Raw genomic sequence first — 57,671 nt, 5'->3', positions numbered from 1 at the left:
GTACAACTGATGATCGGGACCTCATACCTTTTCTGAATTAGGATTGGTTTCGTTAATATAGGAACTCAACATACGAAGTGCTGATGTTCCTACTCGCCAAGAAACCCTCAACAGTCCAGAAGATTGTCGATATCAACATCCATTGGTCCGGAGACGATCCGTTTACTTTCGTTTCCCACCACCATGACAACTACCCCAAAGGCAATTCGCAACTTGCTCCTCCGCTGAATACCATCAGCGGAAGAAATCTTGGAAGGGACTATCAGGAGAGGATGGGCTTCAGGATGTATCACGGGCGTGTCGTTCCCGGATTCCCGATGCATGCTCATTGGGGGTACGAGACCCTCACCATCGCTGAGAAGGGCTTCGTTGATCATTTTGATACGGAGGGCAACCACGGCAGATTCGGTAATGGGGATATGCAATGGACGTTGGCCTCCAGCAGATACGAACACTGCGAGATGTATCCGCTCCTGGACCAAGAGAACGAGAACCCCGTCCATATCACGCAGATCGTCATCAATCTTCCCCTCGAAAGGAAGAATAAGGACATCCATGTCAATAACACCTGGTCAGAGGACATCCCGATAATCAAAACCGAAGGGTCTGAAGTAACACTCTACTGCGGCGAATTTCAGGGAAGATCGTTGTACTCGCCCAACCCGACATCCTGGGCATCAGCAGAAAATTCCGTCAGGATAATGAAGATAGTTCTACAGCCCGGAGCATCGTTCAGTTTGAATTCCCTGGCCGATGGCATTGATAGGAACGTTTACTTCGTGTCGGGCGATACCGCAACGCTGGAAGGTACGAAGATCAAACCATGGCTCAGATACAAGATGAAAAGAAGTTCACCTCTCAATCTCATAAACGGGATCGAAGAATCCGAATTCTGGATACTAGAAGGAAAACCCATCGGTGAGAAACAGGCCAACTTCGGACCTGTCATACTCAAGGACCTTGACGAGGTAAGGAAATCCATGGATGAGATAAGGATCAAGGAATTCCAAGAATGGCCCTGGGGCGTCATGGATGTCACCAACCCTATCGATATGGGAAGAGAGCTCCATCGCAAGGACGGAACCGTCGAGAGACCTATCTAAAAAATACTCCTATATTGATAGGGGGGCCATGTATGGGATGAACAAGACGATCTTAGCGGTCGTCTCTGCAATTGCACTCGTGTATTCCGGATTGTGCTTCTTTCTGACGCTCCAGGGATATATAACTTCGAATGAACACCCTGTCCATTTTTGGGTGTTCCTTCCACTCAGCATGGATTCACTAGGATTCGACATCTCCCAGTGGATAATAGACAATGTGGTTTCATTGAACTTCGATGGCAAAGCGCCCTTCGAGTATCTGATAGATACCTTGTTCAAGAGTCTGCCTGACTCCATTACAGGTCTGAAGTTCGAGATAGTATTGGTGCTGCTGCTGGTCGGTTTCATATTATCTATCGCCGGTTTCATGACCAAACCCGCTATGGACTGTGCCGGGGTAGAGAACCCTGTTCAGTACCTCTGGACTCACAGACCGCACGCATTCCGCAGATGCCTGGCCCTGCCTTGGAACCTTTTGGTTGCCGCATGGGCAAAATCAAAAGCATTGGTCATCATACCAATCCTGCTGTTGCCGCTTTACTTCTGCTGGTCGATAATGATCTCTATCGCACTGATCATACCCTTCATCCTTGTCAGGCTCGTAATAGGAATGAAGATCAACGGTGCGGCAAAGAAAGAATCATCCGAATATCAGAAAAATACTGATTACGGGGTCTGCCCTCACTGCAAGAGGAACTTCGAGAGGCCCATGGTCAAATGCAGATGCGGCCTCATTATCAACTACCCGGTGCCGAATGAATACGGATACAAGGTCCATTACTGCAACAAAGGGCATGAGATCTCCTGCGAGAGCGGAAAGAGAGCTAATCTTACAACGATCTGTCCTCACTGCCAGAAACAGATACAGACCAGGGAGGCCCTGCCGATTACCATCTCAATGGTGGGAGGAACAGGTACCGGAAAAACTTCCCTCATGCTCGCATCTGTCGAGACCTTGACACACAATGCAAGGATTGTCGATGTAACAGTGGACAGCCCATCGCCGGGACTGTCCAAAGAGGCCATCTCGGCCAAGGATTATGCTCCAAGGACGGTTCCCGGAGAGACCGAATCACAGATCCTGTTCCTTCGTTCGTTGAAACTTCAGGACAGGGAGATCGTCTTCAACGATATCTCCGGAGTTGAATTCCAGCCTTCAGTGGACAAGATGCTCTTTGAAGAGTACTACAATTACACCAACGGTATCATCTTCACCTTCGATCCCTTGGCATTCAACAGGGAATATCTGAGAGAAGCGCCTCATGAGGTCTTCGATTGCTTCCATTACATGTATACCACGATCAGAGGCATTGGACCTGGATCGGTATCCGATGTTCCCTTCGCAGTGGTTGCCACCAAGAACGATCTCATGAACCCCAGGCTCAGCGATGACGATGTCAGACAGTATCTGATAGACAACGGCGAAGAGAACTTCGTCATGGTCGTGGAGTCCGTATTCTCTGAAGTGAAGTACTTCGCAGTGAGTGCCCACGGTACGAACTGTGCTTCATCCCTCAAACCCGTTTGGTGGATCGTTGGGCATGTGGACAAGAAACTGACTGAGCTCATACCAGTAGCATAAATACAGGAAGAGGATGGGGAAACTCATGGTAAAATCAGTTAATGCTTCACACATCCTTGTATCCAACGCAAGGGACGCAGAGGGAATAATGATTCGCCTTTCCAAAGGAGAGGACTTCGCTAACCTGGCCAAGAGGTTCTCCAAGTGCCCCAGCAAATCTAAGGGCGGAAACCTAGGATGGTTCAGCAAGGGCGAGATGGTCCCTGAATTCGAGAAGGCATGCTTCGAGGGACAGAAAGGACAGATAGTCGGACCTGTCAAGACAGAGTTCGGATACCATATCATAATGATAAACGATCAGAAATGAACTCTTACGCCTGGACATGTCCAGGCGGTCAAACCCATTTCTTTTTGATCATTTCTGTATGCAAACACGTTAAGAACCACGTTCTTATCGCTTGTACTATAAAAAGAATTGAAGATACATTAATCCCGCAGTCCCACCTCTGCGGATTGTAATTTGTTTTAGTCACAGACCGTCCTGAGTCATGTCATCGGCCAGGGCCATCTTCCTCGGATCGACGTAAGGGTAGTGGTTGCGGGTTATCTCGATGCTGCTGTGGCGCATCTTCCTCTGAATAACGAACTCATCCATCTTGCTGTCGTATATAGTCATGCAGAAGAACCTGCGCAGGCTATGGGTAGACAGGTCGACACCGGCCCTCTCCCCTAGCCTCCTCACCATCTGCCCGATGGCATCGGGGGTCATCGCCCTGCCCCTATAGTTGGAACCGTTGATGAGCAGCCTGCCCTCCGACGAATCCCGTATCTGGAGACGGTCCTCGACCTTATCTCCAGATAGGCGCTCAGGGCATCCATTACCTTGGGCCTCAAGGTGAAGACGGCCCTCTTCCCCTTGCCGAGTACAGGGACACTATGGCCATATACTTGGCATGTATGGCCATAACCGGGCCGTTCTTTACTATCCGTGTTGTCTGTAACGATGCTCTGCAGACCATGAGGAAGAACAATCTATGCGTGAACCTGGTGTTCTTGCATACTGGATTGAAGCTGTTCATGATGTACGTCGGAGGTGTGATTTTCGGGATGTGGGGAATGATGGCGTTCAACATCATCGCCAACTGTATCGGGTGTTCCATCTCCATATTCGCTACTCGTTACCATTGGAAACGTTTCGATGTCAACAGTGTGGACGCTAGTAAGGCAGTGCCGCACTGATTTGGATGATGGATTAGAACATCCAACCATTTCTCCGCATTTGCTTTATACATTCAAAATGATTCGAAACCGAGGGAAACTATGGCATTTACCCTTAGCAAGATGATTTTCGCTATAACCACCGTAGTCATGATAACCGGTGCCATAATCATAGGTGTGACCGCCAATCCAGCGAGCGAGGATGTATCGTACGATAGCTCGAACGGAACGATAACTGTGCATCCGCAGGAAGCGATCGCTGATTCGCAATGGTCGGCATACATCTACGTGGAGCACGAAAAGGATTCGTCGAAGCAGTGGGATGAGATCACGCATGATACGAAGGCCTCCATATCTTCGGACCGCAAGAGCGTCACAATCACCAATGATTCGAAAGTACTGGTCAATCTAGCTGACGGACATTATCAGGTGCGTCTCGTTCCATCGGATAGCTCGCTGAAGACCCTGGAATTCAATTTTGATGTCAACAGTGATGTGTTCTCCTCCGACGTGTTCAAACTGATAGCAATATTCATTGGATTCTGCATACTCATGGCTGTAGCAGTAATAGCAGGACGTATTTACCGCGGAAAATGGTGATTCAATCAAGTGATAACTGGTCAGGCATGGCCATTGATGGATACTTCGATCGATGGCACTGGCCTGCTTGTCGACCTGACGTCATCTTGTGAACGATTGACCTTAAAAAAACCAACGTCTGTTTGCCCCATCATCTCATCTCGGGCAACAGCCGTACGGTTCATTTCAGACGGTGTTTGCACGGCATATCATAATAATAAATGATCAGAAATGATCCCCTTACCCCGGGAAACCGGAGCTTCGTTCTACAAATCTAAGTAAAAACTTAAGATAAAGTGCCGGCTGGAAATGAACTCCAGCCAGCTGTTTTCATGTTTACATCCTTGCAAATGTGACCGCGTTGACGATACCGGCAACGACGAGAATAACACCGAAGATGACGAATACGATGTCGTAGTTGAGGAATATGAGAATTCCGGCAATCAGAATTAATGCACCAACAACCACTCCCATGGTCTTGGTACTCTCATCGCCTTTGATGGCGCTGAAGATGATGATTACTCCGACCAGAATTGCAATAATTCCAAGGATTATGATTGTAACATCTGCAAAGAACCCAGGAATAATACAAAGAATTATTCCCAAAACGATCATGATCAATCCCATCAGATCAACATTCTTTGCCACGATCATTGGGAGAACTCCTGCAACGATCATGCATACACCTGCAATGATGAAACCCCACTCAAGGGCGACATTTTTGTCCCAAATAAACAGAATACCGACGAGGATCAACAAGACTGCGTTGATGAGCATTGTCGTCTTATTCTGGACGTAAATAACTTCCATATGAGTTACCTCTGTCATCCTGTATTTTAAAGGGAAATAGATAAGGATATCGCAATTTTAAGAATTTATATAGCGTTAACCGCATCTTCGAAGCTTGCGAAAGACTCGAATTCCAATCCCCTGGCACTCAGGCATTCTGAAGAATCACCGACTGCGACCAGCCTTATGCCTGACATCACCTTATCGGCCTTCTCCTTGCCGTAGTAGTTCTCAATGTTTGCAAAGAACAACTCTGCCTGCTCCTTAGATTGGAACAACATGTGGGTGACGTTCCCCCTCTTGAGCTGCATGAACAGATGCAACTGAGCATTGCTGACTGTAATCATCTCATGCTTTCCTTCCGCATCATCGATGACTATGACTCCGAAAGACTCGATACCCTTTCCTTTAACTAGATCGGTCTGTTCCTTCAGAAGACTTGCAACCGTGGTGAATCCCAATACAGCCATGCTATCAATACCTCAATCCACTGTCATACTTTTTGAAATCTTCGTATTTGTACGGTGGGTTGACCCCCAGACTCCACATGTAATATTCCGGATGGAAGTATCTCCCACGGTTCTGTGTAAGATCAGCGAACTGCAATGCCTGCTTAGGACACAGGTTCAGACAGCTCATGCACATCGAGCATTCCATTTCATCCCACACAGGTTTCCTGTGGTAGACTTTGATTATCTGTTCCGGACAGACATGCTCACAAACCCTGCACTCGATGCACCTTTCATCCACAGAGAAAGGCTCCGTATTCCTGAACGCTGAATAACGCTGCCTCATCTCATCGAAGCAATCACTGCCTGCCATTGTACGGAAATCGCCTTTCTCCTGTTTTTTGATGGAACTGATGATCCCATCTACCGCAGAATCCGCACTTCCGTTGATCTTCTCGGCCTCTTCTTTGTCAGGAACGTCCTCGTAGAACACAGCGTTCTCGGGCATGAGCACATCGTAGAAAGCGTCCACATTCAGTTTCTTTCCTAGTATATCCTGAAGCTGTTCGCATGCCTTACCGGACTCACCCGCGCAAGTTGAGATGGCAAAAACATGACCAGGCTTGACTATCTCCACTGTTTCGAGGAATTCTTCCACTACCGACGGTAGACCGTGGAAATAGACTGGAAACACGAATCCAACAATGCTCTCGTCCGCGTTGTAGAATGAACGCTTGTATCTGACGGCAGAAGCCATTTCCACCATATCCGACTCGAATTCTGTCGCTATGCGTTTCGCAACGTGGTAGGAGTTGCCTGTTCCTGAGAACACAAAGATCATGTGTACTCGCATCCTGTCATCGGATTTAATCTCTAAGCCTCAAAATTGATTTTTATTACCAACACCATTGTCGACTCATGGCAATAGCGGATGGGACCGGTATCAGAATCAAAGACGACATCTACTGGATAGGCGGGGATGACAGAACAGCAGCGCTGTTTGAGGGGTCCTTCCCGATACCGGAGGGAGTGTCTTACAACTCCTACGTCCTAATGGATGAAAAAACGTGTCTGATGGATACTTGCGACTCATCCATCGTATCGAAATTCTGGAAGAACCTCCAAGGGGTGCTTGGAGGAAGACCGCTTGATTACCTTGTGATCGACCATATGGAACCCGATCACGGTGCTGCCATCGTTCAAGTGCTGGAAACTTATCCGGAAGTGACCGTTGTTGGAAACAGCAAGACCTTCGACATGCTCGACAACTTCTATCAGCTGAAGCCCAAGAACAAATTGGAAGTCAAGGACGGCGATGAGCTCTGTCTCGGGAAACACACTCTGAAGTTCTACTTTGCCGTTATGGTCCACTGGCCGGAGGTCATGTTCGCCTATGATCTGAAGGATGAGATACTGTTCTCAGCCGATGCCTTCGGAACGTTCAAGACCCTTTCAGGAGCACTATATGCGGATGAAGTCGATTTCGACAGAGATTACCTCGATGAGGCGAGAAGATACTACGCAAATATCGTGGGAAAATACGGAAGCAAAGTCCAGAATATATTCAGCAAGCTGGAAGGTGTGCAGATTGATATGGTCTGTCCGCTCCACGGCCCGATCTGGAGGGGAGAGCACATCGGCTACATCATGGAAAAATACATCATATGGAGCCTTTACGAACCCGAGGAAAAGGGGGTTGTGATCGCATACACTTCCATGTATGGGAATACCGCCGCTGTGGTTGAGAAGCTTGCACTCCTGCTCAAGGAAAAGGGAGTGAATAAGATCAATATGTACGATGTCACCAGAACCCATCCGTCGTACGTGGTCGCTGACGCGTTCAGATTCAGCAATATAGTCCTGGCGGCACCGACCTATAACAACAATCTTCACCCTACAATGAGCGCAGTGATAGAGGATATGGAGATTATGACTGTCCAGAACAGGAATTACTCCCTAATCGGAAACGGTTCATGGGCACCTCAATCACCCAAAATCATGGAAGAAAGGATGTCTTCCCTGAAAGGAATGACCAAGGTCGGAGAGACCTTCGTTATCAAATCATCCATGCGGCCCGAGCAGATGCCGGATCTTGAGAAACTAGCAGATGACATAGTCGCTACGCTGAAATAATCAGAGTTTAGCTTTCAGCTTTAATAATCATCTGGATGGTTAAATATCACCAGCAACTAATTATAACTCAGACTAGATTAGACTCATATGGCCTTTACCATAAGACTCTGCCCCTATTGCGGTGGAGCCATTACTTCAGATGAATTCGGGTATTACATCTGCGGTGAATGCGAGAAACGCACTTTCAGGTCCAGATCTAACAGCAAGGCGTATCTTTTAAACAAGCCTTACGAGGATGAGTTCTCCAGCATCGTGAGTCTCATCGAGAGGGATCCGTCCGAAGCTATCTCGAAGGTAGAGGAGATGATGAACGAGTCCGAAGAACCAACAGCGGACATGTATTTCACTCGCGGTTTTGCATTCGCAGCCGACGGAGAGGAGGGAAAGGCCCACAATGATTGGAAGAAGGGTCTCGACCTCATCACAGACTTCCGCTTCATCGATGCTTACATAGTCGGGGTATGCAAACGTATCGTCGACCTGATCATCATGAAGGAACGCGAGTTCATCCAATTCAATCCGATAGAATACATCGACCTGATTTCGACTGAGTTCGGAGTCAAGGCATCAGTTCCCTGCAAGGGAATATTCTACATCACGGTCTACAGGAACTTCAGAATGAAATATCAGGCCGGAGAGCTCGATGGCGATGATGACATCTATCCGACTATCATCCCGAAACTTCTGAACAAGATCCTCTCATACGGACGCGATTTCCGCACCGTCAACACCATAATTGAGGAGGTTCTCGAGGACTTCCATTACAATCCCGACACATATGTAGAAGATGACAATCTGAAACTCCATATGTGCAGCCTACTAAAATCCACATATGAGAGGCTGAGTGTGAACTTCAGTGACGAACATATTACTCGCATCTTCAGGCATTGGAACGATTCCAATATGTTTGACCTTGAATACTGGATGGATGAGCTGATGAAATCTGTCAGAGATGACACAATTCTTCAGAAACTCCGTTCGCTCGGGTCCCCCAACAGAGAGGAATTCGATCTTAGCACTGCTGTTGAGGACTACGCCAGGATGTTCCTTCTACTCTCTGAGGACGGCAAGGACCTTTCACAGGACGTTTAAACCTTCCAGCAGGATCTTCAGACCTATCAAGATCAGTATTATCCCTCCTGCCAGCTCCGCCTTTCTACTATATCTATCCCCTACGATACTGCCAAGCTTAACCCCGACCATCGATATCATAAGAGTTATACAACCGATTATCAGAGAGTCAGCCCATACATTTGCTCCTTCCATTGCCAAGGATATTCCCACTGCCAAAGCATCTATACTGGTAGCTATGGCCAGAAGAAACATAGTCGTAACTCCGACATTATCATCTACGGCATCCTCGTCACCGAATAGTGCTTCGCGAATCATATTCAAACCTATGATAAGAAGAAGTCCGAATGCCACCCAATGGTCTATATCAGCAATGTACTGGTAGAATGACTCTCCTACGAAATAACCTATGATAGGCATGAGCCCCTGGAATCCGCCGAACCACAATCCTATTATCAGCATCGACCTGAAACTTGGAGTCTTCATGGCCAATCCTTTACAGATCGATACCGCGAAAGCATCCATCGCCAAACCAACTGCAATGAGGATGATAGACAGCAGGTCCATGAACAGGGCAATAGATACCGTTCATAAAACAATTATTTACGCTTGTAGGAACGATTGTCCGTGAATTATATCCGATAATGCGGTTTTTAGATAGGAAAATAATACCGCCATTAAACCCGTTAACCATCCATCAATAGAACAATTGTATAGGATTGTGGCCCATTATCTGTGAATGTTTAGTGATATTGAGAGTTTTTATATATACTAAAAAGTATGTTGGATGTATAATCCAATAGGTGCTATCATGCAAGCAAAGACACTCAGTGAGAAACATTGCGGGAGGTGCGGACATGACTGGACAAGCGGAATAGACATGCCTGCGAGATGTCCCCACTGCGGAACATATCACTGGTACGGCGAATCCACTACATACACCTGTTTTGTATGCGGACACACCTGGTTCTCACGTACTGCTAAAACACCTATGAGATGCCCCAAATGCAAGACTAGATCCTGGCAGAACGGTCCGAGGCGCTTCAACCCCAAAAGCATCGACACAGAGGATAACAATGTACGCATCATCATAGACATGTACCTTCACGGAAAAGGATGCGTGTCCATCGCTATGACGACCGGGGTAGCACTATCGAGTGTGATTGATATCGTAAAAATCGCTGTCTGCGACGGCCGTCAGCCCAGAATGTAAATTTTTACAAAAAAAAACGAAAACTAAGAGAGACCGCGGCATAACCGCCGCGGTCTATTTTATTCACTCCAATCTCTGGAGCATTTTCACGACAGCATCGACGACATCTCTGCCTTTCTCGATCCTGTCCATTGCCTGAAGTTCTGTCATCCCGGGCCCGGTCACTCCGAATCCTACTGGCTTTCCATACTCCAGTCCAAGGTCCATTATCTTCCTTGAGGCCTGAGCGATGACGACCTCATCGTGTTTGGTCTCACCGGTGATTACTGCACCGAGTGTGATGACAGCATCGATATCCTTGTCCTCAAGAAGCTTCTTTGTAGCCATAGGAATCTCAAAACAACCAGGGACCTTAATCTCCTTGACGATCTTTACACCTAGGAACTCGGCCTCGGCCTTAGCCCTTTCCATCATGAGCATGGTTATCTCGTAGTTGAACTCGGCAACGACTGCTCCGATCTTGTATGCTTTCATTTTTCTCACCTATATCTAACGGGACCTTTATCGGCGAATCCCTGCCTAAGACCTGTACCTGCCCTCTTAGTCAGACTCTCTGGGCGGAACAGTAGATCGTAAACGTTGAGCGCATGCTCCCTGGCCCTGCTGTCTGCCAAGAAGGCGAGCTCGTCATCATCCTTAGCCTCATCCTCATGGACAAAGACCTCGATAATGTGCTTGTTCGTCATCAATTGTGCCCTGATCAGACCTGTAGATGCCTCATGGGCACACATCTTATCCTTCTGCATCGGGCCGGGCATCCCCAGAGCCATTACGATATCGCAGTTCTGCTCCTCAATCAGCTTCTTGCATGCAACCGGCAGATCCTTGACCCCCGGTACGGTGTAACGTACTATCCTGAAACCCGTTCCAGCGTGCTGTAGCTCATCTATCGCGGAATGGCCCATATCGAACCTGGCGAATGTCGTGTCAGCAATACCGATTATCTTCATTGGGAACCCATCTCCCTGATCTTTGCCATTATGCGCCTGGTAGCGTTGAGATCGTCCGCGCATTCGTTCGCCCGTACGACATCTATCCCGTCAAAGCCCCTCTCTTTGAGCTTTGCTTTCAGCTCCGATTCGTCAAAATTCTGATCATAGCCGAGAACGATGATATCGGGCTTCACTTTAGCTACTGTGTCCAGCATATCTCCTTCCCCTCCGACGATCGCTTCATCCACTGGTTTCAGAGATTCTACGATGAGGGCCCTCATAGCCTCCGGAGTGACCGGTTCATGCTTGTTTTTCCTGACGGTCTTATCACTGGCAATAACAACAGTCAGATAATCACCATAGGACTTGGCTTGTTTCAGATAATCTATGTGACCCGGATGGATCAAATCGAATACTCCTGAAGCCATTACTCTGACCATATCAAAGCTCCGGGTGGATTTTCTTGAATTCTTTCCATTGTGCGATCACATCATCTCCATCGATGATGATCATATCGTGCTCTTTGGCGTATTCGGCTACGCTGGATTTGGGTCTTGAACCGAAATCGTCCCCCATCATCTCACAGATGGTGGCCGAAGGCATGACCCCTGCCATGTACATCAATGCGGTACATAACTCGGTGTGTCCGAAGCGTGATTCCAAAATCTTCTCCGAAGTGTTGAGCAGATGAATATGGCCTGGTGCTCTGAAGTTGGTACCTAGCTCTTTCTTGACCTCTTCTATTGGCTTTCCAGAAAAGAGAACTTTAGCATACTCACTGGCAGTCAATGCACGGTCCTTGTCGGTGATACCGGTGTAGGTCTTCCTGTGATTGATAGTTACACCGAAAGATGATTTGGTTCTGTCATAAGGGATGTCGGTCGGAGCCATCGCCTTCAGAAGAGGATACTTCTCGCAATCATCCCAGTAGACATCAGACATGAAAGGCAGACCTACCTCCATCGCCCTTGAATACGGGGTGGTGACACAGATCAATCCTCCAGCATCCTTCCTCATCTTCTGAATGATTTCAGGGGTGACGAACTGAGAAGCAACGGTCATGTCGCATTCCCTCTCTCTATCGTCGAAATCGTATACGAGTATCGGTTTTCCTTTCCTTATATCCTCAAGGACACGATCAAATTCCATATGAACACTACCTTTCTGATTATTAGCGCACATAATATAAGGTCTCAATCTACCAAAAAATTGGTAGATAACTAACTTACTACTCTTTTTCTGTATAGATGCGAGAAGTAACACTGTGAACAGCCATCGTAAAAACGTCGAACCAGCAAATGGTATAAATTGAGGTCCCCCTACGGGAGACCGATAACAATGGCCATAGAGGACGCCAAATTCATCAGAGAGAACGTCAAGGCTCACAACAAATGGTTCGAGGAATGCATACCCATGATCGCATCGGAGAACCTCATGAGCCCACTTGCTAAAGAAATGCTCATCTCCGATTTCGCTGACAGATATGCAGAGGGATTGCCTGGAAAACGTTACTACCAAGGAAACATCTATGTTGACAAGGTAGAACTGAAGGCAATTGAACTCGCAAAGAAGGTCTTTGACTGCGGATTCGCTGACCTTAGACCTATCTCAGGAACTGTCGCTAACATGGCCGTCCTGATGGCTTTTGCTAAGCCGGGAGACATCATCACCACCTGCGCTCTGGATCAGGGCGCCCACATCTCTACATGTGAGTTCGGTGCTTTCGGACAGAGGGGAGTTAACTCTGTCAACTATCCCTGGAACGAATCTGACATGAATCTGGACATAGACGGAACCATCAAAGTACTGAAGGCTGCGAAGCCCAAGGTCGCTCAGTTCGGTCTCTCAGTATTCCTGTTCCCTCCGCCAATCAAGGAGCTTCAGGATACCTTCAACGAGATTGGATGTCTTGTCTGGGAAGACTGTGCGCACGTCCTCGGACTCATTGCAGGAAAGCAATTCCAAGACCCCTTCAAGGACGGTGTGAACATCGTTTCAGCTTCCACCCATAAGACCTTCCCCGGACCTAACCACGGTATCCTCTTAGGACAGAACCTTACCGAGGAACAGGAAAAGAAGCTTCAGCATGCCGCATTCCCCGGAGTCACCTCCAGCCATCACCTTCATGCCATGGCCGCATTGGGAATCACCCTCGCCGAGATGGACGTCTTCGGAAAGGAGTACGCCGCACAGGCGTGCAAGAACTCCCGTGCACTCGGAGAGGCACTCTACGAGCTGGGCGTACCTGTACTCTGCCCGGACCTAGGATTCACCAGATCCCATGCGATCGCAGTCGATGTTTCCGAGTTCGGAGGAGGAAAGCTCTGTGCTCAGTTACTGGAGGATGCGAACATCATCTGTAACAAGAACATGCTCCCCAGAGACACCAGCTCGGTCAACCCGTCGGGACTCAGGCTCGGATCCCAGGAAATGACCCGCATCGGAATGAAGGAGAGCGAGATGAAAGAGGTCGCAGAGCTCATCGCCAGGGTCGTCAAGAAGAAGGAAGACCCTGCAAAGGTCAAGGAGGATATCAAGGAACTCAAGAAGAACTTTGCCACCATCCAGTACTGCTTCAATGCAGGCGAGCCTGCATACGACTATCACGAACTGGTAAACTTCTGAAACCACACAAAAGAAGGGGGACATCCCCCTTCATTTTTGAAACAATAATAATCGTCTTTGAGACGTTACCACACTAACGCAACAGACAGACCAGTCTGTTCACCTATTCAAGATAGAATTAATGAAGGGGGTTATGCCCCCTTTTATGGTTTCAGCTACCTATAACACGGTAGAAGATGGGATCCTTATCATGATCAAATGAGAACTTGATGATCGCGGTATCCTCATTGATTGACACTCCGCTGACCTCTCCTCCATTCGAGAAATTGAACTGGATCTCATACTTCTTGCCGTCTAAGGTGAAGATAATAGAACCTGCATCAGCGTCGTAATCCACAGAGGTTCCGGTTTTCACGGCCTTGACGTGGATTTCGGGGCTATCTCCGAGCTGGACTGATCCTGTATGATTTATGTCGATAACGTCAGTGAGCCCCGTATATTTGATACTGAAATTCATAATGTCTGTGGGGACCTCTCTCGTTCCTTTGATATCCAGGACATTGGATACTGAGGTGTTCAAGCAACCGAGGGTGACACTCTGGTTAGAGATGGTCTGCCTTACTTCAAATACGGCCGATCCGTCATCCTTGATACTACCGTTCTCGAATACGATACCTGCCGTTCCGGTAATGTACTCGATGTAATTCTTCTTATCAGATTTCTCAGCGATGACACCCTTTCCATCGACATAAATCTTTAAGGTAACGCCAGACAGTGGCTTGATGATGAAGACTGCTTTGGAGGGCAGTTCCGCATAACCATGGTCAATGTTGACCTCTTTGCCGCCGTTGCTGTCTGCGACGAAGATCGAGACGTATCCTATACCGCCGTCACTACCGAAGATTGTGTTAGCATTCGACCACTGGGCATAGAGTGTGGTCTTTGCTGGTGCTACGGAGTTCTCGTTGTAGTCGGTTCCGCTGCCATCAGCCTTGGTGTTCCAGACTACCCAGTGATAACCGTCCTTCTGGAAGGAACAAGTGTCTACACTTGTGGAATGTTGCGTGTATGTTGTCTTGCCATCTGGCAGTTTTCCTCCGTTCCCGTCATACAGGATACCATCGGAGGGGGCATCGCCACCGTTATTACTGCTCATCGCGAAGAAAGCTATTCCTGCGACAGCAACAATTACCACTGCGACAATGGCTATTACGACCTTAGAATTCATGATAATGGTTCTCCCAGTCGTAATAAGGTACCAGTGTATATATGCACTATGACAACCAGACTGAATGATCCAACATTCAATTGGACCCAAGATGCGGGCCACGGCTCTGGGAATGAAAGCCTATTCGGAACCTAATGTCCAAGAAGCCCACTATTGAGAGGCAGTTCGTAAGATTACAACACTTACGACTTCTTATAGCAGAGATTTTGCCTTTTCTAAGACTTTTTCGATGTGTCCGTCGACCTTGACCTTCTTCCAGACGGCCTCCACCTTACCATCTGCACCGATGATGAAAGTCGTCCTGATGGTGCCGGTGGTCTCCTTGCCGTACATCATCTTGGTACCCCAGGCACCCGCCTCCTCGAGCAGCTTGTGCTCAGGATCGCTGAGGAGTTTGATCGTCAGCTCTTTTGAGTCGACAAATTTCCTGTGTGAAGCCACAGAATCCTTGCTGACTCCTATTACAGTCAATCCAAGGGCCTCGAATTTGGGGAGACTCTGACTGAAGGCAACTGCCTGCCTTGTGCAGCCCGATGTATTGTCCTTCGGATAGAAGTATAGTACGTACCTCTTGCCCTTCATCTGCTTGCTGTCGAATATCTCTCCATTCTCATCTTGGAGCTTGTAGCTGGGGAATTTGTCACCTACTTCCATCTCATCACCTCAGAACATCGTTCCCTTGCGGTCCTTGATTATGGACTCGAGATCGAGTTCCATGAAGGCCACAGGGTGCGTGATCTCATATCCGGTGACGACCTCGATGGCCATCTCTCCGAACATTCCGATCGGTTTTCCTTTGTAGCAGACTTCCGCTCCGCGTCCGTCTATGAATGTCTTGATGTCAGTGTTCTTCAACTCATACTCGCATCCCATCTCCCTGAGAACTGATTCCGTGATGGATTTGATCTCGGTGAAGGAGACCTTGGATGCTGTGTACATGGCACAAAGATGTGCCTGAATGAGATTGTCCCTCACGACATTACCCACTTCGAATATCTTCTGTGGAAGATCGCGGTGCTTGTTGTGCCTGAGGATGTTCATGAGACTAGGCATCAGATACGACCTGAGGCAGGTCACGTCCTCCGTGATAGGATTCAAAACCTTGACGTTCTCGATGTAAGGGAGCCTGGAGATTTCGAACTCTTCCTTGTCGTTGATCAGGGTGAGGGTCATGACCTCCATGAATCCGAGTCCGACCATGATGTCCCTGATATCCTCTGAGAATGCGTTGACCGGCTCCAAACCTCCAGATGTCTGAACGAGTGAGTAGCTGCCTCCGAAGTTCTCGAAACCGTATCCGATCCCTACATCCTCGAAGAGATCTACCTTGTGCATGATATCCAGCCTGTAAGGGGGGACCGTGATGCTGAGCCTGTCCCCGTCCGCAGATGCGTCCATACCCATCTTCCTCAGCGCCTTCACCATGTCTGCCGAAGTGAGTGCGGTACCGAGATACTTGTTGCACTCAGCTACCGATATCTCATAGGTCTTGGGTGACAGGTCTGGGGACTGGAATGAGTTGCCGTCCTCATGCATGGTGACCGATTCGATCTTTCCTCCACGCTCTGCCAAGGATGTACATACTATGTCCAACGCACCTTTGACCGCTTTGCGGTCGAAACCGGTGACGTCGATGAACAGATTGTGAGTGTCGGTTGTGACCGTTGTAAGGGATCCGTTAATGATGGGCGGGAATGACAGTACGTTGTTGTCCTTGTCAAGGATGATGGGGTACTCCTTGTATCCCTGAAGGAGATGGGCATAATCTCTGCCCTTCTCGTGTTTTGTGAGGATCTCCTCCATATCCATCTCCTCCGTCTTGGCAAGAGGGACGAACCTTATGGAATGGGGCTCCGCAAGCCTGTAAGTGAACGGAGCGCAGACCTTATCAAGGTCATGTATGCCTATCGCCAGCTTCTTCCTCTTCCTTCCGATGGTGGTATGGAGCTTCTCCTGCATCTCCATGATAGACTTCAGCATATTGTCGTCGATGTTCACGTCCCTGACGACTCCGCACAGGAAATAGGGCCTTACATCTTTGACCGACTTATCGATGTAGACATCCATTCCGGATTCTTTGACATCGTATGTCTTCATTCCCGGCTCGATGTCCAGGAACGCCCTCAGACCTCTTGCTGTTCCTTCGACACTGTAAAGGTCGGGACGGTCCGGGAAGAATTCGACCGACATATCGTCGCATCCGGCTTCGGCATGCTCTATGTCGGCTCCGATCATGGGTATCCTATCAGCGAGCTTCTCCATCGGGATGTCCTGTCCGATGATGGAGCAGAGGTCGCTGTACTTGAAGTTGATTACAGGCATGAGACCTCGATAATAAATCCCAAATTTATACTATCGCGCACGAAACGTACGGCAAGGCATCATACATCGATATCCAGGATCAATTCTAAACGGTAGTCAGGATACTTTTCCTGTATCTCCTTGCATATCTGTTGGAACATCGACGTACGATCTTTGATACTATAGTCGATGATTATGTCCAGATTGATGACTTTGTTCTTTTGATCCACTCTGAATCCATGGGCCTGTACTACTTCCTTATGGGACATGACGATCCCCATCACATCTTCGCGTATTGCCTTGGACTCCGGACTGTTATCGACTGAGTAGACACCTACGGCACACATCAGAACCCTATGCTTCTCTGCAACATTCTTCGCTATCCTGCGTTGGAGAGAATCCAATTCTATCGCGTTCATCTCACCTGGAACCGCCACATGGACCGACGCTACGATCCTGTTCGGACCATAACTATGAAGAATGAGATCGTACGCACCCTCGACCTTCTCCTCTTCGCAGATGGTCTTCTTTATCTCGTCCACCAACTCATTGTCGGCACGGCTACCCAGAATCTCATTCAACGCCTCGATTATCAGCTCGATACCGGCTTTCGCTATGAAGACTGAGATCAGTATTCCAACGTAAGCCTCCACACTTATTCCCGCAATCATGAAGATCAGTGCTGAGGCCAACACTGATGTGGTCAGCAACGAATCATAGAGCGCGTCCGTTCCTGAGGCGACCAATGACTTTGAATTGACCTTGTTTCCCACAGACTGGAAGTACTTTCCCAAAGCTATCTTCATGAGAATAGCTATGAACATGACGACCAACGATATGGTGTCGTATTCCGCTTCTACCGGATTGATTATCTTGTTTACGGACTCGAACAGTGCCGTCAGACCAGCATACAAGATGATTGCGGCGATGATCATCGTCGTCAGATACTCGATCCTGCCGTAACCGAATGGATGGTTCTTATCAGGTTCCTTGCCTGCCAGCTTAGTACCTATGATTGTAACCACCGATGAAAGTGCATCGGTTAAGTTGTTGACCGCATCCAATGTGATAGCGATCGAATTCGTAAAGACTCCCAATAAAGCTTTAGCAGAAGCCAAAAGGATATTGGCCAATATCCCGACTATGCTGGTCCTGACGATTATCTTCTCTCTGGTGGCCATATCCACCTTTTCTGGTATCGCATCTGCCGTTACACCGCCCGCCACCAACCTAATTGGGGCGATGGTGCCTTCCGCTATGTGACTCACAGGCTCCAACGTTTCGTCTGCCTTCTGCTTGAGGTCTTTAATGATGTCACCTGCCGAGAGTCTTATGTGCCTGACCAAGCTGTCCTGCGGCCTGTGCTGCCAACGTGGACAGCTCCCCGGCAAGTACCGTGGAAGCTACGATTTCAGAGAGTTTTCTTGCTTTGCCACTACCCTTGCAGCCTATCATTTCCAAGGCCTCACTCTGACAGGGTAACGATGTGCCTCCTCCGACGGTACCAACTTCCACTGCCGGCATACGGACGCTGATGTACAGATCACCATCGACATCCTCACAGGATGTGAGGGTCATGCTTCCCCCAACTACCTGGGCCGGATCCTGACCTGTTGCAAGATACAATGCAGCCACCATATTGGCAGCATGAGCATTTGCACCGAGAGTACCTGCCATACTGCTACCAACAAGATTCTTCCTGTAATTTGTCTCGACTATAGCCGAGGTAGATGTATGAAGCTTGGACTCGACTATTTCTGCAGGGATAGTGGACTCTGCGATTACCGTCTTTCCCCTGCCGGATATCATATTGATGGCTGCAGGCTTCTTATCAGAACACATATTGCCGGAGACCGAGACCATCACCGCTCCTGTCTCCTTCTCTATGAGCCTGCAAACGGCCTCTGAAGCTATGGTGGCCATGTTCATGCCCATCGCATCGGCGGTATCAAACGACAATCTCATGTAGAGACTCCTTCCGTCAGGGAAAAATTCAATGTCCACGAGCTTTCCGTGACTTGTGGTCCCGGCAACCGCCTGATCTATGGACACCATATTGGATTCTACCCAATCCATGACCATTTTCGAATGTTCGATACCTTTGACCTTGAACACGGGAGCACGTGTCATGGCATCCGAGAACACAGCAGTTCTGGCGCCACCACTGGCGTTTATTACGGACATACCTCTGGAGATCGATGCGATAAGTGCGCCCTCTGTCGTTGCAAGAGGTATCAAGAACTCTCCTTTCGCATACTCGCCTTCGATTTTCATAGGGCCCGCGTACCCCAATGGGATCTGAACGGTACCGATCATATTCTCGATGTTCTTTGAAGCCTTCTCAGGATCAAAACCGTAATTACCGATGCTGTTCAGTGTGACTCCGGTAAAGGACTCTGCTGCTTTGCGGCGGCTATCAGCATCTGCTTTTGTCTTTCCGCGGTTCTTTAATCCCTCAGTATCTGCCATGGTGTTCGGTCATCGACATCAGGATATAAAATAAAGAACGAAAAGAAGTGGTTTGAGCCTCGGTACATGGGTACCGAGGTGTTGAAGTTTGATCACTCGTTCCAGTTGAGACCGTTGGGGATCTCTGGGTGGTGAGTGTGGTTCCACTTCTGCAACACATACCAAATCGGGATGTATATGATGGGGATGGCGATAGCTGCGATGCTGTAACCGATTCCCATATCCGGGTTGACATAGAGGTACCATAGCAGTGCTGGCAGGAATATACAGAATTCCAAGATGACAACTCCGATGGATACTCCAAGGAATCCACGGGGGCACTTGTACACTCTTTCAACATCTTTGAAGCGGGGGTCCCTGCGCGATTTGATGAATGCGAGCTGACAGAGTCCGTGAGCTATTACGTATCCGGGGCAGGACACGGCCAGTGTCTGACTAGCGGTAATACCTGCGATGATAACAAGGAATCCGATCGCGGCCTGGAAGAGCAGAGCGTTGACAGGCACACCATACTTGTTGGTCTTCGAGAGGAACATGGGCATGTGTCCGTTAGTTGCCATGACCTGAAGTGTCCTGGAGCATCCCTGCATGGATGTCTGAACGACGACGATCATTCCGATCATGAGAAGGAATGTCGCGATGAGCCCGACAGTGTCTCCGAAGCACATGTTAGCTATGGGGACAAGGGCGGCGGCACCTGCTGCATCGATCGCATCGTGCCCAAGTGTTCCGTAAACTGCAAATGATACGAAGAAGTAGAGGGCGAGACAGGCCAGACCGCACATGATCAGCGCCTTGGGAACATCCTTTGAAGGATCCTTGTATTCAGCACCATATGTCGCTGCGGTCTCCCAACCGACTGCACTCCACTGAGCGATCGTGAGAAGAGCGAGGACAAGCAGGAATCCGTCAGCGTTCCATGCCCAGTCCTCTCCGGTCCACAACCACTTCTTGGGTTCGATATCGTTGATGATGGTGTCGAGATCGAAGTAGCCCATGAGCATAGGGGCAAGAACGATGACGACAAGAGGGATGATAGTAAGAAGAGTAAGGATGAGTTGGAATTTTGCACCGCCTTCCAATCCTTTGAGGCTGGTTCCGATAGAGTATGCATAAACAACAACTCCAATTCCAACATACAGGAGGGTCTCCATCATGGGGTCGAGTCCGCTGAGATCAAGGGCCTCCATGAGATAATATGCTACCATTATGGTGAAGATGGGGATCACGGTCACCCAAGCCACGAAATAACTCCAGGCACCGATCGCACCTATGAGTCTTCCTGTGTTGATTCTTTTGTTCTTATATTTCTCATCATCCTCGAACACGTATTGGATGGAACCTCCAATTCCGGCGACACCGAATGTTGCACACAACTCACCGATTGGCAGGTTGATGAAGAATCCGGATATGACCGAAAGAACCCAGATAATTATGCTGAAAGCCCACATCGGGCCGGAAACATCTGCTACCGAGGGGATGATAAGGATAGGGACGCCCATAGCAACTATGAGTCCCTGCTTCCAGGTAAGGGACCGGACGAGTCCGGCACCTTCCTGAGGTACACTCTCTGTTTCACTCATGATACCACTCCGTCAAGACATCCTCCCGGATGTCCCTCCGATAATTTTGTATTGACTTGTCCAATATAAATATTGATTACTCATGAAATATGATGACTGAGTCATGTTAGTTGGAATTGAGATTAAATCAGATGATCAGTGTTCTAAAACCAAAGAATACGATCAGTGAAGAATGTTCTCGGACGATCTCAGATCCTCAATCTTGTAGTACGGCGCCTCTAGTGCGTACGACAATCTTATAGCTTTCTCGTTGGGCTCGGTGGATACTTTGGTATCGACTAAGACCATTTCCATCCTGTCCAAACGGACGTGCGTTGCGATCTCCAGCGCTTCTTCGAACGGATCCTTGCCCTCAGTCATAGCGATGTTTGCCACAGCATCAGTCATGATTATAACAAAGGCCATGTTGGAAGGATTCTTCCTAAGATACTGTCCGACATATTGGTGCATAAAGCTCAGAGCTTCGCTCAAAGGCGTCTTTTTCCCCGTAGGTATGTCATCGATGATCTTCTTGACACCGCCCACTGAACGTGTCGGGGGCAGAAGCATTCCTATGAATTCCTCATTGAATGTCATCACGGCAACGCTATCGCTGCGGACATAGTGATCCGCCAGCATGGACATTATTGCAGCCTTTACGGCCCTCATGCGAGCGCGCAGGACCAGAGAACCGCTGTTGTCAACCATGAAGAAGAATAAACAAGACGTGTGCTTCTCCCTGACCTTCTTCCTCAGGTCAGACGGCATTATTATCACGCCCTCCCTTCCCGTACTCTTCCTGCGGTACTGTTGATAGGGGGCGGCATAGCGAACAGTAGCATCCACTGCTAGATCCGAGGTCGATCCATCTGCAGGACTGGATGATACATATCTGCCATCCTTACCTGCATCTTTGATGAAACGACGCATGAGATGGCTATCTGTAGGCCCTCTTTTCTTGCGACTGTCATCCAGGAGATCTATGGTATCGAATAGTTTATCCATATCCAATACGGCTGCTTCCTGTTCCGTTCCGCTGCCATCATCATTCTTGCTGCTCGGTTTATCCACAAAGGCTGTTTGAACTGAATCCTTAGATTCTACTTCACTCTCTTCCGCTTTTTTCAGTAACTCCTTACGTTCATCATGAATGAACCTCTTCATGTGGGAGTCGCCGAAGAACAAGACCTTGTCCTCGACTTCTTTGGTCTGCTTCCTGAGATGGGTGCGACGATGGATGATGCAGACCCTCAAGGCAAACGCCAGATCATCTTCGCTTATTTCTGTGCGCCCTTCTAAAGCGGCTGAAGCTCTGCAGACCATCGCGGCCGAGAGACTTCCACGCATTCCCTGAACGCCATATACGTCACATGCCTCTACTATGGCTTCCAGAATATGATCTGGAATCGAAATTTTGCTGATCTGTTCCCTCGCCCGACCTATACGGCTGCAGAGTTCTGTATCGACATCAAGCTCCTGATCTGTCTCGGAGATGACACCTTTCATTACTGATACCCTCTTCTCACAGCTAGGGTCTCTGCTTATTATCACGCACATGTCAAACAGATCATTCAATGCCGACGACAAAGGTTGCTCTCTGTCATTCGCCGTGGCGACTATACTGGCTGAACATGGATAGGTCTTTGATATCCCCTCTCTTTCAATATGTATCTGGCCTTTATGTACGGAATCCATCATAGCTAATGACAGATTCTTAGGCAGAAGGTTGATGTCGTCAACCAGAACTATGTCTTTCTCTTTCCCCAGTATACCAGGTTCAAATTGTACTTCTCCTGTAGACAGAACCAATTCCAAATCGATGCTTCCGAACAGTTGCTCATCAGTTATGTTCTGAGGCACTATCCTGGCCCTCCTGCCGGTGTATGCTGCGGAGAATGAATGTATGAGTGCCGATTTTCCTGATCCCGCGGGACCTTTTATCAGTAGGCCGTGAAGATCAGGATCGACCATCAAACAAGAAAGAGCCCGCAGGGCATCGTCCATCCCCACGAACTGGTCCAGCTTCAGGATCCCAGATACCCCCTTAGCACACTGTCTAACTCAGCTTGGCGGAATTCCGCTTCCTCAAACGGACCTGATTTCATACGGTGACGAAGGATCAGGGATGCTGTAGAGGAAATGTCCTTGAAATCAATCTTATCTCTTCCTTCCAATGCAGCATTGGCTTTCGCTGCACGTATCATTGCGAGGTCTGCGCGGTGCCCCTCCATTCCAAAATGAATCGAGACCATCGCTATCGCTGTAAGCATCCTGTCAGGAACTTCAATGTGATCGATACGTTGCTTGGCATCGATTATCTTCTCACGCAAAGCGTCGATATCAGCCTGACATTCGGCCGTGAAACCTTCAGGATCGGCATCAAAGGCCAATCTTCTCTTAATTACCTCGACCCTAATATCTGGATCGCGTTCCGTCTTTATGTCTACGCACATTCCGAAACGGTCCATGAGCTGAGGACGTAACGTTCCTTCCTCCGGATTCATCGAACCGATCAGTACGAACTTTGCAGGATGTGAGAATGAGATGCCTTCCCTTTCAACGAAGTTCCTTCCCATAGCCGCAGAGTCAAGTAGAAGATCGACTATGTGATCGTCCAAAAGATTGACCTCATCCACGTAGAGGAGGTTTCCGTTCGCCTGTGCAAGAACTCCTCCTTCGTATTTCCTCTCGCCGGTACGAAGGACATGCTCAACATCAAGACTTCCAGAAATACGATCCTCGGTCGCATTGAGTGGCAGTTCCACAACCTTCATATCACGCATCGTTTCCTCGAATTGACCCGATTCCATTTTCCTTTTACAATCCTCACACAGATATCTGGGCATATCAGGATTGCAATGGAATTGACATCCGGCGATACAACGTACTTGAGGCAGAATCTGTGCAAGTGAGCGCACAGTGGTGGATTTCGCCGTACCTTTCTCGCCTCTGAGAAGAACCCCTCCTATCCCAGGATCTATTATATTTAGTAATAAGGCACGTTTCATCTCTTCCTGCCCGACAATGCGGACGAACGGGAATTGAAGATTCTTCTCTTTTTCCGGCATCGGCTCACCTATCGTTATTATCCTTTTCGGACGATACATCCATAATTGCAAAAGTCATATTTTTATTGTTGCGGTCAATTTTATTCGTTGAATTAATCATTATAAATATTGCAATTATCAATTATAATGATGACAACTCAATGATTTTATATACTTTTGATGAGTTCTCAATATCATGACTCGGGAAACCATGTTCCCCGAGACCATAGGAAGCCGCTTCGGCGGAATTGGAGGAAATAAAAATGGTAAGCAGGAACTACCCCGGTAGGGTAAAGAACAGCGGTATCAAGCTCGAACTTTTCAGCGAGGACGATATCCGTGAGATCGACTACGCAACAAGAGATATCCTCGCCAACTATGGTGTTCAGGTTTCAGACGAAGAGGGACTCAAGATCTTTGCAGAAGCAGGATGTGAGGTCAACTTCGAGACCAAAATGGTTAAGATCCCCTCAAAACTGATCAACCAGGCACTTCAGACGGCCCCCAAGATGTTCTACCTCTACGGACGTGACGATGAGCACACAGTCCCCATGATGCACAACGGACCTGTGTACTACACCAACTTCGGTACCGGAATCCAGATGTGTGACTACCTTGGCGACAACAAGTACAAGACCAGGGACTCCACAGAAGAGGATCTCGCAAACACCGCAAAGATCGTCGACGCACTGGACAACATCGCAGTCTACGCACTGGCTGTTTCCGCAAGGGACTGGGCAGGAAAGGGAGCAGAGGACGTCCACGAGATGATCACCTCACTCAAGAACACATCCAAGCACTTCCACCACATTGACCCCGTCGCAGAGAACGTGGACTTCTACTGGGAGATGCTCAAGACTTACTACAACGGCGATGAGCAGATGGCACGCAACAGGCCTATCATGTCCATGCTGGTCTGCCCCACATCCCCTCTCGAGCTGAGTCACAACGCAGCTCAGGTCATCATCAAGGGAGCAAGGTACGGAATCCCCGTCAACGTCCTCTCGATGGCAATGGCAGGAGGATCCTCACCTATCCACATCACCGGAACACTTGTTACCCACAACGCCGAGATTCTCTCTGGACTCGTCCTGAGCCAGCTCGCGAACCCCGGAGCACGTGTGTTCTACGGAAGTTCCACTACCACCTTCGATCTCAGATACGGAACCGCACCTGTCGGATCCCCTGAACTCGGAGTTATCAGCGCAGCTGTCGCTAAGCTCGGACAGTACTACGGACTGCCCGTCTACACAGCCGGTATGTAGACCGACGCCAAGATTCCTGACTCCCAGGCAGCCCACGAGAAGACCATCACCTCTCTGCTTCCTGCGATGGCAGGTGTCAACCTGATCTACGGAGCAGGTATGCTTGAGCTTGGACAGACCTTCTCCATGGAGCAGGTCGTAATCGACAACGACATCATGGCCATGAACTACAAGGCCATGGAAGGATCACCTGTCAGTGACCTCACCCTGGCAGTTGACGCAATCAAGGAAGTCGGTGTAGGAAACGACTTCCTTGCACACGAATCCACTATGGAGTACTTCGAGACCGCCTCCAACCCCGCAACCTTCGACAGGACCATGCTGGGCGAGTGGCAGTCAAACGGATCGAAGTCCTGCGTTGAGAGGGCACATGAGATCGTCGTCGATATCATGACCAACCACGTGGTAAAACCGATTCCCGAAGACCGCCTTAAGGCAATGGAAGCCATTGTAGAGCAGGCGGACGCAGCATTCAGAAAGAGGAAAGGAATGGAGTGATTTGAATGGCAACAACAGAAGAATTATGCGCAAGAGCAAAAGCAGCAGTAATGGCTTACAAAGTACCTGACGCAAAGGCTGTAGCAAACGAGGCAGTCGCTGACCAGAACGTTGACCTCGTTAAGGTCATCCAGGAAGGATTCAGCGCAGGAATCACAGAGGTAGGAAAACTCTTCGATGCAAAGAAGATCTTCCTCCCCCACATGATGGCAGCAGCCAACGCAATGACCGCTGGAATGGACATCCTCGTCCCCGAGATCGAGAAACGCGGTGGATCCGTCGGAGAGGGACTCGGAAACGTCGTCATGTGCTCCATCGAGGGAGACATCCACTCGATCGGAAAGGATATCGTGGCAATCATGCTGAAGGTCGCTGGATTCAATGTTTACAACATTGGAAGGGATGTTCCCCTCGGAACCATCGTCCAGGCATGCAAGGACTACAACGCCGTTGCAGTCGGAACCTCTGCACTCATGACCTCCACCATGGTCGGACAGAAGACCTTGGAAGAGATGATGGTGAAAGAGGGCCTCAAAGGGAAGGTCAAGACCAACGTCGGTGGAGCACCTGTCACCCAGCAGTGGGCTGACGAGATTGGAGCCGACATCTACTCAGAGAGCGCGAACGACGCAGTGACCAAGTTCACAGCTGCGTTCAGCGATCAGTGAGAGTCTTAATAAATCAAGGGGATCACGCCCTGCATTGCCCGCAGGGCCTGACCCTATATCCTCCTTCTTTACACCGGTCGTGATTCCCTTGATACCCCCCTCAAATATCTTAGATTTTGAAGGTACCTATTTAAATAATGAAATTATCCCACCATTAATGTCGGATGGGGAAGACGTCTATTGGAACTCATTTTTGCCTGCATTCTTCGACAGAATGAGTCTCGTGATGCGCAAGAACATGACCGAGATCGTTTCCGACCACGGCCTGACCAGCGCTCATGCAATCTACCTAATAGCTCTCCAAATAAAGGATGGACAGACACTTGTAAGTCTGTCACGCTTCCTTGACCTGGATACCGCCAACACCAACCGTGTCATCAAGGTACTCAGAGAGAAGGAACTCGTCTATGACGACCGTAAGTCGGATAGCAGCAAGAAGTACAACATCTATCTGACCGAAGAGGGCCATGCATTGGCAAAGAAGGTCATGGATGGTATCACAGAACTAAACAACAGCTACTTCCGTGAAATCCCCCGCGAAGATATTCTTCACATGAGGAACACCCTCATCCGCGTATTGAACAACATGAATGTCGATATCGACAGTTACATGGGTTCGAAGTACGAGGATCCCTTCTACACCCACCTTCATATCATCCCGCCAGAGGATGGATATGAGGCAGAATCTCTTCGTCTGTCGAGTACGAAGAAGCACTGAATGTTCACCATTCTTGAAGGTGTTAATTCATCCATTCAACTGGTAAGAGATGACATCCTGTTTTTATGCTGGACAAAATGTAACCTTTTAGTGTTAGTTAAATATGCTGGATGTATTATACTACTGCCTTTTTATACCAATTTGATAATAACAAATTGATGAGCAATATCGTCGCGATTTCATGCAGTCCGAGGCCAAATGGTAGTTCTGCTCAGATTACGGATGCATTCCTGGATGGAGCTATGGGGCTGTCCACCAACCTGGTTACCCTCCATAGGCCTGTAAAATTCAAATCGATACAGGATTGCCACCGCTGTATGGGATGCAAGAGCACTGGCAAGTGTGTGATCGACGACGACATACGTGTAGTCCTTGACGACATAATTACCGCAGACTGTGTTGTATTCTCCACACCTGTGTACTTCGAAGGACCTACCGCCCTCTACAAAATGGTAGAGGACAGGATGTATTCGTTCCTCGACGTGAACAAAGTGTCGACATTAGGGCCCAATAAAAAAGCCGTTCTTATCCTGACAAGCTGCTATCCGGAATCGGATCTGAAAAAGGTCGCAGAAACACTCGAGAAAAACCTCAAAACTATAGGGTTTGAGATTCTTGATGTGATTACCTATTGCGATAACTACGGCAAGGATCCTGTCAGCAAGAATGAAGAGCTCGTCCACAGGGCAAAATCGCTCGGTCGCACGATGCGTAACACACCGACCGTTTGAAGACATCTTACAGCTCCAGAGACTATCTCTTTATAGACTTAGGTCAACCCTTGGTCCCTTTCTTCTTTTTGCTCTTCTTATCCCTGTAAGGGATGAAGATGATCCAAATCACTATCATCGACATTACAGGAATGATCGCACGAGTCACATCGCCCAGCAAATAGTAAGCTGCAATCATGCCCAATACTCCGAATACCCCAAACCATCTGAGGATTGCACCTCCTCCCAGCATTAGCGTGAATAAAATGAAGACCAGGTAGATCAATATCTGGATCAAAGTCTGGGATCCGATTGACATGAATGTGTTGTCACCCACCGCTTCCGTGATGAACGGTATGATGTACAGTTCGGTGATGTACGGCACAACGACGACGAATAGGATCGTCATCACAACGCCTGCACAAAACTTCAGAATGAATCCCATGCGATGCCGTAGAATCAACGAACATAAGACATTTTACCTAGTGAGGGATTTCACCATTCGATGAGTTCGGATCCAGCTTACGATGCCTGCAGCAAAGCGAAAAGACAGTATGACAGCGGTAACATCCAGGGCGCAGTAGATACTTTAGAAGAACATCTGAAGACCGATCCCCACAACTGCAAGGTCAGACTTCAGTTGGCGCAGCACATCATCTACGGCCTCAAAAACAAGGAGTACGGGATGATGCAGCTTGATGTCATCCTAGATCTGGATCCCGATTACATTGATGCTCTGAAAGCCCAGATATCAATACTTGCCGAGGATAAGAAGAACAACAAAGTCACCAATGAGAAATTCCAAAGACTTCTCGAACTCGACCCTTCGTCGGATATGTACAACACATATGCTAGATTCCTCAGGAATCAGATGGTGGACTTCCCCAAAGCCGCCGAATACTATGAGAAGGCCATCGCGATCAACCCGAACAGATACGAATACCATCAGAACTATTCGGCACTTCTTCTCAATGACATCAAGGACTACGAGAAGGCCAAACAGGAGTTGGAGATACTGATGGGATTGAAACCTGGCGACTACAAGGTCAAACAGAACTACGACCGTCTCATGAGGGAAAAGTTCGACAAGAACGGCAACGTTAAGAAGTCCAGATTCGGATTCCTGAGACGCTGATCATAGCTTCGAACCGCAATGGATGCATTTCTTTACCCTGCGGTTCATGTATCCGCAGTGACTGCACTGAGGGAATCCTTTGACCGACAGTGGATTGATCCCATCACCCCTCCACCCTGACCTGACAATGGCGGAATCTATCTTCTCCATATCAGTGCTCAGCTCGTTGTTGTACCTCAGCATATCCTCGTTGAACATCAAGATAGCGTCGTCCCTCTCCTTCTCGATGATGTCCTGCTTCCCATAGATATCTTGCAACTTGTCGAGCTTCTTCTGAGTCTTGACTCTCACCATCTCTATCGGCTGTGTCCTGAGGACACGGTTTAGCTTCTTCATCTCAGCATCCATGGCAGATTGTATCTGTTCAGGCGTGAAATCCTCGAACGGACTGAATCCTAGCAGCCAATATGTGTTGAACCTGCGATCGGTATACAGCTCGCTGCCGCCTTGGGGCAGTTCGACCTGTTCCTTCTCTTCCTTATTCCTTGAGAAAAAGCCCATGGACATGCAACACACATCGATGCGTAAATAACCTATTACCAAATCTGGATGTAAAACGTCAAATATGGCTTTACCCTCATTATTATTCAGCGGCATCCGCTGTGGCAGGGAGGAAATCGATATGGCTTATGAGAAGAAGGAACGCAGAGACGGTCCCAAGCACGATTCGCACAAGAATGGTGACAGGCCATATAAGAAAGACGGCCCGAAGGGCCGCAAGCCATACGGTGACAGAAAGGATTTCAAGGGAAAGCCCAGAAAGGACTTCGGAGACCGTAAGGATCATCACGGGTCCGGTGACAGGAAGAAAGAGGACGGATTCCGCAGAGGGAAGAAGGAATTGGGAGAACGCCCACGCAGGGACAAGGATTTCAAAAACAGGAGAACCGACGGAAGGAGAGATTTCCACAAAAGAGAGGAATCCCGCCGCGAAGAGAATCCTGAACCAAGGAAACTCCTGCTTCCACAAGATGCATCCAGACTTCTCTACAGGGGAATAGACTGCCAAGTTAACGGCAATGATGATCTTGCAATGATCATGTTCCTTCACGGATCCGTCATGATGAGTGAAGGCTGCGAGAACAATGCCGACCGCATCCTGAAAGGTATAGGAAAGGCTGAATCCCCATCTCTCAGGACAAGGATTGGTCCACAGTGTTCGGAGGATGCCCTGATCGAATTCGACTATCTTTGCATACGCAGGGACGGATCCTATGACCGCACATTCTTCGATAATGAGTTCTCCAAACAGAACACCCACGCAATCTACCGCAAGATCTGCCTGGAAGAGATCGAAGCCGAGGACCCGATAATAGATGTTTTCGCATCCAGATATTCTGATGACGAAAAGAAAATCATGAAAGGCTTGGACCTGCTCAAAAGAAAGAAGGATTCAGAATCAGCGGCAGCCCATCTCGACAGGATTGAGGAGAGCATCAGACTGAAACAGTCAATATACGTCATGTTCACACGCGCGATGAACGGCGATGCAAGGGCTGTTCAGGAACTGAAGCAGAATTCCAAGAAGGTACCCGAGGCGGCATTCTTCAGCGAATTCCTGGCCGCAAGGGCTGAAGGCAACCAGATCGAATGGCTGAGAGCGAAAAACCCCCAGTATAAGGATCTCATAATCTCCAGACAGGGCGAGTTCAAGATACAGGACGATCCGTTCGGGATGTATCTGAAGGCTAAGAATCTTGAGATAAAGAAAGAAGAATACATGTCCGTCATGATGAACGCTGCACGGGCCGGTTGCCCAGAGGCCATCGACGAACTTTCTGGAAAGATGTTCAGGAACGATGTGAGGAAATGCCTTGCTGGAATCCATCTCAAGAACAACGATCTGCCCAACCTCATCATAGTCTACCAGGCAGGACTGGATGACATGTATTATCTTGACCAATACTGCGGCGGGGATCCTGATAAGATTCTAGAAGTGGGAAAGGAGCTGGGCAAACAGAGCGTAGGAAAGGAGATCGACTGGCTGAAGGACCATTATGACAAGGGAATGGAGTTCTGCAGACAGGCCCTGGTGGATAAATCGACAGATGATTTCTACCGCTCAAAGAAGATGATCTATACGCTTCATGACATCGGTGCTGACAGAGAGGCCGCCGAACTGTACTTCGAGATGGAAGGCGACCCCGAGATCCCATCCGTCAAGTGGCTCAAAAAGGTTTGCGGAGATGATGATGTCAAAGAATTCGTCCGCAGACACTATGAGGAGAAAGGAGACATCGCCACTTTCGATTCTATATTCGAGGACGATGGATACGAAAGACGCCCCAAAAGGTCTTCTGGTAGGCCCCACAAAAATTTTAGCAGACAGAGACGCTGATTCCCTGATCAAAAATAACATATTGGATGCAATATAAAACCAAAAAAGCGATAGCATTTAAATACTGCTTATAAATCCCGTAGAATCATGTGGGACCTTCACGTACAGAACATAGTAGCATCAACACAACTTTCCGACGGATTCGATCTGAACAAGATTATGGAGGGTCTAACCGATTCGAAATACGACCCCCACACATTCCCCGGACTTGTCTACAGGGTAAAGGAACCCAAGACATCAGTACTTCTGTTCAGGTCTGGAAAGGCCGTCTTCACCGGTTCCACCGACCTTCAGATGCTCGAAGCATCCGTCAACAAGGTCCTTACCGACCTGAAGGCAATCGGACAGGATGTCTACGACAACCCTAAGACCGAGATTCAGAACATGGTCTCCTCTGCAGATCTGGGAAACGAGGTCAATCTGAACACCACCGCAATTACACTCGGACTCGAGAAGGTCGAATATGAGCCCGAGCAGTTCCCTGGTCTCGTGTACAGGATCAACGATCCCAAGGTCGTTATCCTTCTGTTCGGATCCGGAAAGATCGTCATTGCAGGTGCAAAGAAGATCGAGGAAGCCGGAAGGGCAGTGGACAACCTTGCCGAAGAGCTTAGAAGCGCCGGACTCCTTCCGTGAACTGTTCCTAAAACTATCAAAAAGCCGCCGAAAGGCGGCAATTCATCTATTCTATTCTACAATCAAACCATTATTCTTGATTCGAATTACAGAGCTATCCTGGATGCGACAATTCAACAATGATATTGATTTTTTAACTATCATTTGTCATCTTTAAGCTTAAACTATAATTAGTAAATGTTTTAGCTTAATTTTTGGCATAAGGGTTATATATTGTCAGCGATAATAGGAGTATTACAGGGATTCGGTCAGGCTGTAGAGTGCATCCCATCCCTTCTTATTGCTGACCGGTCCCCCAACCTTCATCTTCTAATTTCACTGAAAAACATACCATAGACTTTTTTACGCGTGCGCGTATAGACCGCTCGTTAACCATGGTCATGGAAGGATTAGGGAAATCCCTCAGGAACGTTCTGGGACGTATCGGAAAGGCATCCGTGATAGACGAGGAACTGGTGAAGGATCTGTGCAAAGACCTTCAGCGCGCACTTCTCGAAGCTGATGTCAATGTCAAATTGGTACTTGAGGTCACGAACAATGTAAAAGAACGTGCCGTCAATGAGCCTCCCGAAGCGGGAAGGAGCATGAAAGACCACGTCTCCAAGATCATCTACGAGGAACTGGTAAGACTCGTCAACAATGGAGAGGGATTGAAACTCACTCCTCAGACCATAATGATGGTAGGTCTGTATGGTCAAGGAAAGACCACGACCACAGGTAAACTCGCATTCTACTTCATGAAGAAAGGATTCTCCGTCGGATTGATCGGAGCAGATGTCTACAGACCCGCAGCACTTGACCAGCTGAAACAACTGGGAGAGAAAGTAGGCGTCGATGTCTATGGAGAGCCTGGAGAGACTGATGCGGCAGGCATAGTCCAGAGAGGTAAAGAGCACTTCAAGAACAAACAGATCGTGATCATCGATACATCAGGACGTCACGCGCTGGAAGACGACCTTATAGATGAGATCAGGCGTATCGCCAAGGTTGCTAATCCCGAAGAGAGGATCCTCGTACTCGATTCCCAGGTAGGGCAGCAGGCAGGACCTCAGGCAGAAGCGTTCCATAACGCTGTGGGGGTCACGGGCGTCATTCTGACAAAGATGGACGGTACCTCGAAGGGAGGAGGAGCAATCTCCGCCATCCAGAAGACAAATGCCAGGATCGTGTTCCTCGGAACCGGAGAGCACATCCGCGACCTTGAGGCGTTCGACGCAAAGAGATTCATCTCAAGACTGTTGGGAATGGGAGACCTCTCAGCACTCATGGAGCTCGCATCCCAGGAGATTGACGATGAGGAGGCCATGGAGCAGGTAGCCCGCAACATGATGTCGGGACGTTTCACACTCAACGACATGTACTACCAGATGACCGCCATGAGCAAGATGGGCACATTAGAGAAACTGATGAGCCTCCTGCCTGGAATGAGCGCAGTCAGCGATCAGCTTGACTATGAGGCCACCCAGAAGAAACTGTCCGTATTCAAAGTCATCATGGATTCCATGACTCCCGAGGAAAAGGAGGAGCCCTCCATCATCAAGTCCAAGCGTATCGACAGGATAGCCGCTGGTGCAGGAGTATCGTCACATGATGTGAAGGAACTGCTGAAGCAGTACACCAACAGCAAGAAGATGATGTCGTCCGTCGGAAAGGACCGTAAGATGCGCAAACAGCTGATGAAACAGATGGGCGGCATCGACATGGACGCCCTTAAGGACCTCCAGGGATCCGAATGAGATATTTCGTCATCACCGGTCATAAAGCAGTAACTACCGGGGATTTCAAACTCGACGATATTGCCGGAGGCGCCGGAAGGCTGGACATACTGGTAAGATGTGTGAACTCGGCATTCTTCCTCAGCCATGACCTCCGCAAAGATGTGGAGATATACCTCGTTATGGAGGGGGGAGACGACGCTCCGAAGACGGTCATCTTCAGGGGATCCGAGCTCAGATACCTCAACCCCGATGAGAGGAGCACAGCATCCCTGATAAGGAACGCACTCCTGAAGAAGGTCCAGCCCGGAGAAGAGATAAGATCGTCGCCCGGAGTTTACAACACCAGGATGTCTTTCGCGGATGTGTTAGAAAGACTCTCCAAAGTAGGTTCCTTTGTCTATCTGAAAGAAGATGGTGTAGACTGCAGGGATTACGAGTTCCCCGAGAACCCCATATTCGTTCTGGGAGACAACCAAGATCCGACCGAAGAGGAAGAATCCATCCTGCAATCATATTCACCGGACAAGATCTGTATAGGGCCTTACAGTCTGCATGCAGATCATTGCATGATAATAGTACAGAATGAGGTCGACCGCAGGTCGGCATGAGGGATACAATGGCAGAATACACAGAGAAGATTCCACAGCACAGACATTGCGAGGCATGCGGCAGGGCGTTCGTAGGCGAAGGGAAGTTCTGCAGCGAACAATGCATGAGCACCTCCAGGGACGAGGTCAAAGGAAAACTGCGCAAGTATCTTATCCTCGAGGTCATCCTGGTCGCCATCGTTGTTGTAGCACTTTGGTTCGGATGGAAATGATCTCAGCCGTAGCAGGAACGTTCAACATACTCCATGACGGACACAAAGCACTGCTGCTGAGGGCCTTCGAGGTCGGAGACAGCGTTTTGATCGGACTCACATCCGATCGCATGGCCTCTCAGAACAGGAGCATCGCCGTCAGCTATGACATCAGGAAAAAGGAATTGGAGCAGTTCCTCTACCCCAGAAACAACTATTCGATATTCGAGATAGACGATATCTATGGCCCTAGGGAGATTATGGACAAGGCGGATATCCTGGTCGTCTCAGAAGAATCGGTTTCAAACGGGGAGAAGGTCAATGAAGAGAGGATATCCCGCGGCATTGAACCGTTGATTCTATCCGTAGTGCCTCTGATTATTTCTGAAGAAGGCGACAAGATCAGCGCCTCATCAATTCTGGAAGGCCGCTACAGCCGCTCAGGCAAAAAGGATGTCATTGATATTGCTGTAGGCTCTGCCAATCCAGTCAAAATCGCCGCAGTAAGATCCGTCATGGAAAGAATATACGGAGAGGTGAGGATCACGGGCATAGATGTACCCAGCGGAGTTCCTCCCCAGCCGTTCGGAGACCAGACTCATCAAGGTTCAGTCAACAGAGCAAAGGCCGCACTCGGTAACCACGACATGGGCGTAGGCATCGAAGCGGGAGTCTTCGAGATGCTTGACGGGCTCTACGACATCCAGCACTGCACCATAATCACCAAGGATGGAAGGATGACATACGGCCATGGATCGGGTTTCAGATACCCGGACAGCATTGCGAAACTCGTCAGGGAAGGAATGACAGTCGGAGATGCAGTCAAGCAGGTATACGGGAACACAGAGATAGGGAAGAAACAAGGTGCCATAGGCCTTCTCAGCAATGGCCTGATTGACCGCAAGTCTCTGACAGAACAATCCGTCATCGCGGCCATGATCCCGCGCATCAGGGGTGATTGAATGTTCCTAAGAGAGCGGATACCTAATGACTCCAAATACCTCTGCGACAGATCCACGCTCAAAGGTCATGCGAAGAATGTCATACTGCCCAACGATGAGACCGAACTCCGCGAGGGGATAAGATACTCCAGCAAGGGGAACACCAAACTGACGATCTCGGGAACTAGGATGTGTTCCCAAGGCGGATCGGTCCCTTGCGGCGGCGATGTCATGTCTATGGAACACCTTTCCGGCATAATTGGGGCCGGAACAGATGACAAAGGCGTCTACCTTAGAGTTCTTCCCTGCACATCGGTCTCCTTCATCAACAATGCCATCGCCAGCGGTCGCGTTGAAGGCATCGATGGATGCAATGTTGCTCTGGAAGGGTTGAGATTCCCTGTCAAGGCCGAACCTGAGAATTCGGTCGGTGGATGCATCGCTGTGAACCGTTCCGACATAAGGCCGTTCGTCAGAAGGATGAAGATAGTGTTCTCGGACAGCACATTCCTGACATTCGAACGCAACGAATACAGGGCCTATGGCAGAAGAATGACATTCCCTGCAGGAAGAAACTTCTTCGCCTTTGACATCCCTTCATACGATTCGGATTCGAACTTCGGACCCCACATATCATCGGACATGGACCTCATGGACCTCTTCATAGGTTCCGAGGGAATATTCGGAGTCATTGTTGAAGCGGATATCTACCTGTCCAACGAAGTGAAGGACAGGACGACCGAAGAATCAGGTAAACTGAACAACTCCCGCATCAAGGACCGCTATGGCCAAAAGGCGGTAGATGAACTTAGAAGGGTAAAAGAGATACTGGACCCCAGTTATATCCTGAACATTGGCAACCTATTGTGATGGGGTTTATTTATACGCAAACTGAGATACAGAAACAATGACTTCAGATAGCCGTGAAGACTACCTCATCAGCATTCTCAGGCTCAGCGATGGGAACAAGAATGTGAAAACAACCGAACTAGCGGAGTTCATGGGTGTATCTCCTGCCAGCGTAACCGAGATGACCAAGACATTGGCCTCGGAAGGACTTGTGGTCTATGAGAGATACAGAGGAATCAGGCTATCCGACGAGGGTATGGCAATAGCACGTCAGCTGCGTAAGAAGCACCATGTCATCGAGCATCTTCTGGTGAACTGTCTGGGAATGGAGCATCAGGATGCTCATGAAGAGGCCCACAAGATAGAGCACACCATATCCGATGACACCAGCATCAGGATCTGCAACATGGTTGGCAACCCTGTAGATGAGGACTGCCAGTACTGTACAGATCCCTGCAAGCGTTACAGTCAGGGAACTACCAACATCGTGCAGCTCAACAAGATGGCCAAGAACAAAACCGGAACCATCTCGTATCTCAAATCAGAAAACAGCGAGGACATCCGCAGACTGAATTCCATCGGATTCGTTCCTGGAAGAGAGGTCAAGATCGAATCCATACTGATGGATGGCGGCGACAGGGTCATCAAGATCGGTGACAACATGGTCGCCCTCAGCTACGATCTTGCGTCTTCAGTCTTCGTTGATGTGTCTTGAATACCTCTGGTTAAATCAGGAATTCCCCGAGCAACTGATAGCTTTTTCAATATAGAGGACGGGGGAAATCCCCCGAAAGAATTGTTTTAATCAACGGTGAGAGAAGATCATGGAGACGGATTTGGGATCCTTCTTCTCGATCCTAACGAACCCTATTCTCTCCAACTGGACCATGTCGTTGTTTTCAGCAGATATATCGGGCTCGATCTTACCGGTCTGAACTGATCCATCGGGCATGACCAGAGTTGCCTCAAGGCCGTCCGATGCCACCCACTGAACAGCACGTACTCCTGTCTTCAGGATCGATACGTCATTTCCGATATACTTCGCCGGTTTGCCATATTCGATGTTACAGAGGTCCTTGAGCCTGATCTTCTTGTCTTTCTCGAACATTTCGGAATCAGCCTGTGCTAGGAAGACTGTCCTTGGTGCATCCAATTTGAACTTCCTTTCGCCTCTTTCGGGATGATCGGGATGCTTAGGAGCCGCACCTTCGATGATATCGACACCGTCGATGTCGTAAGACACGGGGTTCTCCACATAGAAGTACCTGTTTGCATCGGTATCGATGATATCCCTGTTCATTCCGTAGAGATTCTGCCAGGAGAACTCGATATCCACTGGTTTGATACCTGACTCGACCCAATATCTTCTGATGGCCTCGGGCCTGATTCCGCGTCTCTTCATAGCCCTAACGGTCCCGGTCCTGACATCATCCCATCCAGTGTACTCCCCGTCCTTGATGCTCTGTTTTATTATGGAAGTCTTCAGAACGGTATCGGGGATGTTCACCAGACCGTAATGATAGTACTCCGGTTTCTTCCATCCGAAATAATCGAAGATGTACTCCTGCCTGAATGTATTGTTCAGGTGATCCTTTCCCCTTATTACATGCGTCATTCCCATCTCATGGTCATCGATCGCAACAGAGAGGTTCATCATAGGGTATGCGATATACTTCTCTCCTGTCCTGGGATGGGGCGTCCTAACCAATCTGAGGGCGACGAAATCCCTGACTGCGGGGTTAGGGTGGCAGATATCCGTCTTTACGACAACCACTGCCTCCCCGTCCTGATAGTCTCCCGCGAGGAACTTATCATATCTGTCCAACTGAGTCTCGACCGGCAGGTCATGACAGGGGCATTTCTGCTTATTCTCCTTCATCTTCCTCCAGTCGTCGCCATTGCATGTGCAGACGTATGCATGGCCCATCTCGAGAAGCTTCCTGGTGTAATCATAGTACATCTGGAACCTGTCCGACTGTATGTACTGCTTGTTACACTTGACACCGAGCCAATCCAGATCCTCCGGGATCATATCATATGCATCTGGATCGATCTTCTCAGGATTGGTATCCTCGAATCTCAGGATGAGATCTCCGCCGTATCTCTTGACATACTCGTCGTTGAGGATGGATACGCGGGTGTGACCGATGTGCAAAGGCCCGGATGGTCCGGGTGCGATACGCATTACGACCTTTCCATTGACATTCTGAAGGTCAGGGAGCTCGTACTTCCTCTCCTTCTTCTCTTTGACGAGCAACGAGGAATCTATCTCTTCCAGAGCTTTGGTCTGTGCTTCGAGGCCCATTGCATTGACCTCTTCCACAATCTTGTTGGCCAAAGGTGTGATCTCCCCTGCCTTCGATCTAAGTTCCGGACAGCTGCCCAGAATCTTTCCAACAACTGCTTTCGGATTGGCCGTACCCTTGAAGAACACCGCATTCTGCAGTGCAAATTTCCTGATCGTCTGCTCGATCTCATCGGACATGGGTTTTCCGAATCTGTAAGCAGTATTTATGAGGTTATATTGGCGCTCGTGCGCGAGTAAAAGAAAAGGAGGCCCCAAAGGGGCCTGATAAGGTCAGGAACAAAGGGTGGAAATCCACTCGGATTCGTTCTTGGAAACGACTGCGTCAACACTTGCAAAGCAGATCAACATCATGACGATATCGTCCCTGACGTACTCGGGAAGCATAGCGAAAGCGACCTCTGCGATCTTGGTGTCTGCCCCTTCCTTGGCGAACTGTCCGAGCCTCTGAGTGAACTCTTCGGGGTCAAATGGCGATCCGCGGCGGTGAATTGCAAGCCCCTGAATGACGGCATATTCGCTGATGTCCAGCTTACCATCGAGAATCGCTACTTTGCACATGAAGGTCTCAACGAGTTCCCAAATCATGGGGAAGGCCCTGCTGTACCCATCCATTGTCTGTACCTTTGCCAAAAAGAATCCTCCGCGGTCCGCGGTATCAATCGATACGAATTCCTTCAACAGATCTTCGAAATTAGACATGAGGAAAGAATTTCCTTCCTAGTATTTAATGGAGGATACATCCAACTGCTTTCATCATTTTTAATAGGCCCCCTGACATACTGTATTCGCAGAGGAGGCTTCAAAATGGGATTGATGAACAGCATCAAAGAGGGTTTCAAAGAAGCAGATGAAAAGCTCGGCGTCGTCTATGACGGTGGGAAGGCCGAAGTAGAAATCAGCAAGGAAGAATCCAAGATCAGAGACGCTATCAGAGATATAGGAAAGAAGATGGTTGAATTCTTCGATGAGGGTAAAGAATACGATGAGGCCGTCATCAAAGAATACTATCAGGTCATTCTCGTATCCAGAAAGAAGATCGAGGAGCTCAAGGCTCAACAGGACGAATACAAAACAAAACTCAAAGATTGATTGTGGGCGTTGCCCACGCCAATGCCCGTCCTTCGACGAAGGACGGACTCTACCTTATTATTTTATCAACACATTACCCGGCTTATGTCGGTCAATGATTCGCTCTTCGGCGAGATCACAACAATCAAGAATCCTGTAGAACCCGAATCGAATGAGATATCTTCTGAACTCATGAAAGATCAGGACAAAACCGTCCTTTTCGAGAATCTCAACGGAAAGAAGGCTGCGGGGAACATTTTCTCCACAAGGGAGAAGATCGCCAAGGCACTCAACATCCCGAAAGAAGAAATCGTCAAGCACCTCTTAGAAGCAATCGGATCCCCTCAACCGTATCAGATCGTTGATGATCCTGCATTTCGCCAATGCTCTCTGGATGTGGACCTCATGAAGCTTCCCATCCCAAAGTACTTCCCCGAAGACGGCGGGCGCTACATCACCTCGGGAGTCATAGTTGCAGAATACGAGGGTAAGAGGAATGTCTCATTCCACAGGATGATGATCATGGATGGGAAGCACATAGCCGTAAGGCTCGTTCCCAGGCATCTCTTCACACTTTACAACATGGCCAAGGAGAAAGGTGAGGAACTGAAGATATCCATCTGTGTCGGTGCACAAGCAGAGGTATTGTTGGCTGCAGCCACATCGATGGACTTCGGAGCTGATGAACTGGAGGTCGCATCGGCCATGTACATGAAAGGCCACGGAACCGCCCTCAAAACGGGAAGATGCGACAATAACATCGTAGTTCCCGCCGACACGGATTATGTATTCGAGGGCAGGATCACATTAGAAGAGACGAAAGAAGGGCCTTTCGTCGATATCACGGGAACCTATGACTTCGAAAGGCAGCAACCGGTCATAGAGATTGACAAGATCTGGAGCTGCAAGGACCCTATATTCCACCTCCTTCTTCCAGGAGGATACGAACACTTCATGCTCATGGGACTCCCGAGGGAACCGATGATCCTTAAGACTGTCAGACAGGCTGTCCCCAGGGTCAAGAACGTCCGCCTTACCGAAGGGGGATGCTGCTGGCTTAACGGTGTGGTCTCGATAAAGAAGAACAAGGAAGGGGACGGAGTGAATGCCATAATGGCCGCATTCACAGGACATCCGTCCATGAAGAGCGTCATCATCGTGGATGACGACATTGACATATTCAACGACCGCGAGGTCGAATGGGCTGTCGCGACCAGGATGCAGGCTGACAGGATCCTGAAGATCCCCGGAGCAGCAGGATCCTCATTGGACCCCAGCTCCCATGGAAAAACCACCTGGAAAGTCGGATATGACGCCACCATCCCCTTGGATGCTGACAGATCCCTATTCGTGAAAGCAAAACTGAATTAAGCTCTGTTATGGGGTGAACCCCCATAACCTTAGACCTTAGAATCTCGGGAACGTATCTAATATTCACACCCGTAATCACTCCTGCGGACCATGCAATTGGACCGCAAGGGTGATGCAAAAATGAATAAAACGATGGCATTCATCGCCGTGGTCCTGACCATGGTCACGGCATTCTTCGTAATCGCCACGGACGGCTCCGACGGTGCCGTACCCAGCGGTTATGTCGAAATCACTGATGCCAATAACATCAGCTATACTGACGAAACACTGCCTGGAACGAACATCTATATCTCTTCGGCCTCGGTCAAGGCAGAGGCCTTCAAAGGCTGCACCAGCCTGGTCAATGTCGTACTCGACGATAACGTAAGGATGCTGGGCGACAGAGCCTTCGAAGGTTGTACTGGCCTTGCTTCATTCAAGGCCCCTGGTCTGAAGAACGTAGGATACTATTGTTTCAAGGATACGGGTGCGGTGAATTTCGATTTCTCAACCAAACTTACGGTGGTAGGTGCCCATGCGTTCGAGAACTGCAAAGGTCCAGGACCATACCTTCTGAATACCAGTGTCTCGGAGATTAAGAGCGGGACCTACCTTGGAAGCAAGATTCAGATCGAGGATCTGAGGAATGTCACATCCATTGCGACGGATGCATTCAGCGAAGGCTATCCCAAAGGACAGCTTCTTAATGACGGCCAAGCTTCTGTTCTGACGAACGTCCCCACTATTACCCTCAAGGATGTTCATCTGGTGGAGCTCACAAGCACTTACAACTCCAATTCCAAAGAATACAAGCTTACATTCTACACCGGGTCGAGCAATGCCGTTTTCAAGTTCACGGATTCCAACGGAACCACAACCGCAACCACTGCTGCCAATCAGCTCGGCGGAAGCTGCTATTACTACTTCAACGGACAATCGCTGCACGTTGAGGGCGGAAGCTGGACCATCCATTTCCCAGAGATCACTGGATTAGACGATGACATGCACATCTCAGGAGAAGGAACATATCAGATCCCTTATCCGAATGTTGCATCGAATCTATTCAAATCGTGGAAGATCAAGGGAGAGAGCACTACCAGGACCACAATTACTGAGTCCGAATTTGCCAAACTGGGAAGCGACATCTATCTGGAGATCACATATCTGCCGTTCACTGTGACCTATGACCATTCCGCACTGCCTGATTCTTCCGGACTCCCCGCCCGCCAGTCATTCAACGTGGGCGACAGCTATCCAGAACTTCAAAGCGTGTCTGGATATGATTTCACAGGATGGTATGTAGGAAACGAATACTATGAAGGCGGCAGTAAGATAACCACCTTCCGCGACCATACTGCCGTAAGCAGCTGGAATGCGAACACGTTCACCGTCTCTGTTATTTCCGAGGACGTCAAAATCGGTTCTAAGATGGTCGCTGCTAACACTGAACTGCGTCTATCCGAACTATCCGTGACAGCGCCGGAATCCAAGAGGTTTATGGGATGGAGCCTGGAATCCAATGGCGCGGTATTGAGTTCAGACCCCGTCATCAGCGGCAACTGCAGCATATATGCGGTCTATGAGGACAGATCACAGTTCACCATCCGCTATCTGGACGGCGATACGGTCCTCGGAACCATCAAGGCATATGACGGGGACACAGTATATGTTCAGCAGGATAATCCGATGACGGAAGGAAAGACCTTCCAGAATTGGAAGTTGGGGGACACGGAGAGCAAACTGTACAGGGGCGACAGCATCAGGGTCGTAAGCGACATGGACCTCCATGCCATTTGGCTGACTGACAAGAAGACCGTCAAATATGTTCTGGACGATTCTACGAAGACAGAAACATTCGATTACGGAGAGACGGTAATTGTAGGTTGCTCAACTGCGACAAAGAGTGGCTTCACCCTCCAGGGATGGGGGCTGTCATCAACAGGAAGCATACTCTATCACGATGGGGATTCATTCATTATCAAGAACGATACAAAACTGTACCCGATATGGGCCGAGAACGGCAAATTCACCGTGACACTTCATGATCATGACGGAAAGACCACTGTGACCAAAGTCGAACAGAACACATCTTACACACTCCCAAGCGACAGCGGATGGGCACAGCACATATTCGATGGCTGGGCTACTGCCGCAGATGGACCTGTTAATTTCAGAACCGGAGATTCCTCCACCATAACCAAGGATACCGATTTCTTCGAGATTTGGCATCTGGACCCTGCACAATCCGCCTCTGGTGAAGATAAGCAGGAACCTGAAAAGGAACCTTCCACTCCTGGGGATAGAAAGTCCGTTGAGGATTCAACTTCGACAGATGAGAAGAAGGGTTCTGGAAACGAACCGATTGAGAAGGGTTCACCGTCGTCTGGGGACGAAACCCCTGCAGAAACCCAGCCTCAGGCAGGAAGCACCAGTCCTTCAAAGACTCCTGCGGAAGAACAGCCATCTGGAGAAGGTCAGCCCCAATCAGGCAGTACTACCACTCCGGAAACGCCTGCGAAAGAGCAATCCTCATCGGGAAGCACCAAAAAGGATGACAGCAACAATACACCTTCTGTCCCCTCGACGGTTTCCCTCAGATTCATGGACGGAACATCTTTGATCGCCGCATACGACCTCAACCTGTACACTGTCCAGGACCTGTCGGTTGCGGGCACCCCTTCTAAGACAGGATACAAGTTCCTCGGCTGGAGTGAGAACAGCAAAGCGCAGACCGCAACTCTGACATCGCAATCTACAAAGATGATTCTCAGGAACACCACCCTGTACGCTGTATGGGAGAAACTACTGGCGGTGAACTACCATGAAGGAAGCTCAACAGACACCGTATACTGCGGAAAGGATGAACAGATAGTTCTGAAGATCGTTCTGAAGGAGGGATCGGAATTCATCGGATGGACCGAGAGCGGTTCATCCACGGTCCTCAAGGACAGGATCACCGTTTCGAAGGATATGGACCTATACCCGAAATGGGAAACAAAAGTCGTGGATACCACTCCGATCGATACGGATATCTCTTCTGATTTCCCTCAGACTGTGGTAGATTCTGTCAGTGAGAACGGAACACCCATGGAGTCCTCTTCTGGCGGTGACAGTTCGATCACAATGATAGGGATTGGCGCGGCAGTAGCTGCGATCGTCTCATCTATTGTCATCTTCCAGCTCAGGAGGTCCTGAGGGTGGCGCAAAGGAAGCATAAGAAGAATCACTTCCGGCGGACAGCAGTAAAACTGCCGTTTCCGTCGTTCCATGACCATGAAACGATTTATACCGCCCTCTCCCTAGAGGGGCCTGAGTGAAATGGCCGCCATAAGACTGGGAAAGAACCACCTGAGATGGTGTTACGAATGCAACCTCCCTATTCTGGAAAAGGAACAGTGTCCAGTCTGCAGCAGTCCCACCGAAGAGGTGGTCCTCACGCCCCCTGGGGATTCAAGGCCTACATTCGATCACGACATACAGTTGATCAGAAGCATCCTTGACCGTGATTACGGTGAAGGTGCAGGCAGGGCGGTAATCCCCGACGGACATGTAGTCATCCTAAACAAGGCACCTTCCCTGGACAGGATGGACGAGGTTGTCATAGATGGGGCAGTCATAGCATCATTCAGATACGATATGGGATCCGGATGGAAATTCGTAGCTAGGATGCAGGGTGCATACCGTATCGGAAAGCATTTCTCCAAAGGGTACGTGGTTTGCGATCCCGAAGCGGTTCGTTTCATAAGGGAAAGCAAGAACCTTATGGCGCCTGGAGTTGTTGACGCTGACCCTGACATAAAGTTCGGCGATGAGATAATCATAATAACGCCTGACAGAGAGATAATCGCGACCGGAATGGCCAAGATGACCGGCCCTGAGATGGTCGAATCCACGAAAGGGGTTGCGGTCAGGACCAGATGGTATAGGCCTGAGGAATTCAGAGACCTTACCGATAAGAACAACTCCTGGGATCAGGCTGTTAAGGCCAACGAAGGGGTAATAAAGAGAAGGGTAGACGAGGCCGTCGGATTCATCAAGAAGACGATGGAAAAGCAGAACCTTCCGACCATCGTCTCATTCTCAGGAGGTAAGGACAGTCTTGCTTCACTGCTCTTGACATTGGATGCTGGATTGAAACTCCCGGTTCTTTTCGTCGACACAGGATTGGAATTCGACGAGACGGTCCAACATGTGCACGATGTGTGCGAAAGACATGGTCTTCAGCTCATTGAAGAAAAAGCACCGACAGATGCTTTCTTCGGAAACTTGGTGTACTTCGGACCCCCTGCAAAGGATTACAGATGGTGCTGCAAGACCAACAAACTGGGCCCCACCGTAGGCGCCATCAACAAGCACTTCCCTGACGGTGTCCTGTCATTCATAGGTCAGAGGAAGTACGAATCAGAACAGAGGAACTCCAAACCGAGGGTCTGGAAGAACCCCTGGACACCGGGTCAGATCGGTGCATCGCCTATACAGAACTGGTGCGCAATGCACGTTTGGATGTACATTTTCTACAAGAAGGAACCCTACAATATCTGGTACACGAGAGGACTGGACAGAATAGGTTGCTTCCTTTGTCCCGCATCAGATCTGGCCGAGTTTGATGCCATCGCCGGACAGAGCAAGAGATGGGATGATTGGGACAAGTATCTCGATGAATACATGAAAGACCGCGGTCTTCCCAAAGAATGGAAGGAATACAGCCTTTGGAGATGGAAGAGCGCACCCAATTCGATCAAAGAGGAGGTTCAGAGAGTGTCTGGAAAAGAGGTATCGGAACTTACGAAACAGACGAAAGCACCCGAGAAGGGCCCTATCACCATAAAGGTCCAGGACGGGTACTCGCCCTGCACCATCGGTTACAGTGTCGAAGCCGCCCTGTCTAGACCGATAGATCTCGAGAAGGTCAGGCCGTTCTGTCACGCCATCACATGGATAGTTCCGGAAAAGATCGAAGGAGATTACATTGAGCTCGGGGGCGCCACACTTTACGCCGAAGGTTCGATCATCAGCAAGTCAGGTTCGGAATTGGATGCCAGAAGGACCATCGACCACATCTTCCAGCTCATAATGCGCGGAGAGCAGTGCGTAGGTTGCGGCCTTTGTGCAGCCAGATGCAGACCTGGAGCCCTCTACATGGAGGACGGAAAGGTCCACATCCATGAGGACGAATGCATATTCTGCAGGGAATGCTTCGGGCCCTGCCCATCGGTGAACTTCGCCAGAGGAGAAGAGTTCGAGCAATAAGCACTAATTATCTGTCATCCATTCGGCAGACATGAAGCTGACCGTACGGATGTCCGACATCACCCTCTCCGAACCAGTTGTACTTCTAAGCAGGGACGACTGTCTCGAACTGGGTGTGAATCATAACGATCGTATCCGCATTACCGGAGACCGTTCGATAGTATCTTCCCTGGTGATGTCAGACAAGGTTGTCAGCAAAGGCATAATCAGTATGCCTTCCACCATCATGAACCGCTGCGGAGCGATCGACGGCGGAGAGGTAGATGTCGCGTACTCCCCTATGCCTGAATCCGCCAGATCGATACGCAAGAAGATCAACGGAGAAGAACTATCCAAAGAGGAGATAGAATCCATCGTCAACGATATCATGGACGGAAACCTTTCCGAGAAAGAGATTTTGGCCTTCGTATCATCATTCAACATTAACAATTCCAACCTCACTGAGATCGCGTATCTCACAAGGTCCATGGCATCAACGGGATCAACTGTGGATTTCGGAAAGAAACCGGTTGTTGACTTCCACAGCCTGGGAGGAGTGCCCGGCAACAAGATCACGCCCATTGTGGTCTCTATTGTGGCATCGGAAGGTCTCACGATCCCCAAGATGTCCTCTCGTGCAATCAGCAGTGCATGCGGCACATCAGACTATGTCGATACCTTCTGCGATGTGGAGATGGATACCGAAGAGCTTCTGAAAGCTGTGGATAAAACCAATGGAGTCTTCGCCTGCGGGAACGAGAACTATGCACCTGTCGGAAGCAAGATAATCAAAGCCGAGCGGCCGATGGGAATCGATCCTTGGCCGGTGATGATGGCATCCATTATGAGCAAGAAGGTATCAATCGGCATTACCCATCTGCTAGTGGATATCCCCATGGGATCAGGATCCAAGATCCATGACATCGAAACGGCCAGAAGATTTGCCAGAACCATCATCGACCTCGGCACCATCCTGGGCATACACATCGAATGTGCTGTATCCCGTGCGGATCAACCGATCGGGAAGGCTATCGGGCCGATATTGGAAGCACGCGAGTGCATATCCGCCCTAGAGGAAGGACAGGGAGACCCCGACGTCATGGAAAAGGCGTGTGGCATGGCCGGAATCCTGTTGGAGATGTCTGGAGAGAAGGACGGTCAGTCTAAGGCCTATGACATACTGAAATCCGGACGTGCACACCGCAAATTCCTGGAGATCGTAGAGGCTCAGAATGGGGACCCTGGACTGAAATCGAGCGATCTGGTTCCCGGAGGATTCGTGAAGGATGTCCATGCGAAGAGATCGGGCATCGTACAGTTCATAGATAATGCAGGAATGGTTGCAATCGCGAAAGGAGCTGGTTGCCCGAGCGACCTGGGAGCCGGGATCGAGCTGCTATGCAAAAGAGGCGAAAAGGTCGAGAAGGGCGATACACTCTTCAGGATCTATGCTGAGAACCAAAGCAAACTAGAGCGTGCCATCGAATCGGCCAGATCCCGCCGTCCTATGGAAGTGCAGGACAGACCGATCAACCCCTCAGAAGACATGATGATCGAAAGGATTCCGTCCAAGGAGATGCTGGACCTGATAAGATTCTCGAAGGACTGACGATTATTCTATATCGACGGAACTAACCTTTTTAAATTGTTGGCAGATGTGATGTTGATATCATGAAGGTGGATCCGGACGATCTTGCAGTCGCAATGGAGAATGATCCCGCTCTCATAGATGAGAACGATGCGATCAAATACCACACTGGACTGCAAGCCGTGAGCATGTATAGGGAGAGCCACGAGCTTTGGCTCAAAGGAGAGAAGGAAAAGGCCAGGGAAATCAACTACAAGGCCCACCAGCTCACAGGATGTGACATCCACCCCGGAGCAACCATCGGAAAGAGGTTCTTCATCGACCATGCGACCGGCGTCGTCATCGGTGAGACCACGATCATCGGCGATGATGTTTCGATATATCAGGGAGTGACCTTAGGCGGAGTGTCCACAAGCAAAGGTAAGAGGCATCCTACCCTCGGAAACCACATCGTTATTGGATGCAACGCTTCCGTTCTCGGCAACATCACCATAGGCAGCTATGTCCGTATCGGGGCAGGCTCTGTCGTCCTGAGCGATGTCCCTGACGACTGTACCGTCGTCGGAGTTCCGGGCAGAATCGTCAGATACAAGGGGCTGAAGGTCGAATGCGTATTGGACCACAGCGATCTGCCCGACCCTGAGGAGGATGAGATCGCTCAACTCCGTCAGGAGATAGAGGATCTGAAGAAACAGATTGCAGAACTCAAGAAATAAACTTCAATCGCAGGGATGCCGCAGGACGATTTACCCGCGGCATTCCCGCTTTCTCCGTCCGAGACATTATTTACATCATTCTGGATACGACATCGATCACATGTCGCTGATGATCCATAACACCCTGACGAACTCCAAGGAGGAGTTCAGGACAATCGAACCCGGAAAAGTGAAGATGTATGTATGCGGAGTCACCGTCTACGACGACATCCACATGGGACATGCCAGATGTATGATCGTATTCGATACGGTCGTACGCTACCTAAGGTACTTGGGGTATCAGGTCACCCACGTCACGAACTTCACCGATGTGGACGATAAGATCATCAACAGGGCAGCCGCTGAAGGCATCGAACCCCTGGAGCTCTCTGCGAGGTATATCGACAAATACTTCGAGGACGCGTCCAAACTAGGAATCAACAAAGCGGATATCTACCCCAAGGCCAGCGAATGCATCGACGACATTATCAGGATGGTCCAGAAGATCATCGACAACGGTTTCGGATACGTCACCAGCGACGGAAGCGTATACTTCTCCATCGACAAGGTCCAGAACTACGGAAGGCTTGTCAAATCCAAGCTCGAGGACATGTCCTCTTCGGGACGCGTCCAGATGGACGATGAGAAGAAGAACCCGATGGACTTCGCGGTATGGAAGGCGGCGAAGCCTGGAGAGTGCTCCTGGGATTCCCCCTGGGGAAAGGGAAGGCCGGGATGGCATATCGAGTGCTCGGCTATGATCGACAGATATCTCGGAGAGCAGATCGATATACACGGCGGAGGAAACGACCTCATATTCCCCCACCACGAGAACGAGATCCTCCAGACAGAGGCTGTTACCGGCAAACCTCTGGCCAACTATTGGATGCACAACGGTATGCTCCAGGTCAAGGGTCACGGTATGACCAAAGAGGAGAAGATGTCGAAATCACTCGGCAACTTCTTCACGGTCAAGGATGTCGCTGCGAAGTATGATCCTCAAACTATCAGATTCTACTTCCTCAACACCCACTACATGAGTCCGCTCCTATACGGAGAGGACATGCTGGAGGAGGCAAAGGCAGCCAATTCCAGGATCATCAACAACTACAAGGACCTCAAGTCCTACGTCAAGAACGCTCCCGAAGGAGATGCTGACGCTAACGACTGCTGCGACACCATAGAGCAGTACAGGCAGGCATTCAGGGATGCCATGGACGACGACTTCAACACCCGCCAGGCGATCGAGGTCATCTTCCAGATGGTCAGGGCCACTAACAAGGCCATGAACGAGAAGACGCTCTGCAAGAAAGCGGCTCAAAAGCATATCGACCTCTTGGACGAGTTCAATGGTATCCTGAACATCATCCCTGCGCAGGATGGAGCAGACGACGGAACACTTGATGACGTTATGAACATCCTGATAGACCTTCGCGCAGAGCTCAGGAAGAACAAGATGTACTATCTGGCCGATATGATACGCGACAGGCTCAAAGAAGCAGGCGTCGTTCTTGAAGACTCCAAAGACGGAGCCAAATGGAAGAAGATTTGATTCGGTTCAGGATTTCCCCAGTTTCTTCCTTGCGTCGTTCAGAAGATCGCAGGATTTGCATCTCTTGCCCACGGTGGGCTCGCCGCATTTGCACAGATGCAGATTGGATGTCGTGTATTCTTTGTACAGCATGGGCCTGAGAGTATCGTATGAGGAGACTATACTGTGCCTCGAACCCGGAGACCTGTCCTCCAGTTCATCCACAATGGATCTGTACTGATTCCTCAATGCCTCCTGCCAATACGGGCACTCCCCGTCCCAGAACTCTATACCGTTTACCATCGCATAGAGGAGGCTCTCCTTCTCCGGGATCAGCCTCAAAGGAAGGAATCTCGGGATCAATCCCGGCTGTACCCTCTCATGAGGGCCTAATCTCGCCAGCCTCTCGACATCCCCTCTGACGAAGTTCATCATGATGGATTGGGCCATGTCATCCAGATTATGACCGGTAGCCAGGAACTTGGCACCGATGTTCCTGGCCTCATCGTTCATGAGTCTCCTGCGGAACACGCCGCAATAGGTACAGGGGCTGCTATCCCTTGACAGAGGAGCGATCTCATCCATCGTCACCCCCAATTCTGAAAATGAACGCAGATGGAATTGGATCCCTTTCTCCTCGCAGAATCTCCTTACGATGTCCACACTGGGAGGGCGATATCCGTCGATCCCTTCATCGATCGTTATCGCATGTACGCCGATCCTGTTCCTAGGGCCGAAAACATCGCTCACGAGTTTGAGAGCGACCATACTGTCCTTCCCTCCGGACACCGCTACGGCTATCTGGTCTCCAGGATAGACCTTGATCTGTTTCCTTATCTCCCTCTTGACCCTCTTCTCTACGAACCTGGAGAAATCATCTGCACAAAGATGCATCCCGTTGTAGCGGATGAATGTGACCGCTTCCGAATTGCATTGGTCACATTTCATCGTCATCCTCTCTTCCGGACAGCTCGGAGTCGAGCATATCGGCCACTTTCACCGCAAGCACCTTGGACGGGATGTCAGGTAACGACACGGTAGTGGTCCTCCCGCCTTTTCCGGAGGATGAAACACGTGTCTTCACAAGACCGACCTTTTCCAGATCCTGAACGTATCCCCAGAACTGCGTATGTTTGCGTGCAGGCACCTCGTATTCCTCGCATACGATGGCATAAGTCTTCTCCGCAGCAGATATCGTGATCATCACATTCTGTTTCATCGCACGGGCGATGGCCAGCAATGTCAGTTTCTTGTTCAGGTCCAGAGTCTCTATCTTGGATTCCGAAACCACGCTGTATATGCCTGCCTTGGCGGCACGTATGTTCTCCACAGTGACCTCTCCGGCAGAATCCTCTTCCGCGAGATTGGCCGCCCTCTCGAGAATCTCTATAGCCATCCTCGCATCACCAAACTCTTCGGAACTGTCTGCGATCTGGTCCAGGACATCTTCGCTGACCCTGCCCGGAAGAAGTGCCTCCTCAGCCCTTTCTTTCGCAATCTGCCTCAGCTCATCCCAGCTATATCTGTCGAAACGGACCATAGTGGTACGTTTGAAGGTCGATGCCGATGCCTCGTCCATCATACCATAGATCGACTGCTGCGAGATCAGTATGAGTGAGACCGGAGCAGGCTTGTTGGCATCGTCGGAAAGCCTTGTTATCTGATAGAGGATGTCTACGGTGGACTTCTTCAGCAGAACATCCACTTCGTCCAGGATGACGACAATCGGTTTCTTGTTCTTCACAAGATGATTCTTCAGCGTGCGGGCCATGTTCTCGACTGAGAACCCTCTCTCCGGATACCCCTTGTCGAAATATCTTATGAGATTGAATATTACGCCCGATTCAGAATTGTTGTTTCTACAGTTCACATAGATTATGTCCAACGCCATGCCCTTGTCCGAACAATAGTCCTTCATATCCTGGCAGAACCTTTTGGCCGTGACGGTCTTACCCGTACCGACCGGACCCATCAGGAATGCGTTGCATGCGCGGTTGTACTCTACCAGAGGACGGAAAAGGACCTCCATATCATGCATCTGTCCCTCTCTGTTGACCAAGTTCTTAGGAACATAGTCATAATCGAACTTGGAGGGATCCTTGATGATACTAGAAGATTTCTCGAACATCTGTGCACCTTTCGTGGTTTATTGCTGGACGGAATCCACGTTTTCTGGGTGATTCGACCATGTCTTAGTCCAATAAAACCTTTTATTATAACGCACATGGCTAGTCGATTCCAATGAACGAGATTTGGACTGAGAAGTACAGGCCCAAGACCCTTGACGACGTAGTCGGTCAGAAGCACGTGACAGAGAGGCTCAAGGCCTATGTTTCATCCAGAAACATGCCGCATCTACTCTTCACAGGACCTGCCGGAACCGGTAAGACCACCTGTTCTCTGGCCTTGGCCAAATCAATGTTCGGCGACGAATGGAAAGGGAACTTCATTGAGCTCAATGCCTCGGACGAAAGAGGAATCGATGTCGTCCGCGGAAAGATCAAGGAATTCGCCAGGACAGCACCTCTCGGAGGAGCGGAATTCAAGATCATCTTCATGGACGAGGCCGATGCGCTCACATCCGATGCTCAGGCCGCCCTCAGGAGGACGATGGAGAAGTTCTCGGGAATCTGCCGTTTCATCCTTTCATGCAACTATTCATCGAAGATAATCGATCCCATCCAGTCCAGATGTGCTGTTTTCAGGTTCAAGCCCCTTACATCAGATGATGTGAAGGAATTCCTTCAGAACATCGTGGACAAGGAGAATGTCGAAATCGATGAGGATGCGATGAACGGACTCATCCATGTCGCCAGAGGCGATATGAGGCGTGCGGTCAACTCGCTCCAGGTCGCGGCCTCCCTCGGAAAGAAGATCGACCTCGATGTCATTTATCAGACCACAGGAATGGCGAACCCGCAGGCGGTCAAGAACATGATCGAGACGGCATTGGACGGGAACTTCATCAAAGCCCGCGATATGCTGGATGACATCATGATCACATTCGGGCTTTCCGGTCAGGATATCATCAGACAGATACACTCCACCTTCTTCGACCTCAGCATAACGGATTCGGAAAAGGTCAGATTCATGGACAAGACCGGGGAGATCGAGTTCCGTATCGTAGAAGGCAGCAACGAGAGGATCCAGCTCGAAGCTCTGCTGGCCTATCTGGTCATGCTTGGCGGAAAATCGAGATGAACTTCGGGAGCATCTTATCCTTTACTTCCTGAAGCACCTCATCAGAGGAACACATCATCAGTATTCCGTATCTATCCGCTAATTCCTTATCGTAGATGGCCCCAGCCTTCTCGGCTATGTACATGCCGGGCATGAAATCCCATATCTTGTTGAGGAATCTTAGATGAATATCTGTCCTGCCTGCAGCCAGATATGTGAAGTCCACACAAGCTGCTCCGAATACCTTGAATCTAGCTATGTCAGAATAACAATCGTGGAAGACCGATGCCTGAGCATCCCTGAATTGCTGTGACCTCCTGCTGAAATCACCAGTAGACATCAGACACTGATTTAAGGGTCTCGGATCACAGGTATGTATCCTGTTCCCATTGAGGAATGCACCCTCATCGGAAGCGGTGAACATCTCATCGAACACGGGCAGATAGATAGCGGATGCTTTTGGAACACCATTCTCCATGAAGCATCCCTGGATACCAAAGAATGGGATGCCTCTAGAATAGTTCATCGTTCCGTCGATAGGGTCTATTGCCCAACAGCGATTCGACAGCTTCGCATCCGGGTTGGTCTCCTCAGATATTATGGTATCATCTGGAAACTCGCGGCGGATGTCCTCTATGATCGAGTTCTCGGCTCTTATATCGGAATCGGTCACCACATCATACGAGCCGATCAGTGTGGATTTCTCCTCAGCGGAACGGTCTCCGGCAATAACGATTCCAGCAGCTTTCCTTACTGCCGACACGAGTACGTCAAGTTCTCTCATGGGATCAGTAACGGTTATCGAATATGCGATTGGTCTTCTTCTCGCTTCTCGGCAGATACCCCATGTCAACCGCCTTGGGGATGACTGTTACGCCTATCTTCGATTTGACCTTCTCAACCAGTTCCTTTTCGGCGTTCTCCCTGTCAGTTCCCGTTGCGGGGGTCTCGAAGTAGAGTGTGATCATGTCCTTACCCTCGAGATGATCGATCATGATCTGATACTCACTGGTAGCATCCTTCATCGTAGCCAGAACTTCCTCGAACTGAGCGGGGAACATATTGACACCTTTGACCTTGATCATGTCATCTGTACGGCCGACTATGATGTCTATCCTCGGGAACCTTGAACCACACGGACACTCGCCTGGTATGATCCTGGTCAGATCATGTGTCCTGTACCTTATTAGCGGCGCACCCTCTTTCCTGAGTGTTGTGATGACCAATTCTCCGAACTCTCCATCGGGAAGGTTCTTACCGGTCTTCGGATCGATTATCTCGAAATAGATATAATCGTCCCACATGTGGATCCCGTTGCGGTAATCACAGCTGATACCGATGCCGGGGCCGTATATTTCGGTAAGCCCATAGATATCGTAGAAATCCACTCCCAGCTCGTTAGCGATGCTGTTACGCATCTTCTCTCCCCAGCGTTCGGAACCGATGATACCTTTCTTCAGACAGAGCCTGTCCCTGATGCCGCGCTTCTTGATCTCCTCTGCAAGCAGGAGTGCATATGACGATGTGGCGCAGAGTACGGTGGATTTGAGATCCTCCATCATGCGGAGCTGCTTCTCTGTATTACCAGGCCCCATGGGGATTGCCATGGCCCCGAGCCTCTCGCATCCTGCCTGGAATCCGATTCCAGCAGTCCACAGACCGTATCCGGGGGTAATGTGGATACGATCCTTGTCCGTGATTCCGGCCATTACATAACAACGTTCAAAGATGATTGCCCAATCCTCTACATCCTTCTTGGTGTAAGGGATCACCACTGGCGTCCCTGTGGTCCCTGACGACGAATGGATCCTTACGATATCTTTCTCAGGAACTGCCGCAAGTCCGAGAGGGTATGCTTCGCGGAGATCCCCCTTGTCAGTGAAAGGGAGGGTCTCGAAGTCCTCTTGGGTTTTGATCTTCTCGATATCGATGTCCTTGTACTTCTTCGCATAGAATGCGCTGTGAGATTTGAGAGTGGAAAGCTCTCTGAAGATCATCTCTTTCTGATACTCGTTCATCCTCACTTCAATTCACCGTTGTTTATCTTTTCAAGCAAAACTGCGGCCTCTTCAGAACCGCGATTGGCTGCCTTGACTAACCATTTCTTTGCATTAGATAAACTATGTGTCATCCCTTGACCAGTAATGTGCATTTTTCCGAGCTCACACATGGCATCCTCGGAGCCCATTTCTGCAGCCTTGATCATGTATTTGGAAGCCTTGTTGAGATCTTTATCGACACCTCTCCCTTCCAGATACATTAACCCGAGACGATAACCTGCTTTAGGAAAATCTGCCTCGAAGCATCTGGTGTAGAACGAGATCGCTTTCGGATAGTCCACGGGAATCCCGCGACCCTCCTCGTTCATGACGGCCATGCGATAGAGGGCGATTATGTTGCCTTCGTCTGCAGCCTTGGAATACCAATAGTAGGCTTTCTCCCAATCCTGAGGTATGCCTTCCACATCAGAGTACATGAAACCAAGATTGAACATCGCTCTGGCATCGCCGAGATCCGCGGCCTTGTGATAGAGTTCCATCGCTTTGTCAAGATCTGCTCTCATTCCGAGCCCATGGGCGCGCATATGTCCGAGGTTGCAGATGGCCTCAGCATTGTTCTGGTCAGCAGCCAGACCGAACCATCTTGCGGCCTCTCTCCTGTCCTGGACGACCCCGTCCCCTTTAAAGAACAGATAACCCATTGCGACCTGTGCATCCGGATCGCCGTCCTGGGCAGCCTTGAGGACATCCTGGAATCCCATGGATTCACCTCTTGGATTTCATCACATTTAGAAGCGCTGCGGCGTCGGGATCGCCCTGCTTCGCAGCCATGTTCAGATACTTCTTCGCACGGATGTCGTTCTTCTTGACGTACTTGCCCTCATAATAGAGCTTTCCGAGATAGAACTGAGCCTCGTAGTAACCGTCATCAGCAGATTCCTGCAACAGGTTCAATCCCTCTTCCACATCCTGCTTTACACCCGAACCGGTGACCTTGAACATTCCGAGGAAGGCCTTTGCAGAAGGGTGTCCCTGTTCAGCCGCCTGGGTGTACCACAGGGCCGCCTCTTCCAGGTTCCTTTCCGTTCCCCTTCCTTCATAATAGAAGCAACCCAGACAGTATTGGGAATTGACTTCACCCATCTCAGCGGCTTCCTTGAACCATTTCAAAGCCATCTCATCGCTCTGTTCGTAATAGTAGCCGTTGCCATACATACAGGCCAGAGCATACTGGGCATATCCATTGCATCTGTTTGCAGCCTCTGTGAACCAATGCGCCGCTTTTTTGAGATCTTTAGGAATAACCTGTCCTTCGAAGCACATGTTCGCGAAATCGACCATTCCCTGCTGATAACCGTTCTCACAGCTCTTCTCCAGCCATTTCACGGCTTTTTCAGGATCCCTGTTGACTCCCTGCCCATACGCATAGCACATACCGATCTGGTATTGAGCCTCGGAATGACCTTGCTCGGCTGACTTCTCGAAAAGACGAGCGGCTCTTTTGACATCGGTATGGAACTTCTTGGGGACCATGCACAGACAGCCCAGAGCGAACTGCGCATCCTTGTTGCCCGCATCTGCGGCCTTTTCATACCATTTGAATGCAAGCTTCTCGTCAGGATCTGTGTTGCACAACCCCTGTTCATACATCTGACCGATACGGTACATTGCAGTGCCGTCCCCGCTATCGGCCGCTTTGGACAGCCATTTGAGAGCAAGGTCCTTGTCCTTGGGTATTCCCTTTCCCATCAGATACATGAAACCGATCTTGGCCTGGGCATCGACATCTCCTTCCTCGGCACAGGCCAGATAGAATCTTACAGCCTCGGCATGATTCTTTCTCACCTTGTCGTTGCCTTTATCATACATGGCAAATAATTCTGCGCTGGCAACAGTATCTCTTTGCTCACCCAGGAACCTCTTGTGAATCAGCTCATCCATTACCTCATCCGAGTTCCTCTCGAACTCTTTGGACACGATGCCTGCCTCCACAGAACCTCTCTCTGCGGCTTCCGAGAATCCTTTCTTTGCAGCAGACTGGTCCTTCTGGATCCCTCCCTCTCCGAGATACTGGAAAAGAGAAAATAGATACTTCGCATCAGAATCGTCTGATGCTGAATTCTGGGCTTCCAAAGCCGCTTTTGAAAGATCATATTCTTTCGAATGACGATCCATCAGACTGCGTGCCGATAAGAAAGGTTGCGATACCATATAGCTGACCGTCTTCCTGTTATTCACGAGCGATATATGACGGTTTTTATCGATG

57 protein-coding genes and 1 pseudogene (1 of these 58 running past the window's edge) are annotated in these 57,671 nt (G+C 49.5%); 31 read left to right on the top strand and 27 right to left on the bottom strand.

Going from position 1 to position 57,671, the window contains the following annotated elements; genetic code table 11:
- From E7Z62_02850 to E7Z62_02835, 4 genes are all read left to right on the top strand, one after another.
- Window positions 1–10, top strand: partial view of a tRNA-dihydrouridine synthase family protein gene (locus tag E7Z62_02850; GenBank protein ID MBE6522053.1) — the final stretch only. 1,031 nt of this gene lie to the left of the window's left edge; only the last 10 of its 1,041 coding nucleotides appear in the window; the start codon falls outside the window, past its left edge; it ends in the stop codon at window positions 8–10.
- 73 nt (window positions 11–83) lie between these two features.
- The gene (locus tag E7Z62_02845) at window positions 84–1,103 is read left to right on the top strand and encodes a pirin family protein (GenBank protein MBE6522052.1); all 1,020 of its coding nucleotides are present in this window, start codon (window positions 84–86) and stop codon (window positions 1,101–1,103) included.
- A gap of 37 nt (window positions 1,104–1,140) precedes the next feature.
- Window positions 1,141–2,685 carry a hypothetical protein gene (locus E7Z62_02840; protein MBE6522051.1) on the top strand — a complete coding sequence of 515 codons (1,545 nt, stop codon included), beginning with the start codon at window positions 1,141–1,143 and terminating at the stop codon, window positions 2,683–2,685.
- Window positions 2,686–2,698: 13 nt separating this feature from the next.
- Complete coding sequence (locus E7Z62_02835) at window positions 2,699–2,992, top strand: peptidylprolyl isomerase (GenBank protein MBE6522050.1); 294 nt, start codon at window positions 2,699–2,701, stop codon at window positions 2,990–2,992.
- 162 nt (window positions 2,993–3,154) lie between these two features.
- Here E7Z62_02835 and E7Z62_02830 read toward each other — a convergent pair whose 3' ends face one another.
- Window positions 3,155–3,454: a site-specific integrase gene (locus E7Z62_02830; protein ID MBE6522049.1), complete on the bottom strand. Its 300-nt coding sequence runs from the start codon at window positions 3,452–3,454 to the stop codon at window positions 3,155–3,157.
- Between the two features lie 107 nt (window positions 3,455–3,561).
- Here E7Z62_02830 and E7Z62_02825 point away from each other — a divergent pair, with 107 nt between their 5' ends.
- Both E7Z62_02825 and E7Z62_02820 read left to right on the top strand, forming a co-directional pair.
- Window positions 3,562–3,864 carry a hypothetical protein gene (locus E7Z62_02825; protein MBE6522048.1) on the top strand — a complete coding sequence of 101 codons (303 nt, stop codon included), beginning with the start codon at window positions 3,562–3,564 and terminating at the stop codon, window positions 3,862–3,864.
- 81 nt (window positions 3,865–3,945) lie between these two features.
- The gene (locus tag E7Z62_02820; protein MBE6522047.1) at window positions 3,946–4,443 is read left to right on the top strand and encodes a hypothetical protein; all 498 of its coding nucleotides are present in this window, start codon (window positions 3,946–3,948) and stop codon (window positions 4,441–4,443) included.
- 315 nt (window positions 4,444–4,758) lie between these two features.
- Here the strand turns inward: E7Z62_02820 and E7Z62_02815 are convergent, their stop codons facing one another.
- From E7Z62_02815 to E7Z62_02805, 3 genes are read right to left on the bottom strand one after another with little or no spacing between them, the layout of a single operon-like run.
- Window positions 4,759–5,250 carry a hypothetical protein gene (locus E7Z62_02815; protein MBE6522046.1) on the bottom strand — a complete coding sequence of 164 codons (492 nt, stop codon included), beginning with the start codon at window positions 5,248–5,250 and terminating at the stop codon, window positions 4,759–4,761.
- Window positions 5,251–5,297: 47 nt separating this feature from the next.
- A complete protein-coding gene (locus E7Z62_02810; protein ID MBE6522045.1) occupies window positions 5,298–5,681 on the bottom strand; it encodes a hypothetical protein in 384 nt (127 codons plus the stop codon).
- Window positions 5,682–5,685: 4 nt separating this feature from the next.
- Complete coding sequence (locus E7Z62_02805) at window positions 5,686–6,513, bottom strand: hypothetical protein (GenBank protein ID MBE6522044.1); 828 nt, start codon at window positions 6,511–6,513, stop codon at window positions 5,686–5,688.
- Window positions 6,514–6,578: 65 nt separating this feature from the next.
- On the opposite strand from E7Z62_02805, the gene E7Z62_02800 reads away from it, so the two are divergent.
- A complete protein-coding gene (locus E7Z62_02800; protein ID MBE6522043.1) occupies window positions 6,579–7,793 on the top strand; it encodes an FprA family A-type flavoprotein in 1,215 nt (404 codons plus the stop codon).
- Between the two features lie 87 nt (window positions 7,794–7,880).
- Complete coding sequence (locus E7Z62_02795) at window positions 7,881–8,885, top strand: hypothetical protein (protein MBE6522042.1); 1,005 nt, start codon at window positions 7,881–7,883, stop codon at window positions 8,883–8,885.
- Here the strand turns inward: E7Z62_02795 and E7Z62_02790 are convergent.
- A complete protein-coding gene (locus E7Z62_02790; GenBank protein ID MBE6522041.1) occupies window positions 8,871–9,431 on the bottom strand; it encodes a manganese efflux pump in 561 nt (186 codons plus the stop codon). The genes E7Z62_02795 and E7Z62_02790 overlap by 15 nt on opposite strands.
- 244 nt (window positions 9,432–9,675) lie before the next feature.
- Between E7Z62_02790 and E7Z62_02785 the strand changes: the two genes are divergently transcribed.
- The gene (locus E7Z62_02785) at window positions 9,676–10,077 is read left to right on the top strand and encodes a hypothetical protein (GenBank protein ID MBE6522040.1); all 402 of its coding nucleotides are present in this window, start codon (window positions 9,676–9,678) and stop codon (window positions 10,075–10,077) included.
- A 63-nt stretch (window positions 10,078–10,140) separates the two neighbouring features.
- On the opposite strand, the gene E7Z62_02780 is transcribed toward E7Z62_02785, so the two are convergent.
- The 4 genes from E7Z62_02780 to ribB are packed head-to-tail and all read right to left on the bottom strand — an operon-like array spanning window position 10,141 to window position 12,158.
- On the bottom strand, window positions 10,141–10,551 hold the full coding sequence (locus tag E7Z62_02780) for a 6,7-dimethyl-8-ribityllumazine synthase (GenBank protein ID MBE6522039.1): 411 nt from the start codon (window positions 10,549–10,551) through the stop codon (window positions 10,141–10,143).
- 5 nt (window positions 10,552–10,556) lie between these two features.
- A complete protein-coding gene (locus E7Z62_02775; GenBank protein ID MBE6522038.1) occupies window positions 10,557–11,027 on the bottom strand; it encodes a riboflavin synthase in 471 nt (156 codons plus the stop codon).
- Entirely contained in the window at window positions 11,024–11,449 is a 426-nt protein-coding gene (locus tag E7Z62_02770; GenBank protein ID MBE6522037.1) for an FAD synthase, read from the bottom strand. Before E7Z62_02770 ends, E7Z62_02775 begins: the two co-directional genes overlap by 4 nt.
- Window position 11,450: 1 nt before the next feature.
- The gene (gene ribB / locus E7Z62_02765; GenBank protein MBE6522036.1) at window positions 11,451–12,158 is read right to left on the bottom strand and encodes a 3,4-dihydroxy-2-butanone-4-phosphate synthase; all 708 of its coding nucleotides are present in this window, start codon (window positions 12,156–12,158) and stop codon (window positions 11,451–11,453) included.
- A gap of 189 nt (window positions 12,159–12,347) precedes the next feature.
- On the opposite strand from ribB, the gene E7Z62_02760 reads away from it, so the two are divergent.
- Window positions 12,348–13,634, top strand: coding sequence for a serine hydroxymethyltransferase (locus E7Z62_02760; GenBank protein ID MBE6522035.1), 1,287 nt, complete (start codon window positions 12,348–12,350; stop codon window positions 13,632–13,634).
- Between the two features lie 151 nt (window positions 13,635–13,785).
- Here E7Z62_02760 and E7Z62_02755 read toward each other — a convergent pair whose 3' ends face one another.
- The 8 genes from E7Z62_02755 to E7Z62_02720 all read right to left on the bottom strand — a co-directional run bounded on the left by E7Z62_02755 (window position 13,786) and on the right by E7Z62_02720 (window position 24,202).
- Window positions 13,786–14,802: a hypothetical protein gene (locus E7Z62_02755; GenBank protein ID MBE6522034.1), complete on the bottom strand. Its 1,017-nt coding sequence runs from the start codon at window positions 14,800–14,802 to the stop codon at window positions 13,786–13,788.
- A gap of 192 nt (window positions 14,803–14,994) precedes the next feature.
- Window positions 14,995–15,456, bottom strand: coding sequence for a peroxiredoxin (locus E7Z62_02750; protein MBE6522033.1), 462 nt, complete (start codon window positions 15,454–15,456; stop codon window positions 14,995–14,997).
- Window positions 15,457–15,465: 9 nt separating this feature from the next.
- Window positions 15,466–17,124: a phenylalanine--tRNA ligase subunit beta gene (locus tag E7Z62_02745; protein MBE6522032.1), complete on the bottom strand. Its 1,659-nt coding sequence runs from the start codon at window positions 17,122–17,124 to the stop codon at window positions 15,466–15,468.
- Window positions 17,125–17,183: 59 nt separating this feature from the next.
- A complete protein-coding gene (locus tag E7Z62_02740) occupies window positions 17,184–18,284 on the bottom strand; it encodes a cation transporter (GenBank protein MBE6522031.1) in 1,101 nt (366 codons plus the stop codon).
- 133 nt (window positions 18,285–18,417) lie between these two features.
- Window positions 18,418–19,572, bottom strand: coding sequence for a hydroxymethylglutaryl-CoA reductase (NADPH) (gene hmgA, locus E7Z62_02735; protein ID MBE6522030.1), 1,155 nt, complete (start codon window positions 19,570–19,572; stop codon window positions 18,418–18,420).
- 92 nt (window positions 19,573–19,664) lie between these two features.
- Entirely contained in the window at window positions 19,665–21,155 is a 1,491-nt protein-coding gene (locus E7Z62_02730) for an APC family permease (GenBank protein ID MBE6522029.1), read from the bottom strand.
- Between the two features lie 162 nt (window positions 21,156–21,317).
- A complete protein-coding gene (locus tag E7Z62_02725) occupies window positions 21,318–23,144 on the bottom strand; it encodes a hypothetical protein (GenBank protein MBE6522028.1) in 1,827 nt (608 codons plus the stop codon).
- Window positions 23,145–23,158: 14 nt separating this feature from the next.
- Window positions 23,159–24,202: a magnesium chelatase ATPase subunit I gene (locus E7Z62_02720; protein MBE6522027.1), complete on the bottom strand. Its 1,044-nt coding sequence runs from the start codon at window positions 24,200–24,202 to the stop codon at window positions 23,159–23,161.
- Between the two features lie 242 nt (window positions 24,203–24,444).
- Here E7Z62_02720 and mttB point away from each other — a divergent pair.
- The 4 genes and pseudogenes from mttB (at window position 24,445) to E7Z62_02700 (ending at window position 28,061) form a co-directional block, all read left to right on the top strand.
- A pseudogene (mttB, locus tag E7Z62_02715) lies at window positions 24,445–25,944 on the top strand ([trimethylamine--corrinoid protein] Co-methyltransferase).
- 5 nt (window positions 25,945–25,949) lie between these two features.
- Window positions 25,950–26,612 carry a dimethylamine corrinoid protein 3 gene (locus tag E7Z62_02710; GenBank protein ID MBE6522026.1) on the top strand — a complete coding sequence of 221 codons (663 nt, stop codon included), beginning with the start codon at window positions 25,950–25,952 and terminating at the stop codon, window positions 26,610–26,612.
- Between the two features lie 157 nt (window positions 26,613–26,769).
- A complete protein-coding gene (locus E7Z62_02705) occupies window positions 26,770–27,330 on the top strand; it encodes a winged helix-turn-helix transcriptional regulator (GenBank protein MBE6522025.1) in 561 nt (186 codons plus the stop codon).
- 110 nt (window positions 27,331–27,440) lie between these two features.
- Window positions 27,441–28,061: a flavodoxin family protein gene (locus E7Z62_02700; GenBank protein ID MBE6522024.1), complete on the top strand. Its 621-nt coding sequence runs from the start codon at window positions 27,441–27,443 to the stop codon at window positions 28,059–28,061.
- 43 nt (window positions 28,062–28,104) lie between these two features.
- Here the strand turns inward: E7Z62_02700 and E7Z62_02695 are convergent, their stop codons facing one another.
- On the bottom strand, window positions 28,105–28,449 hold the full coding sequence (locus E7Z62_02695) for a hypothetical protein (protein MBE6522023.1): 345 nt from the start codon (window positions 28,447–28,449) through the stop codon (window positions 28,105–28,107).
- 96 nt (window positions 28,450–28,545) lie between these two features.
- Between E7Z62_02695 and E7Z62_02690 the strand changes: the two genes are divergently transcribed.
- Complete coding sequence (locus tag E7Z62_02690; protein MBE6522022.1) at window positions 28,546–29,175, top strand: hypothetical protein; 630 nt, start codon at window positions 28,546–28,548, stop codon at window positions 29,173–29,175.
- Here E7Z62_02690 and E7Z62_02685 read toward each other — a convergent pair whose 3' ends face one another.
- A complete protein-coding gene (locus tag E7Z62_02685) occupies window positions 29,176–29,676 on the bottom strand; it encodes a hypothetical protein (protein MBE6522021.1) in 501 nt (166 codons plus the stop codon).
- A gap of 121 nt (window positions 29,677–29,797) precedes the next feature.
- On the opposite strand from E7Z62_02685, the gene E7Z62_02680 reads away from it, so the two are divergent.
- The 8 genes from E7Z62_02680 (at window position 29,798) to E7Z62_02645 (ending at window position 37,171) form a co-directional block, all read left to right on the top strand.
- On the top strand, window positions 29,798–31,513 hold the full coding sequence (locus E7Z62_02680) for a hypothetical protein (protein ID MBE6522020.1): 1,716 nt from the start codon (window positions 29,798–29,800) through the stop codon (window positions 31,511–31,513).
- 87 nt (window positions 31,514–31,600) lie between these two features.
- The gene (locus E7Z62_02675; GenBank protein ID MBE6522019.1) at window positions 31,601–32,149 is read left to right on the top strand and encodes a TATA-box-binding protein; all 549 of its coding nucleotides are present in this window, start codon (window positions 31,601–31,603) and stop codon (window positions 32,147–32,149) included.
- A gap of 374 nt (window positions 32,150–32,523) precedes the next feature.
- Window positions 32,524–33,885 carry a signal recognition particle protein gene (locus tag E7Z62_02670; protein ID MBE6522018.1) on the top strand — a complete coding sequence of 454 codons (1,362 nt, stop codon included), beginning with the start codon at window positions 32,524–32,526 and terminating at the stop codon, window positions 33,883–33,885.
- Window positions 33,882–34,475, top strand: coding sequence for a tRNA (pseudouridine(54)-N(1))-methyltransferase TrmY (gene trmY / locus E7Z62_02665; protein ID MBE6522017.1), 594 nt, complete (start codon window positions 33,882–33,884; stop codon window positions 34,473–34,475). The genes E7Z62_02670 and trmY overlap by 4 nt, the downstream gene beginning before the upstream one ends.
- Window positions 34,476–34,483: 8 nt before the next feature.
- Complete coding sequence (locus E7Z62_02660; GenBank protein ID MBE6522016.1) at window positions 34,484–34,687, top strand: DUF2116 family Zn-ribbon domain-containing protein; 204 nt, start codon at window positions 34,484–34,486, stop codon at window positions 34,685–34,687.
- Complete coding sequence (gene yjjX / locus E7Z62_02655; GenBank protein MBE6522015.1) at window positions 34,576–35,628, top strand: inosine/xanthosine triphosphatase; 1,053 nt, start codon at window positions 34,576–34,578, stop codon at window positions 35,626–35,628. The genes E7Z62_02660 and yjjX overlap by 112 nt, the downstream gene beginning before the upstream one ends.
- A complete protein-coding gene (locus E7Z62_02650) occupies window positions 35,629–36,477 on the top strand; it encodes an FAD-binding oxidoreductase (GenBank protein MBE6522014.1) in 849 nt (282 codons plus the stop codon).
- Window positions 36,478–36,514: 37 nt separating this feature from the next.
- Window positions 36,515–37,171, top strand: a complete 657-nt coding sequence (locus E7Z62_02645) for a metal-dependent transcriptional regulator (GenBank protein ID MBE6522013.1) — start codon at window positions 36,515–36,517, stop codon at window positions 37,169–37,171.
- Window positions 37,172–37,261: 90 nt separating this feature from the next.
- Here the strand turns inward: E7Z62_02645 and E7Z62_02640 are convergent, their stop codons facing one another.
- Both E7Z62_02640 and E7Z62_02635 read right to left on the bottom strand, forming a co-directional pair.
- Window positions 37,262–38,941, bottom strand: coding sequence for a glutamate--tRNA ligase (locus tag E7Z62_02640; protein MBE6522012.1), 1,680 nt, complete (start codon window positions 38,939–38,941; stop codon window positions 37,262–37,264).
- 93 nt (window positions 38,942–39,034) lie between these two features.
- Window positions 39,035–39,463, bottom strand: coding sequence for a TerB family tellurite resistance protein (locus tag E7Z62_02635; protein MBE6522011.1), 429 nt, complete (start codon window positions 39,461–39,463; stop codon window positions 39,035–39,037).
- 105 nt (window positions 39,464–39,568) lie between these two features.
- On the opposite strand from E7Z62_02635, the gene E7Z62_02630 reads away from it, so the two are divergent.
- From E7Z62_02630 to E7Z62_02600, 7 genes are all read left to right on the top strand, one after another.
- Window positions 39,569–39,853: a hypothetical protein gene (locus tag E7Z62_02630; GenBank protein MBE6522010.1), complete on the top strand. Its 285-nt coding sequence runs from the start codon at window positions 39,569–39,571 to the stop codon at window positions 39,851–39,853.
- Window positions 39,854–39,937: 84 nt separating this feature from the next.
- Window positions 39,938–41,203: a UbiD family decarboxylase gene (locus tag E7Z62_02625; protein ID MBE6522009.1), complete on the top strand. Its 1,266-nt coding sequence runs from the start codon at window positions 39,938–39,940 to the stop codon at window positions 41,201–41,203.
- A 90-nt stretch (window positions 41,204–41,293) separates the two neighbouring features.
- Window positions 41,294–44,377, top strand: coding sequence for a hypothetical protein (locus E7Z62_02620; protein MBE6522008.1), 3,084 nt, complete (start codon window positions 41,294–41,296; stop codon window positions 44,375–44,377).
- A 123-nt stretch (window positions 44,378–44,500) separates the two neighbouring features.
- Entirely contained in the window at window positions 44,501–46,432 is a 1,932-nt protein-coding gene (locus tag E7Z62_02615) for a 3'-phosphoadenosine 5'-phosphosulfate sulfotransferase (GenBank protein ID MBE6522007.1), read from the top strand.
- A 31-nt stretch (window positions 46,433–46,463) separates the two neighbouring features.
- Window positions 46,464–48,020, top strand: a complete 1,557-nt coding sequence (locus E7Z62_02610) for an AMP phosphorylase (GenBank protein ID MBE6522006.1) — start codon at window positions 46,464–46,466, stop codon at window positions 48,018–48,020.
- A gap of 62 nt (window positions 48,021–48,082) precedes the next feature.
- The gene (locus E7Z62_02605) at window positions 48,083–48,715 is read left to right on the top strand and encodes a serine acetyltransferase (protein MBE6522005.1); all 633 of its coding nucleotides are present in this window, start codon (window positions 48,083–48,085) and stop codon (window positions 48,713–48,715) included.
- A 100-nt stretch (window positions 48,716–48,815) separates the two neighbouring features.
- Window positions 48,816–50,246 carry a cysteine--tRNA ligase gene (locus tag E7Z62_02600; protein ID MBE6522004.1) on the top strand — a complete coding sequence of 477 codons (1,431 nt, stop codon included), beginning with the start codon at window positions 48,816–48,818 and terminating at the stop codon, window positions 50,244–50,246.
- A gap of 6 nt (window positions 50,247–50,252) precedes the next feature.
- Here the strand turns inward: E7Z62_02600 and E7Z62_02595 are convergent, their stop codons facing one another.
- A complete protein-coding gene (locus E7Z62_02595) occupies window positions 50,253–51,173 on the bottom strand; it encodes a TIGR00269 family protein (GenBank protein ID MBE6522003.1) in 921 nt (306 codons plus the stop codon).
- Window positions 51,163–52,353: an AAA family ATPase gene (locus E7Z62_02590; GenBank protein ID MBE6522002.1), complete on the bottom strand. Its 1,191-nt coding sequence runs from the start codon at window positions 52,351–52,353 to the stop codon at window positions 51,163–51,165. Before E7Z62_02590 ends, E7Z62_02595 begins: the two co-directional genes overlap by 11 nt.
- 113 nt (window positions 52,354–52,466) lie before the next feature.
- Here E7Z62_02590 and E7Z62_02585 point away from each other — a divergent pair, with 113 nt between their 5' ends.
- Window positions 52,467–53,426 (top strand): replication factor C small subunit, encoded by a 960-nt coding sequence (locus tag E7Z62_02585; GenBank protein MBE6522001.1) that lies wholly within the window; start codon window positions 52,467–52,469, stop codon window positions 53,424–53,426.
- Here E7Z62_02585 and E7Z62_02580 read toward each other — a convergent pair.
- Genes E7Z62_02580 through E7Z62_02565 form a run of 4 tightly spaced genes read right to left on the bottom strand, consistent with a single transcriptional unit; the run spans window position 53,401 to window position 57,616 of the window.
- The gene (locus tag E7Z62_02580; protein ID MBE6522000.1) at window positions 53,401–54,189 is read right to left on the bottom strand and encodes a hypothetical protein; all 789 of its coding nucleotides are present in this window, start codon (window positions 54,187–54,189) and stop codon (window positions 53,401–53,403) included. The genes E7Z62_02585 and E7Z62_02580 overlap by 26 nt on opposite strands.
- Window positions 54,190–54,193: 4 nt before the next feature.
- The gene (locus tag E7Z62_02575; GenBank protein MBE6521999.1) at window positions 54,194–55,423 is read right to left on the bottom strand and encodes a phenylacetate--CoA ligase; all 1,230 of its coding nucleotides are present in this window, start codon (window positions 55,421–55,423) and stop codon (window positions 54,194–54,196) included.
- 2 nt (window positions 55,424–55,425) lie between these two features.
- Window positions 55,426–56,166, bottom strand: a complete 741-nt coding sequence (locus tag E7Z62_02570) for a sel1 repeat family protein (protein ID MBE6521998.1) — start codon at window positions 56,164–56,166, stop codon at window positions 55,426–55,428.
- A 4-nt stretch (window positions 56,167–56,170) separates the two neighbouring features.
- Complete coding sequence (locus E7Z62_02565) at window positions 56,171–57,616, bottom strand: sel1 repeat family protein (GenBank protein ID MBE6521997.1); 1,446 nt, start codon at window positions 57,614–57,616, stop codon at window positions 56,171–56,173.
- Window positions 57,617–57,671: the final 55 nt, after the last annotated feature.

Source organism: Thermoplasmata archaeon (assembly GCA_015063285.1).
In the GTDB taxonomy this organism is placed as follows: Archaea; Thermoplasmatota; Thermoplasmata; order Methanomassiliicoccales; family Methanomethylophilaceae; genus Methanoprimaticola.
The sequence above is the reverse complement of the archived record's forward strand: the minus strand, read 5'-3'. Positions and strand labels throughout refer to the sequence as shown.

What these genes read in the sequence shown, in the direction of transcription:
- E7Z62_02760 (MBE6522035.1), top strand. Translation starts at nt 12,348, where the DNA reads ATGGCCATAGAGGACGCCAAATTCATCAGAGAGAACGTCAAGGCTCAC.
- E7Z62_02720 (MBE6522027.1), bottom strand. Translation starts at nt 24,202, where the DNA reads ATGCCGGAAAAAGAGAAGAATCTTCAATTCCCGTTCGTCCGCATTGTC.
- E7Z62_02815 (MBE6522046.1), bottom strand. Translation starts at nt 5,250, where the DNA reads ATGACAGAGGTAACTCATATGGAAGTTATTTACGTCCAGAATAAGACG.
- E7Z62_02820 (MBE6522047.1), top strand. Translation starts at nt 3,946, where the DNA reads ATGGCATTTACCCTTAGCAAGATGATTTTCGCTATAACCACCGTAGTC.
- ribB (MBE6522036.1), bottom strand. Translation starts at nt 12,158, where the DNA reads ATGGAATTTGATCGTGTCCTTGAGGATATAAGGAAAGGAAAACCGATA.
- E7Z62_02610 (MBE6522006.1), top strand. Translation starts at nt 46,464, where the DNA reads ATGAAGCTGACCGTACGGATGTCCGACATCACCCTCTCCGAACCAGTT.
- E7Z62_02805 (MBE6522044.1), bottom strand. Translation starts at nt 6,513, where the DNA reads ATGCGAGTACACATGATCTTTGTGTTCTCAGGAACAGGCAACTCCTAC.
- E7Z62_02630 (MBE6522010.1), top strand. Translation starts at nt 39,569, where the DNA reads ATGGGATTGATGAACAGCATCAAAGAGGGTTTCAAAGAAGCAGATGAA.
- E7Z62_02620 (MBE6522008.1), top strand. Translation starts at nt 41,294, where the DNA reads ATGCAATTGGACCGCAAGGGTGATGCAAAAATGAATAAAACGATGGCA.
- E7Z62_02685 (MBE6522021.1), bottom strand. Translation starts at nt 29,676, where the DNA reads ATGGGCTTTTTCTCAAGGAATAAGGAAGAGAAGGAACAGGTCGAACTG.
- E7Z62_02810 (MBE6522045.1), bottom strand. Translation starts at nt 5,681, where the DNA reads ATGGCTGTATTGGGATTCACCACGGTTGCAAGTCTTCTGAAGGAACAG.
- E7Z62_02590 (MBE6522002.1), bottom strand. Translation starts at nt 52,353, where the DNA reads ATGTTCGAGAAATCTTCTAGTATCATCAAGGATCCCTCCAAGTTCGAT.
- E7Z62_02625 (MBE6522009.1), top strand. Translation starts at nt 39,938, where the DNA reads ATGTCGGTCAATGATTCGCTCTTCGGCGAGATCACAACAATCAAGAAT.
- E7Z62_02705 (MBE6522025.1), top strand. Translation starts at nt 26,770, where the DNA reads ATGTCGGATGGGGAAGACGTCTATTGGAACTCATTTTTGCCTGCATTC.
- E7Z62_02670 (MBE6522018.1), top strand. Translation starts at nt 32,524, where the DNA reads ATGGTCATGGAAGGATTAGGGAAATCCCTCAGGAACGTTCTGGGACGT.
- trmY (MBE6522017.1), top strand. Translation starts at nt 33,882, where the DNA reads ATGAGATATTTCGTCATCACCGGTCATAAAGCAGTAACTACCGGGGAT.
- E7Z62_02825 (MBE6522048.1), top strand. Translation starts at nt 3,562, where the DNA reads ATGGCCATATACTTGGCATGTATGGCCATAACCGGGCCGTTCTTTACT.
- E7Z62_02710 (MBE6522026.1), top strand. Translation starts at nt 25,950, where the DNA reads ATGGCAACAACAGAAGAATTATGCGCAAGAGCAAAAGCAGCAGTAATG.
- E7Z62_02750 (MBE6522033.1), bottom strand. Translation starts at nt 15,456, where the DNA reads ATGGAAGTAGGTGACAAATTCCCCAGCTACAAGCTCCAAGATGAGAAT.
- E7Z62_02795 (MBE6522042.1), top strand. Translation starts at nt 7,881, where the DNA reads ATGGCCTTTACCATAAGACTCTGCCCCTATTGCGGTGGAGCCATTACT.
- E7Z62_02745 (MBE6522032.1), bottom strand. Translation starts at nt 17,124, where the DNA reads ATGCCTGTAATCAACTTCAAGTACAGCGACCTCTGCTCCATCATCGGA.
- E7Z62_02780 (MBE6522039.1), bottom strand. Translation starts at nt 10,551, where the DNA reads ATGAAAGCATACAAGATCGGAGCAGTCGTTGCCGAGTTCAACTACGAG.
- E7Z62_02635 (MBE6522011.1), bottom strand. Translation starts at nt 39,463, where the DNA reads ATGTCTAATTTCGAAGATCTGTTGAAGGAATTCGTATCGATTGATACC.
- E7Z62_02785 (MBE6522040.1), top strand. Translation starts at nt 9,676, where the DNA reads ATGCAAGCAAAGACACTCAGTGAGAAACATTGCGGGAGGTGCGGACAT.
- E7Z62_02660 (MBE6522016.1), top strand. Translation starts at nt 34,484, where the DNA reads ATGGCAGAATACACAGAGAAGATTCCACAGCACAGACATTGCGAGGCA.
- E7Z62_02675 (MBE6522019.1), top strand. Translation starts at nt 31,601, where the DNA reads ATGTGGGACCTTCACGTACAGAACATAGTAGCATCAACACAACTTTCC.
- E7Z62_02690 (MBE6522022.1), top strand. Translation starts at nt 28,546, where the DNA reads ATGAGTTCGGATCCAGCTTACGATGCCTGCAGCAAAGCGAAAAGACAG.
- E7Z62_02700 (MBE6522024.1), top strand. Translation starts at nt 27,441, where the DNA reads ATGTATTATACTACTGCCTTTTTATACCAATTTGATAATAACAAATTG.
- E7Z62_02575 (MBE6521999.1), bottom strand. Translation starts at nt 55,423, where the DNA reads ATGAACGAGTATCAGAAAGAGATGATCTTCAGAGAGCTTTCCACTCTC.
- E7Z62_02775 (MBE6522038.1), bottom strand. Translation starts at nt 11,027, where the DNA reads ATGAAGATAATCGGTATTGCTGACACGACATTCGCCAGGTTCGATATG.
- E7Z62_02650 (MBE6522014.1), top strand. Translation starts at nt 35,629, where the DNA reads ATGTTCCTAAGAGAGCGGATACCTAATGACTCCAAATACCTCTGCGAC.
- hmgA (MBE6522030.1), bottom strand. Translation starts at nt 19,572, where the DNA reads ATGGCAGATACTGAGGGATTAAAGAACCGCGGAAAGACAAAAGCAGAT.
- E7Z62_02640 (MBE6522012.1), bottom strand. Translation starts at nt 38,941, where the DNA reads ATGTCCGATGAGATCGAGCAGACGATCAGGAAATTTGCACTGCAGAAT.
- E7Z62_02755 (MBE6522034.1), bottom strand. Translation starts at nt 14,802, where the DNA reads ATGAATTCTAAGGTCGTAATAGCCATTGTCGCAGTGGTAATTGTTGCT.
- E7Z62_02565 (MBE6521997.1), bottom strand. Translation starts at nt 57,616, where the DNA reads ATGGTATCGCAACCTTTCTTATCGGCACGCAGTCTGATGGATCGTCAT.
- E7Z62_02600 (MBE6522004.1), top strand. Translation starts at nt 48,816, where the DNA reads ATGTCGCTGATGATCCATAACACCCTGACGAACTCCAAGGAGGAGTTC.
- E7Z62_02695 (MBE6522023.1), bottom strand. Translation starts at nt 28,449, where the DNA reads ATGACGATCCTATTCGTCGTCGTTGTGCCGTACATCACCGAACTGTAC.
- E7Z62_02730 (MBE6522029.1), bottom strand. Translation starts at nt 21,155, where the DNA reads ATGAGTGAAACAGAGAGTGTACCTCAGGAAGGTGCCGGACTCGTCCGG.
- yjjX (MBE6522015.1), top strand. Translation starts at nt 34,576, where the DNA reads ATGCATGAGCACCTCCAGGGACGAGGTCAAAGGAAAACTGCGCAAGTA.
- E7Z62_02585 (MBE6522001.1), top strand. Translation starts at nt 52,467, where the DNA reads ATGAACGAGATTTGGACTGAGAAGTACAGGCCCAAGACCCTTGACGAC.
- E7Z62_02740 (MBE6522031.1), bottom strand. Translation starts at nt 18,284, where the DNA reads ATGGCCACCAGAGAGAAGATAATCGTCAGGACCAGCATAGTCGGGATA.
- E7Z62_02680 (MBE6522020.1), top strand. Translation starts at nt 29,798, where the DNA reads ATGGCTTATGAGAAGAAGGAACGCAGAGACGGTCCCAAGCACGATTCG.
- E7Z62_02645 (MBE6522013.1), top strand. Translation starts at nt 36,515, where the DNA reads ATGACTTCAGATAGCCGTGAAGACTACCTCATCAGCATTCTCAGGCTC.
- E7Z62_02845 (MBE6522052.1), top strand. Translation starts at nt 84, where the DNA reads ATGTTCCTACTCGCCAAGAAACCCTCAACAGTCCAGAAGATTGTCGAT.
- E7Z62_02790 (MBE6522041.1), bottom strand. Translation starts at nt 9,431, where the DNA reads ATGGACCTGCTGTCTATCATCCTCATTGCAGTTGGTTTGGCGATGGAT.
- E7Z62_02615 (MBE6522007.1), top strand. Translation starts at nt 44,501, where the DNA reads ATGGCCGCCATAAGACTGGGAAAGAACCACCTGAGATGGTGTTACGAA.
- E7Z62_02570 (MBE6521998.1), bottom strand. Translation starts at nt 56,166, where the DNA reads ATGGGATTCCAGGATGTCCTCAAGGCTGCCCAGGACGGCGATCCGGAT.
- E7Z62_02770 (MBE6522037.1), bottom strand. Translation starts at nt 11,449, where the DNA reads ATGGTCAGAGTAATGGCTTCAGGAGTATTCGATTTGATCCATCCGGGT.
- E7Z62_02580 (MBE6522000.1), bottom strand. Translation starts at nt 54,189, where the DNA reads ATGAGAGAACTTGACGTACTCGTGTCGGCAGTAAGGAAAGCTGCTGGA.
- E7Z62_02840 (MBE6522051.1), top strand. Translation starts at nt 1,141, where the DNA reads ATGAACAAGACGATCTTAGCGGTCGTCTCTGCAATTGCACTCGTGTAT.
- E7Z62_02605 (MBE6522005.1), top strand. Translation starts at nt 48,083, where the DNA reads ATGAAGGTGGATCCGGACGATCTTGCAGTCGCAATGGAGAATGATCCC.
- E7Z62_02595 (MBE6522003.1), bottom strand. Translation starts at nt 51,173, where the DNA reads ATGAAATGTGACCAATGCAATTCGGAAGCGGTCACATTCATCCGCTAC.
- E7Z62_02835 (MBE6522050.1), top strand. Translation starts at nt 2,699, where the DNA reads ATGGGGAAACTCATGGTAAAATCAGTTAATGCTTCACACATCCTTGTA.
- E7Z62_02800 (MBE6522043.1), top strand. Translation starts at nt 6,579, where the DNA reads ATGGCAATAGCGGATGGGACCGGTATCAGAATCAAAGACGACATCTAC.